The sequence below is a fragment of the Roseburia sp. 1XD42-34 genome, assembly GCF_009917385.1.
Lineage (GTDB): Bacteria > Bacillota > Bacilli > Bacillales > Amphibacillaceae > Virgibacillus.
This window is the reverse complement of the sequence record NZ_QWLJ01000040.1, coordinates 1-45,969: the sequence shown is the minus strand read 5'-3', so window position 1 is coordinate 45,969 and position 45,969 is coordinate 1. Positions and strand designations below refer to the sequence as shown.

Here is a 45,969-nt window from a genome sequence, read left to right as displayed (position 1 = left end):
TAACAGATATGTTTAACAAGTAACAAGAACTACGAGAAAAGGTATTCGGTTATTTACACAAAATTATTGACAGTCCCGCATGTTTTATAATGGTTTCTTTTGAATTCATATAGACTCCTCCTAAAAAGTAACTTTACTATGGTATAGTACTTCGACATAATTTGTAATAAAAACTTTAATACGCCTATTTCCGTAACATTGACACTTTACTTAGTTTAAGATAATTGATTACAAACTACAATCTCCTCAGACATCTCACCACATTCAGTAACAATAAGTATATTCTTCTCCCTAATCTCAGTCATTCCTTCATCAGTAAAACCATCGTCGTAGTATTGCTCCAATCTTTCCATATCTTTAACAGATCCAAAGCCAACCAAATGTCCAGATATTTTTCTTTCCACAACAACGCCATCTCTCATAACATTTTCTGTGTTTTGAAGGTGTTTTTGTTAATTTGTCGAATACTGTATATAGACTAAGAAAAATGGAGGGTACGCTCATTGCCTAGAGTTGCATTAGATTCTGAAACTGGTCAGAAAGTACTTATTAGAGATTGGGTAATGCATTATATGGAAAAGACGCCACTGTGTTTAGTTTGTAATGAAGAAATGTATACGCGAGGAAATTCATCTCCAGGTGTAACGACTCATTTTTCACATTATACAGGAACAAAATGCCCTATTGTTGGGGGAAGGCGAAAATTATATGACAATCTACAACCAATAGAAAAAGATATGGAAAACGCAAAAAAAATACAAAGTTTTCTATTAAGCAATTTATGGCCATTATACAAAAAATGCAAAGATATGTTTGAAGATTTAACAACAAAAGACTATAAGGAGATGATAGAAAAGGCATCAAAAAGGAATATTTGGTTTTATAAAGGAATGGAAGAAAAATATTTACCATATGTCTTATTAGTTAATTATGGTATCTTCGAAAAGAATAAATTTCACAAAGAAAAAACTTATTTTGTTTTTGACTCTAAACTCTCAAATTATGACGACTTATGGATAAGAAATGGAAAAGTAAAGCAAAAAATCTGGAAGGTGACTCCTAATTTACATAACTTAGAAGAAATCGAAATTGACTTCGATAATTCAGAATACGCTCCATACTACTTTTTGCCTTGGGTGACGGGGTTAAAAGATTTACCTGATTTATGTAAGTGGTGAAAATTTAATGCCCTTTCTTTGAAAAAATAGTTCCTTTTGACTGATGACAAATGTGTGGATAAAATAAACGAGCACATCTCTTGCGTTTTCTTATTAACTTTACCACCTCTTGTAACCCTAATCGAAACGAGTTACGGGGATGTAGTAATTTTATTTACTCCACATCCGGCGGCACAAAATTAACATAAGTCGCTCTCTTTTGCTCCAAGCCCACAGCCCTTATATAAATACATGGTACACACTTTAGTAATTATTTCTCCCAGTTGATCTGGCGTATATTTCTACACGCCAGCTTTATTTTTATGCTGCCGCTTATACGTAGTTTTGCCCATCCGTTTAATATCTAAATGGTATTGGCTATACAGTTGTTTCTTAGTGGCAGCTAAGTCTTTATTTATTAATCTAATGATTTATTGGTAAAGTCTAAATAGAAATCAGGATCATGAAAATCATCAAAATATTGCTGGTCGTGTTTAAATACAGCTATTGCAAGAGGCATGGCTATAAAGTTTACAGCGAGTTGTTTGAGTTCTTTATTCATGGTACCACATTTAAGAACGTTCGTTCTTATTGTAACTCTCAGCATCGCATATAACAACAGTCACTTTTTGCCAAAGAAAAAAGCTCTCTATGTTCAAAGAGAGCTAAGTCAGTGTTCCTTTGTTATCTATTAAAAACTTAATGGCAATTCAATTTTATCGCCTAATGTTTCTAGGTTTTCATCAGACGCACCGTTTATAATTAATTTGATGTCCTTTATTTCTTCAGCAGGAGTATCTAATTTGAAGATAATCTTTCCTTCTTTTTTAGTAGGGCCAAAGAAATCTCCGCCAACGTCATCTGACATTAACATATCTGCTTCCACTTGATCCCCTGCATTAGTAGTTAAAGTTGCCTGATCTGGATAGAATGAAATCGTATCTTCGGACGTGTTTTCTACTTTCATGCCAACTGTAATTACTGTTAGTTTATCTTTGTTGTCAAACATTTGCTTGTACTCTTCTCCAGGCTCTAATGTTGCGTTTTGTATGCCTGTTATTGTTAACTTCATTGGACCACTTTCGACTAATTCATCCATATCTTTCTTTTTGTTTAGAATAGTGGTTTTACCCATTTCGTTTTCTATAACATCACCTTCAGAAACAGACTTTTCCCCATCTTTTTCTGTATCTTCCTTTTCTTCTTTTTCTTCTGTGGAATTGGCTTCATCAGCCTTTGCTTCTTTGTCGTTATCCTTTGACTCTTCTCCTCCACAAGCTACCAATGCAAAGGATAACAAAATTAGCATCAAAAACATAAATAATTTCTTCATTTCCTAATATCCCCTTTATGTATTATTTACTCAGTTACATAGTATCAGTTTATGGTTGATATTTCCATACAAGAAAATACTTTTCCATAACAATTCAATAAATTTAGCACTTTTAGTATAATGCGACTAACTTGTGGCTGGTATTGAGAATAAGGCTATTAGAAACGCAATAGGGTTAGAGACAGTCCTTGGCGAAGCAGGTAAGCTTCTACTCTCTAGCTATAATCGATTTGCAGCTATTCCGCTTCAGTATTCAGAAACACTTTGGATTGAAAATCATGGATTACAGCTACCGGGCTATGCACGCAGCTACAGCAGCATCAGGCGACTATTTAACTACACAACAGTTCTCCACCATGAACACCAAGTAATTTCCACGGTAGAGGTATCGAACTATAAAAAGGTACGTCAGGGAACTTATTATACCTTAACGGATGGCAGGAACGTAAGGAAATATCAAACCGAATCTGGAAGTGTAGAATATGAATTAGTGGATACGATTCCTGCCGATCGAGACAAGCCAAAGGAATCGGAAAAGAGCTGGGTGGAAAGCTACTGATGGGATCGTCAAGGCAGGTTTACATGTAGGATTAGCAGGATATAAGATCGGAAAAGATGGCTTAAAACTTTCCAAAAAGGCTTTAGATTGCGTTGTGTTGGATGATGTGAATACGGTTCTTGATTCAGAAGCCTCTGTGGGTGAAAGAATATGGGTGGGAGCTTCTATTCTTCCAGTGGGGAAACCTTTAAAACTGATTAAAGCTGGTGGGGTTATTAAATTTGCGGATAAAGGTAAGCACTATAGATCATCAACGAATTTAGAAAAGACTTTTGAAAATCCAAGGCAAAATCTAACTTCGCAAAGGAGTTTAATAGACGCAATGTTTCAATAATGCTGGAAGGAAACTCTCCCATTGCGCCTAAATTAGAACATTACGGGAAGCATAAATCATATATACTCCACCATAAACAACCTATAGACAAGGGGGCGATGTATATAATCTCGACAATTTAATGATTACTTCACCAAAAATGTATCAAAATATTTTAGATCCCGCATATCAATTCGGAAAAAAAGCGAATAAATAAGCAAGAGGAGGAAAACTATGAAAAAACTTATCTAGAGAGGAATTAGTTGAGCTAGTGAAAAAGATTTGCGACCCTAAGCTACCCGATGAAGAAGTAAGTGCATATATTGAATTACTAGAAAAAAATGTTCCTTATCCGGCTCCTAGTGATTTAGTTTTTTGGAGCGATGAGGATTTATCGCCAAAAGATATAGTGGAGATTGCTTTAACATATAAAGAGCAACAGAAAAGAGAAGGTTGTTATGCCTTCTCTTATGCTCCTTTAAAATCATAAACACCTGTCCGTACTCGCTTAAAATTCTCCCCCAATTGTTTAATTTAGAATAGGTTATTTTACAAAGCAAGATTTTTTCTAACTATTAACAAGTCTTTATGCATCAACGAGAGTAGCTATGTTGAAATGTGATTTTAGGAAGCCAAAATTTTATAGCACGAAATGCAGTATATCGTTTCTGCGCTATTGCTTACTTGTCATAAAAAAGTACCTCCTATTGTTAAAAGGGTATCTAACAATGGAGTACAGTTTATGCGTAAAAACGGCAATCATTCTTGTATATAGCGAAATGCCTCAGCTGTACTAGTTGTAGGCTGTTTACAAGCAAAGTTTTCGCAAACATAAATGGTTGTTTCTCCGTCAATCAATCGATAGTCGCTTGCAAACGGTGCGAGCTTTGCCAACGGATCATCTTCGGAAAATGACAATATCGTAATATTTGGCAAAAACATCTGCTGGAGTTGTTGTAAGAAAACTTGCTTTTTCAGATCGTTACTAGGTCCCATGACCACAACTTGTTTAGACGGAAATTCCATTCGTTGCAGGCTTAGCAGGAAAAACGGACTTCCTGACGCCTGTGTTTTGATATCGTCATGAAAGGTATAAAACATCTCTTCCACATAATCCAGATAACATGGCTCACCTGTTAAATATCCCATACGAACAAGCATTACTGCTGCGACACTATTTCCTGATGGAAGAGCGTCGTCATATACCTCCTTATCTTTTGTAATGAGTGTTTCATTATCATTTCCAGAAAAATAAAAACCACCATGGTCGTTATCCCAGAACAATTTTATCATTTGGTCAAGTAATTGCTTCGCTTTTTCCAAATAGGGTAGGTGAAAGGTGGCATCATATAATTCTATGTAGCCCCATAGTAGGAAAGCATAGTCATCTAAATAACCAACATGTTTTGACTCGCCTTTTCGGTAGCGAACCATTAAGCAACCATCTTGATATAAATGATCTTCAATAAATTGGATCGCCTTCTGGGCCATCTCTGTATAGATCCTATTTCGGAATATTTTCCCTGATTTTGCCAATGCAGCAATCATTAACCCATTCCACGCAGTTAAAATTTTATCGTCTACATGAGGATAGGTCCTTTTTTCACGAGCCTCAAGCAATTTCTCTCGAGACAATACGAGTTTTTTTGTTAAGCTTTCCAGTGAAACGCCTACTGAAGCAGCAACTTGCTTCAAATCTTGATTGATCAAATTTGGTATGTTTTTACCAGAAAAATTACCCTCTGGTGTAATTTGATAAGCAGCTTTAAAGAGTTTACCGTCTTCTTTTCCTAGTACCTGATCTATTTCATGCTCTTCCCACACATAATATTTTCCTTCAATACCCTCTGAGTCCGCATCAATAGCGGAATAAAAGCCTCCGTTTGGGTGAGTCAATTCTCTGGAAACAAAGGTAATCATTTCGTTGCAAATGTTTTTATACGTGACGTGTTTAGTTAATTGATACGCGTCCGTATAGGCGATTAATAAGAGAGCATTGTCATAGAGCATTTTTTCAAAATGTGGAACCAGCCATTTTTCATCTGTGCTGTAGCGAGAGAAACCAAAACCGATATGGTCATAAATACCACCAACTGCCATTGCATCCAAGGTATGCTCAGCCATTTTTAACGCGTCTTTATTACCGACAAAATAAGAATGATGCAACAAAAAGAGCACATTGTGAGGCATAGGAAATTTTGGAGCATGCCCAAAGCCTCCATATACTTTGTCAAATCTGTTTTCGAGCTGCGCAAATGCTTCATTTACATGTGATTGTTTAATCCGATTTGCACTTTTTTCTGTTTCGGTTAGTCGAAGGGCATCTTCGACTTTGCTTGTAACATCCGCTATATGTTCTGGGTCCTGCATGTATGTTTTATAAAGTTGTTGAAGTACATTTACAAAGCCTGGCATCCCGTATTTATGGTGTTTAGGATAATAAGTTCCTGCATAAAATGGAATTTGATCGGGCGTCATAAAAATCGATAGCGGCCACCCGCCTTGTCCTGTCATCATTTGGCAAACCTTCATATAAATCGAATCAATGTCTGGTCGTTCCTCCCGATCCACTTTGATCGAAATGAATGTTTCGTTTAGGATAGAAGCAACTTCCGTATCTTCAAACGATTCTTTTGCCATAACATGACACCAATGACAAGTGCTATAACCAATAGAAAGAAAAATGGGTTTATTTTCGCTTTTTGCCTTGGCGAAAACTTCTTCAGACCATGGGTACCAATTCACAGGGTTATATGCATGCTGAAGCAAGTATGGACTTTTTTCATGAACTAATTGATTGGGCGTTTTATCAAATGACAACGCAGCTCACCTCTTTCATTTAGTAATGTTAGTTTTGAAAATATTTATTGATGCGCTTGATTAGTTTAACCTTAACAAAGAAGTTTAGTATGAGGTCAAGTTATTGAGCTTGGCATTATGGGACAAATGGAGAGAGTTATATTACAAATAACTTGTTATTGTAAAAAATCGCTCCTGTTTGAGGAAACATATATAAATAAAAAATTATCTTCTAGAACTTTTGCATAAAATCTATTTCATCAGCTTTAGTTGTAGGTACAGTAAGCGCTTTTGAGGATAAGCTTCCTGATTTATCATAAATGTAAGATGCTTTTTCGCCCTATATTGGGAGGGGATATCTATCCCAAAAAGATTGAATCTGGAAGCCTTGATGTGTTTAAAAGCCTTTGGTTTAGTTCATCCTAGGGAGTTGAAAAAAATCCTGTTGATTGGGGCTGTATAGTTGACTAGGTTAATTAATCCAGCATCTGCAAGTTAAATTGAAACATTACTTTTTACATAGTAATGTATACAGTATAGTAGAATGGATTATAAGATTTACGATACGAACTTGATATGGGTATTGCTGAATATACCTCATACTTATTTTAATAAATATATTTTATGTAGATAAGCATAGAGAAATTTTAGTATAGGTGCTTGTGCTGTTCATTAGCTTACCATTTATTTTTTCCTGATATCTTTCTTATTGGTGGCATCAATCATAATATTATTGTTGAAGAATCGTCTGCTTAAAGCAAAAGGAAAATGGAATTTGCATAAGAATAAAGATCGTTGTATGTGGAGACACCTTGTCTCGCTCGTCTAATGTATGAGGTTATATATCAAGTAGCCCCTCTATCCATTCAGCTTCTGCTTCATATATTTTAAACATAAAATACATCAAAATAGTAAGCGCAAATAAGGGGCTATTTTCTTCAACTGTATCTTCAAATTGAAAGGTTGTCTTCAGGCTAAATGTTCCGATTTTAATCTTAGCAACTCTAAGTTTGTTTACCTTTACCTCTAAATTTCCAGACCAGTTTTCTTCAATTAAAATATCCTGACCATCCATATTCCCTACAACACAGAAATAAAGGATGTTGCTTCCTAATTTATCTTTAAAATCATATTGAATGGATTCTGTACATAGTTGATACTCTGCTAATACCAGTCGTTTCCAGCCATTTTGCTTTATCCCTAACTCAAAACGATCCTGTTCATCAGCACTTATATATGAAAACACACTATCTTTTTCAAGTGTATCTGAATTGGTTTTGCGTATATATCCAATTTCATTTATGCCCGTTGTTACGGGGATTGCTTTTTTACTTGAAAAATAGATGACATCTTTTAAATGATAGGTACGCATTTTTTCCCCCCTTGTTTCTAAATATTACGGATAAAGCTCCACAAAGTTTCACTCGCATGGTGTTACTAATTTTAGGTAAAATTTCATTTATTTTACAGCTAATTAACAGTAGCAAAATAATTATTTTGTACAATTAATAATAAGAGTGTTTGGTCAGGGGCATCATGCCATAAAGAATATTTCTGCAACGCTAACCAATTTCACCAAAAATTATACGTAATTGAAGGTACATAAAACAAGTCATTTGACCAAAATATGCTTAATGTATTGGAAAAGGCATGCTATTTTCATACAAATGAGGTGGGATAAGCTTGAACAAAGCAAAATTTATAGGACTATCTTTAAGTATTATCTATGGGATTACTATCTGCTTGTGGAGATAATAGTGATAACGCGAATGCCGAAAAAGGCGAGGGAAAATTGGAAGAGACCTATAGGTGAACATTTAAAATCAGTAATCTTATTCCAAAAATCGGAAGAGGACAACTTTCTTGAATCATTTTAAGGATAGCAATTTCCCTAAAACAACCGTATACTAAATGAAAGTGAAAAACAAGATTGAAAATTCGCTATAAGGAGTGTGCCTCAATTGAATCCCATTATCGGAATAACCCCGTCAATCCAAAATGAAACGAATATGCATTTTGTTAGCGCTGCTAATATTGCTGCAATCAAAGGGGCTGGAGGAGTTCCAATCATTTTACCTTTTGTAGTATCAGAAGATCAAATTCGACAAATTGGAAACATGATTAATGGTTTGTATTTAACTGGAGGAAATAGTATTGACCCAACCTTATTTCATGAGGAACCACATCCGAAATTAGGTGAAATAAATCCAATTCGTGATCAATATGAAGTTGCCATCATAGATGAAATGCTAACGCAACAAAAACCTATCCTAGGTGTTTGTAGAGGATGTCAAATTTTAAACGTTGCACTAGGTGGTGATATGTACCAGGATATTTATGCGCAAATAGATGGGAAATTATTACAGCATAAACAAAATGCCCCTGCTAGTCATGCTTCTCATTTTGTACATGTAAAAGAGGAGACATTACTAAGAGAGATTGTAGAAACAGAGAGAATAAAAGTAAATAGCAGACACCATCAGGCAAACCGAAAGTTGGGAAAAAATATACAAATTTGTGGGATTTCAAGTGATGGCGTTGTAGAAGCAATGGAAAGTAAACAGGCTCCATTTATATTAGGAGTGCAATGGCATCCTGAAAATTTGGCAACGGCTGGTGATACAGTTTCTAAAAGAATTTACCATGCGTTTGTCCAAGCATGTAGTGAAAACTAACACAACATAGGTTAACAAAAGAAGGTTGCTTTGTTTCCGCAAAAGGGTTACTGCAACCTCTCCTTTTCATTTCATGTGATGCTAATAATATTAGGAAAACTGCTGAGTTACCAAAGATTTTACAAAATAGCTTTTAAATAATTATATTTAACGCATGGGGAAAATTCTGAAACGTTTGGACTTGACAATGATATGATCATCGATAAGCTAAATTAAGTTCAAAGGGGCAGAAGAAATAGAAGCCACTATACCTATATTGTTAATATCCAATTAAATACAAGAAGGCATAAAACCCTTTCTTTTTAATGGTAACATTTTTAATAATAAACTAATAAAATTATAGATTTATTTATTGTTCGCTAAAACCATTGCAACACCAGTAACTTCAATGCTTTTGACTTATTTTTAAATCTAGAAGAAACATCGAGCGGAGAAGGTGGGATTTGAACCCACGCGGCGCTTGCACGCCCTAACGCATTTCGAGTGCGTCCCCTTCAACCGGACTTGGGTACTTCTCCCTATGAATAAGAACAATACATATTGTAAGAGAAATGAATTGCTATGACAAGTTTTTTGCATAAAAACTTTTAAAATAGACGAATGATTGACTGTTTGCCCAAAATAACATAAAGTATTATACAAATATAAATGATTGAGGTATCAGCAATGAATCACTACATGAAGAAAAGTATCCAACAGTACCAATCGGAAAATAAAAATAAAGCAAGACTGTTAATTAAATGTCCAGACCAGCCGGGTATTGTCGCTGCTGTCTCCAATTTTTTGTATAGGCATGATGCAAACATTATTACGTCAGATCAATACACCCTCGATCCGGATGGCGGACAGTTTTTTATGCGCATCGAATTTTATTGTCCACAATTACTGGAAAAAGCAGAAACGTTAGAGCAAGCATTTCAACCAATTGGTGAGAAATTTGCAATGGAATGGCAGTTATTATACGTTAGCCAGTTAAAGAATGTGGCAATTTTTGTTTCCAATGAGCCGCATTGTCTGATGGAATTGTTATGGGAATATCAAAGCGGGGACCTGATGGGAAATATCGCACTTGTTATAAGTAATCACGAAACGGCTCGTGAAACAGTGGAGTCGCTTGGGATACCCTTTTATTATATCCCAGCAAATAAAGATATTCGCAAGCAAGTAGAAGAAAAGCAACTCCAATTATTGAAAAAACATCAGGTGGATGTCATCGTGTTGGCACGTTATATGCAAATATTAACCAGTGATTTTGTTACGAACTACGAGAATCGAATCATTAATATTCATCATTCCTTTTTGCCAGCGTTTGTTGGGGCGAATCCTTATGAGCGGGCTTATAAACGGGGTGTGAAAATGATTGGAGCAACCTCTCACTATGTGACCGATGATCTAGACGAAGGTCCGATTATTGAACAAGATATAGGCAGAGTAGATCACAGAGATAATAGCGCTAAAATGAAAAAGATTGGGCAAGCGATTGAACGGGTCGTATTATCCAGGGCTGTCAAGTGGCATCTGGAGGATCGAATTATTGTCCATGAAAATAAAACGATCGTGTTTTGATATGTATTTATAACTATCGCCCTATGAAAATAGCCTGCTTGTAGAAAGTAGGCTATTTTGACTTCAATTTGGCATTATAGAGTTTCCAATGTAGATTTTGTTTTGCGTCACCACTTGACATAATCGTCCCTTGAATGGTTACTTTGTCGCCAGTCTTTAATGTTTTCTTTGGGGCTTTTCTTCCAAAATCAGCAAGAAACACTTGGTATGCTTCATTTTTCTTGCTCTTTTTAACCTGTGACCATTTCTGATCTTTGTATTTGTCTCCTCCCCAGACGTAGACTTTTTTTCCTTTTGCTTCCATCACATAACCTTTCCAAGTTACTTTTTTGCCTGATAAGTGTTTATCCCAAGCTTTCTTCTGGGTACTATTGTTAAGTTTTTTGTATTCTTTCGTAAAAGCTGGAAAGTTTTGTAGTGACTTGATTGTTTTTTTCTGTTGGCTAGAAAGTTTTTTTCTTTTACCATCGTCATCATCATCGTCCTCAACGTCTTCCTCATCGTTTAGTTGCTTATCCACATCATGTTGTTTTTCTGCTTTACTCTCTTCTTGATTAGCCTATTTTTCTTTTTGATAGCACCCATAATTAATAATACGATACCAACCGTGATCCCCAGTGATGCAGTGATGCAATAGTACCTAATAACGTACTAACCATCGCCATATGTATTCCTCCTTCCAGGTAATATTATCATAAAAACAGGAAATAAATGTATAATTAATGAGCCCTTATTTCACCCAAAAAGCTTTATTTTATTTGTTTTCAAACAATAGCTCATCGCATTATTCCATTGAAATACAACTCTCGTGTTCAGTGGTTTCGAGTAATTTTGAAAAAATGCTGTTAAGAAATAATATCCATATGAAGCTTGTCTTTTAAAAAACTTTCTAGAAATTTATTGAACACTAGTTATTTGGTTATAGGAAGAAGGGTCAGTACCAACATGTTCAAAAGTTGATTATACTTTTAATAGTCATAATATGGGAATGGGAAGTGAAGGAGTATGTCAAAAAAATTCTATATCGTGTTATTGTGTTGCCTTACATTACTGGGGTGTCAGAATGTCCAGAAAGAGCAACAACAAGACGAAAAAAGTAAAGATGCTGATACGCGAACAAGTAAGGATAATGAGGAAATCTACTATAGTCTTAAGGCGGAAGAAATATTAATGGAGCCCTCTGGTAAGCTATTTAAGGAATATATTCAAGAAAAAGAATTCGCTCCTAATGATGAGTATTCCAAGGCCGATGAAGAAGTAATTACTACATACGTACAAGAAATGAAAGATAAAAACACAGAGGGATGGGATGCTAAACAGTGGGCAAATTCCATTGTTTCAAGTTTGCGTACAAATGTGGGTGCTACCTTAAATCCAATACAAGACTTTGAAGTTAAGTATGAGGAATTAAAGCTTCCAGATGGCAGACTTCTTCAAGAAGTAAGTGAAGAAGAGCTCAACGAAGAAACAAAGAAAATAAATGTAGCCGTCTTAATCGATGCTAGCGGAAGTATGAAGGCAGATGTGCCAGGTGGGAATAAAATGACCCTTGCAAAATCAAGCATAGAAAAGTTTTCTGAAAGTTTACCGAATTATGTAAATATTTCTTTATCTGTTTTCGGTCATAAAGGCACTGGATCAGATCAAGATAAAAAAAGATCTTGTGAAAGTATAGAAACGGTCTACCCATTGAAGCAGTATGAACAAAATAAGTTTTCTCATGCCTTAAACAGTTTTGAAGCGAGTGGGTGGACCCCTTTAGCTTCTACTATTGAGCTGGCTGAAAAAGAGTTGAATAAAGCAAGGGATAATGATACGAAAACGTTTATTTATGTGGTTTCTGATGGTGTGGAGACTTGTGATGGAGATCCAATCCAAACTGCAAAAAATGCTAAAAAGACAATTACAGATCTTACCATCAATATTATTGGATTTGATGTAGATGATAAAGCTGATCGCCAATTAAAAGAAGTCGCTCAAGCTGGAGGCGGAGAGTATCAATCTGTCAAAAATAAACAGGAGCTAGACCAGCAAATTACTAAAAACTGGAAAGAGAGTATGGGTAAAACTACTTGGCGCTTTTGGTCGTCTGGAAATATAAATGATATTAACTGGGCGTCTGTAGAAATGTCAAATAATTTAATGTCCTTAGTAAATAAGCATAATGATTCACGGAACAGGGAAAATAATCGGATGATGGGTGCTTTAAACGAACTGGTTGATGTAAAGATAATAGACGATGACATGGCACTTGCGATTAGCGATCTATTAGATGAGCGAACAAGCGTTATTCAAGAGTTTGCAGAGAGGATCAGCACTAAAAAACAAGATGAAATCACGCAAACAGCTGATGAATTAAAAGAAAAAATAGATTATATAACCAAGGATCTTGATTTATAGCTAAATATAGGGAGAATTCACATTGTGTAACCAATCTTTTTTCTTAGTATTATGATATTTATTATCTCCTTCAAGTAACCATACGGAACTAGAACGCCTAAACCAATGTTACAAAAGGTTTAGGCGTTCATCTGTACTAATGTAGGTGAGAGGATTTAAACCTCCGCCCCCCTTCATTACGAGGGGGAATGACGTTCATTAACGCGAGGGGGAAAAGGAGAAGATTTTTCTATGAGAGAGATTAAAGTACTAAGTGTTAATGATTATTCATTTTTTCTGCTAGCTTTACTTTTGCGTTTGGTTTCTAGATCATGCATCATTTATAAACTTAGCCGATTTTTAAAGGCATCTCTATGGAAACTAGCTTACATCTGGATTCTGAAAATGGATGGGAAAGGTGCTTCTTAATAAAGAAAACGCCGCTGCTGCCCATGGTTAATTGTATAATTTTTAAAAATGGATGGAGCACCTTTAGTTGAGTATTTAGTTTTTTGTCTCTCTCTGAAAATAATTTAAACTGAAAATTACAACAATATTTATGTAACGCTAGTGTGATTTTTTATGTGTTTTCTATTTATGTTAAGACTGAGGCAATAAGTGTCTGTCCGCTATTTTACTTTTTAGGTAGAAAGGTCTTTAAAGGGATAATTTCTACAGGAACTAAAGAACAGGTCAGTAGGGGGCTGGATCAAACATTGGAAATGGACTTCGTTATAGAAGCCGTCCAATCTGCACTTTCTCAAGGGAACCCAATCATTTTAAATAGGGATCATGCAGTCATTTTACTAGCCCTCAATATATTAATCTATAAAAACAGAATCAAGTCAATAATGTAACCGATGCCATCGTTAAAGATGGTGCAAAATTTATTCCTAATAAGCTACAAAAGAAGTTATATTTTACATACATAGAGCTTGATGAGCTAGAACTTATCACAGAGAAAATTACTGCTAACGCTAAAAAAGTCAGTCCAGATGTCAAATTTGGACTGACTTTTTTAGAAGGTAAGAAAGTATAAAATTTGTTACTTTAGGATACCGATATAACCCAATAGCTACGTCGGGCTTAAGCGCCCAGCAACTAGGCGACTTCACGAATCGCCCTATGATAAGTCACCATTGGTTCGTATCCTTACCATGATTCCTAAAACTTTAGTTGCTTCGTTCCACTCGCTACGTTGCTAAACGGACGCTCAGCGCTTTTGTTCGGGACGAGAGAACCGTCCCCGCATCCCGCAGTTATTGCTGAAAAAGCTTCTCAGCGTCAACTGAAAAATCAGGAAGCACTGTTGATGTCACGATACCTTTTTCCCTGACAATGTCTTTCAGTTCGTATTTAGCTTTTTCATTCAAGGCATATATCATGATTGTGTTCAGCAGGGGGTTCACAATCCAATACTCTTTGACCCCATACTGCATATATAAATTCAATTTGGTAATGAGGTCATGCGCTTGATTGGATGGGCTAATAATTTCAATAATCAAGGTAGGAGCACCTGTGTATTGTTGATCATCCAGATCACTTTTGTCACAGATGACAGACAAATCAGGGATAACCACTTTATCTCCAGGAATATTTTTATTACTCAGTTTCACATCGAACGGTGCCGGGAAAACCTCACAATCATCGCTTTCTAAAAGGTTGTATAATTGCGCGGCTAATCGCATAGATAGCCGCTGATGAACGGTGGAGGGTGGGGGGTGACATGTAAACGACGCCATCAATATATTCAAGGAGCTGATCAGTTTGCTCCCGCATTTGGTAAAACTTTTTTAAGGAGACAAGTTCTTCGTTTGGTAAGCTCATTTTACTCACACCCCTTTTTAAAATTGTATAGTATTATCTGTCATTTGAAAAGTTACACTAACCTTTTGGGTGGGCGGGTGGGGGCAATGTACCATATCAGTTTTTTTTATGACAACGTAATCCGATTGATCTTGAAACGAAGAAACTAAATATGGACAGTCCAGCAAGCACAAAGCCAATAAATAAACTGGCAAGCCAGCATTAATGAAGCTAATTTTTTAACACAATAATTTGCAAGGATTTCCAATCTTATTTTTGAAATAAAGCAATATTTAAATTATTTTAATATGGAAAGTTTACATTGACTAATATTGGAAAGTTAATTAACATATATGTGAAATATTTCACATATATGGAGGGAATTATCTCATGAAAACTAATCAAACCACCATTCCTCAACCGAAGTTCAAAACGTACACATTACTGATTCAATCCATTGTCGGTTTAATAGTAATTGCTCTTGTTGGATATTTCGGGTCATTTCTTGCTCATTCAAGTCAAAAATTAACGTTGTATTTATTAACTGGAGTGGCATTGGGCTATATTTTGACACGATCTACTTTCGGCTTTGCTGGTGGAGTAAAAAAAATTTATGTAACTGGGTTTGGAGGTTTATCCAAAGCACTAATAATTATGTTTGCGATTACAATGATTGGTATGATAGGAATACACTGGTATGCTGCAGCAAATGGTGCCGTACCAGCATTTATGGCTGAAGCTGGAGATGCAATTATACCTGGTTCTAAATCGGTTAATACACTTAGTATCGCAACGATTGTTGGAGGTTTTATCTTTGGTATTGGGATGATAATGGCAGGCGCTTGTGCTTCTGGAACATTGACAGATATTGGCGAAGGCGCTACCCGTGCTATGATTGTATTACCGTTTTTTGTACTCGGGACAGCTCCTGGAGAATTGGTAAGATATAAAATACATGATTCTGCTTTAGGGGAATTCAGTACAACGATGTATTTACCTCATACTTTTGGTTTTATAGGTGCTTTACTCGTATCACTTTTCGCACTTCTTTTACTTTATATATTAGTGAACAAATATGAAGCTTTTAGAAAAAAAGAGGGTTTTTATGAGGAAGAATTGTTGGCATATGACGAAAAAGCGATAGAGGCAAAAAAAGATTATAAATTTTTTAGTTATGAAACTTATCATAAATTTTTCATTGAACGTTGGAGCTTTTTAACGGGCGCTATTTTATTAGCAGTAATGTTCATTTTTATTGTTAATACGACAGGTTCAAGCTGGGGTGTTACATCTGCTTTTTCTAGATGGGATGTCGCATTCTTGCAAAACTTTGGTTTTGAGTTTAATTCGCCAGCATTCACAAGCATTCTAGAGGATGTAAATAATGGTTTGTTGAACCACAATGGGACAGTAAGGAACATTGGTATTATATTTGGCTCTTTGATTGCTTTGCTTTTAGCTGGTAAGTTCAAATTTAACTTTAATTATTCCATGAAGGATGCCTTCATCTATGCTGGCGGTGGATTGATTATGGGATTTGGAGCAAGATGCGCTGGTGGTTGTAATATCGGTGCTTTATTTTCAGCCATATGTAATTTTTCATTAGCAGGCTGGGGATTTACCGTTGCCCTTATCCTTGGTGGTATAGTTGGGTTGAAACTATTTGAAGGAAGGCTTAATATTATTCCTCCAAATAGACATAGAAGATAAAATTTTAACAAACTACTTAGGAGAAATTTAGCTTGCCAAAGTCATAGTAGTTATTAAGGTATCGAATATGCGTGGCATCTAAATAAGCTAGGAGAGACTATCCCATCACAATTTAAAGGCAAGGGTTATACAGTGCGTCAAAAGTGACCGCGTATTGTTAAAAGATAGATGGCGAATCCTTTCACTTACTAGGAACGTTTTAAATTTATCAATTAAAGCTGACAGCAAGGTATTAAAGCTCGTCAAAAAATATGCAACCGAGGAAAATATCTCCTCAAGCCATAAGGTATATACAAACCTAACGTAGGATAAGTCTTTAGACCTCCTAATAGTTCAGCTGTTTCCACCGTTGAGAGTAAATTTTCATTTAAGAAACTAAGAAGATCTGCATCTATTCAGACTGATACTTCCTATTCTTATCACCCCTTTCTACGGGAATGATTAAGCAAGATAACCATAAATATATGGATTAAGATTAGTAAAGCAAATAGTACAATTATATAATATCAACTTAGGTGGAAGCCCGAAATCAACCTAAATCTACTGAATAGTCACGTACATTAACAACAACTAAAATTAGTATAGCCACATTTTTATTTGTGAGGTAGGGGATTAATTAAACGTATGCTTTGGTCGGTAAATTGGTCATCGAAACAACGATTTAAAATAAAAATGCTGCTCTTGAGTTTATCAAGAACAGCATTATATCAATATTTCCATTGATGCTGGTGAGAGGATTCGAACCTCCGACCCCTTCATTACGAGTGAAGTGCACTACCAGCTGTGCTACACCAGCAAAAATACTACATGAAATATAATACTCCTATTGAATACTTTCATCAACCCTTTTTCTCATAGAAATAATAATCTCAAAAAAAGAACTTTTTCGTTAATTCATATCTAATGACTTGCTAGCCTGATTACTTTAGCAGGTTATATTATAAAATGAAAAGTATAGAATTAGATCTGAGAAGCATTTAAAAAGAAATATAGAGAACGAATTTATTCAACTGTCATGAAAAATGTTTAATTATAAGACTTTTGGGGATAAGTAAATTCTTGAAGAGATGCATCTAAACATGAAGCAAGATGCTGCTATTGCGAGGTGGACTTTGAAACAATCACCCCTCCGTCCTCTGCTTATGTACCGAGTGACGTATATCCGTGATTTAATTGAGTGAGTAAAACTAATCACATGCGAAAAATTAGTTTCAGCTGAACAACAGAAAACAAAAGTTGAATTCTTTGTAAATTTTACATTAAATGCGGAAGAAATAGATAAATATCGGGACTATTCTCAGTCATTATTTAATTATATTGCTACATTTGCTTGCCATGTTAATCACCACAAGCAACAAATTCATTCATTTCTGTTGCTAGAAGTGGTAGGTAAATGGAATTAACTTAAGATACTGTTATGACCAGTATGACCCCAGTACTATTAACCTAAGCTTTTTATAGTACTAAAAAGCCTTTTGAGAATAAGTCATTTCATCTCAAAAGGCCTTGGATATTATTTCGTAGATTCAAATATACGGTAGGAAAGAGCAGGTACCGTTAGCGGTCCTGATATATTTATACATTCTTTACTTGCATCATTCTTAAAGTGAGAAACGCTGCATTCATTTACTTGCTCGCTCGTTTCAAAAATGCAAGCACTTGCTACATTAGCTTCATTTTCTCCAGCATTTAAAAGGAAGATAAGACGTTTTTGTTTATCATATTTTTCATAGGCAATCGTATTTGTCTTATCATTTGCATATAAAAAACGAAAAGCAGCATTATTTCCGAATAAAGGCTCCGTTTTACGTAAATGAATTAGTCTCTGTACATAAGTAAACAGCTCGCGGTTTTGCTTTTCTTCGTCCCATTCCATACAAGCGCGACAATCTGGGTCATGTCCTCCGCGCATGCCAATTTCATCTCCGTAATAAATACAAGGAGTTCCAGAGAAGGAAAATTGGAAAAGATAAAGCAATTTAACTCGTTCGATATTTCCGTTAGCTAAGGTTAAAATTCTTGGTGTATCATGACTATCTAATAAATTAAACGCAACTTCACTGACGTTTTTAGGATACATATGCATTACTTTTGTAATCACATTTTTAAATGTAGTGGCGCTGATTGTATTTTTAGCAAGATAGTCAATGGCGCTATTTGTAAATGGATAATTCATGACTGCATCAAACTGGTCGCCTTGTAACCATGGCATGGAATCATGCCAAATCTCACCTAATATATAAGCATCTGGCTTTACTTCTTTGACAGTACGACGGAAATCACGCCAAAATGTGTGATCAACTTCATTGGCTACATCCAAACGCCAGCCGTCAATATTAAATTCTTCTATCCAGTAACGGGCAACTTTTAATAGATAGTCTTTTACTTCTTGATTTTCTGAGTTTAACTTTGGCATGGAAGATACAAATCCAAATGTATCATAGTTTGGTTTTGGCTCTGTAACGACGGGAAAATTCCAAATATGAAACCAGTTTTTGTACTTCGAGTTTTCTTGGTTTTTCAATACATCCTGAAATGGTGGGAAATAGTAGCCGCTATGATTAAAGACCGCATCAAGCATTACTTTAATTCCTCGCTCATGACAAGCTTCAACTAGCTTTTTAAACGTTTGCTTGTCTCCGAACTGCGGGTCAATCTCCATATAATCAATAGTGTCGTATTTATGATTAGAATACGCTTTAAATATTGGTGTGAAATAAATGCCTGTTATTCCTAATTCCTCTAAATAATCTAAGTGATCTAATATTCCTTGGAAATCACCGCCAAAGAAGTTAGACGGGGCTGGGGCAGCTGATCCCCATGCTAAAGTTCCTTGGGGATTTAGATTTTCGTCTCCATTTGCAAATCGCTCAGGGAAAATTTGATACCAAATGGTGTTTTTAACCCATTCTGGCGCTTGAAATACATCAACTGAATTTAAAAACGGAAAACAAAAATAGTTTACGATATCTTTAGGTAAAGTATTAAATATTCCCCCTTCACTATAAACACAGGATTCAGATTCATCCTTGCATATAAATGCATAACGTAGCCGTTTGTACTTAGGCTTGATTGCAATAAACCAGTAATCGTGATAAACGGTTGATCCTGTTTTTGTCATTGATTTGGTCTCTGTCTGCCACTCATCATTTTTCCAATCATATGGATCGCCAAAAACTAATTCAACTCTTTGCATATCATCTTTTTTCGTTTGTAAAACAATGTGTAATGTTTCTTTGTCATATGTGTAAGCAAAGTTATTTTTTGGTCTGTGATAAATCGCTTCTCTAATCAATTTGAATGCCTCCTTTAGTTAAAACGTTTGCGCTCATAACGCCTATTTGCTAGACGATTAAGATAGAAAATAATTGTTGTTATAAATAATCTTAGCATAAGATTATTTATAATGAAACCGTTATCTGCCACTTAATTAAAGGTGTCTAACCTAAAAAGATGTAGTTGCAATTCATGTGAGATGATGTATAATGAAAATACAATGTTAGTGCAAACGATTTCACTAAATTGCGCAGCATTGCTAAATAAATTCCATCATTTAGGAGGGTCTAATGTGAAAAAAGGTTTATTTTACTTATTTGCAATGATTTTATTTGTTAGCGTTTTAGTAGCTTGTGGACCAGATGACGCTAAAGAATCAAAAGGAGAAAAAGAAACTGCTGAATCAAGTGAAATGCCAGAAAAACCTGAAAAATTAAAGCTATGGGTAAATGCAGAAGAAAAACAGGAAGAAGCCTTGAAAGAAATGACGGCTAGTTACACAGAAGAAACTGGAATTGAAATAGAAATGGTGCCTGTAGACATGCTTGAACAAGTTGAAAAATTAGATGTTGAAGGACCAGCAGGAAATGGACCAGACGTTATTTTCCAGCCACATGATAGAATTGGTGACTTAGTACTTAGAGGATTAGTAGAGCCGGTAGATTTGGGAGATGCAGAAAAAGAATATACAGATACAGCTTTGCAAGCTGTGCAATACGATGGTGACTATTGGGGTTATCCTGCTGTAGCTGAGACGTACGCTATGTACTACAATAAAGCACGTGTAGAAGAAAAACCTGAAACCATGGAACAAATTATGAACATTGCTGAAAAAGATACGGACCCTAGTAAAGATGAATTTGGCTTTCTGATGGAAGCAGCTAATTTATACTTTGTATACCCTTTCTTTTCAGGGAACGGTGCTTATGTATTCGCAAATGAAGACGGTAAATATGATATAACGGATATTGGATTAAATAATGAAGGCGCTGTAAAAGGTGGGAAATTAGTTTCGGAGTGGTTTGATAAAGACTATATTCCTCAAGACTTAACTCCTGATATTATGAATGGATTGTTCCAGGAAGGAAAAGTTTCTACCATTGTTAATGGTCCTTGGATGGTACGCGACTATTCGGAAGCTTTGGGAGATGACTTAGGTACTGCACCATTACCTGCTTTAGAAAATGGGGAAATTCCTAAATCATTTGTAGGCGTTAAATCATATATGCTTTCTTACTACTCAGAGAATAAGGAATGGGCACAAGATTTAATGGCGTATTTAACGAACTTTGACAGTTCAATGAAATATTACGATATTGCTGGAGAGCTACCTGCTCGTAAAGACGCTATGGAAGATCCAATCATTGCCGATGATCCGATTTACTCTGCATTTGCAGAACAAACACAATATGGAGAGCCAATGCCAAGTGTTCCTGCTATGCAGCAAGTATGGGAACCATTTAACGATGGTCTCAACTTTATTTCCAAAGGGGAGCCTGTAAAGGAAGTATTGGATGAAGCAGTAAAAACGATTCAAGAAAAAATAGACGCTTCGGGCGCAAAATAAAGCAAGGGATGGTATAGGGATGAAACGATCCCTATACCATATCTTAAAATAAAAAAAAGCAATAATTAGGAAATAACCAGTGCTAATTTTTGGCAATTGGTAATAGGAGGAGAAGCGGGATGGCTACCGAACAAAATGACACCAAAGCCCGAAAAATACAACCTCGTACGTTAGCAATGATTTTATCTATTATTATTCCTGGTTTGGGACAAATCTATAATAGACGGTTTTTAAAAGGATGTATCTTTTTAATAGTAACGATTTCTTTTCTAGTCACTACTTGGAATTTTATTGATATTGGAATTTGGGGTCTGTTCACTCTTGGAACGATCCCACGTGAACATCATTCCATTCAATTGCTCATACAAGGTTTAATTTCATTGATTGTCCTTGGATTTGGAATTGCAATCTATATTTACAACATCAAAGACGCTCGATCTGATGCGATCGCTAGAGAGCTAAAGCGTCCTAATCCGACATTGTTTCAGGGTATGAGAAATTTTTATGATAATGGTTTTCCATATTTTATGATTTTACCTGGTTTATTAATGTTATTATTTATCGTTGTTGTGCCATTATTATTCATGTTGGCGTTAGCTTTTACTGACTATAACCAGTATAATGCACCACCTCGTAATCTATTAAGTTGGGTAGGATTTCAAAACTTTGTTGACTTAACTAAAATAGACATTTGGAAGAACACATTTTTAAGTGTATTTTCATGGACAATAGTGTGGACAGTTGTAGCTACAACTTTGCAAATTGTACTAGGATTGTTTTTAGCGTTATTAGTCAATGATCCAAGAATTAAATTTAAACGTACGATACGAACATTTTTAATTTTACCTTGGGCAGTTCCAGCATTTGTCTCGATTTTAATATTTTCTGCACTGTTTAACCCTACATTTGGAGCGATTAACCGGGATATTTTAAGTCAATTTAATGTAATGATTCCTTGGTTGTCAGATCCATTCTGGGCGAAAGTAGCATTAATTATGATCCAAACATGGTTAGGTTTTCCGTTTGTGTTTGCTTTATTTACAGGGGTATTGCAAAGCGTTCCTCGAGATATGTACGAGGCTGCGGATGTGGATGGAGGTACGCGTTGGCAAAAATTACGCCACATTACATTGCCGCATTTACTATTTGCAACTGCACCTTTATTGATTATGCAATATGCAGGAAACTTTAATAACTTTAATATTATTTACTTATTTAATGAAGGTAACCCAGCTGTTCGCGGTCAAAATGCTGGCGGAACAGATATTTTAATATCTTGGGTATATAAATTAACCTTTGAATCTAATAACTATAATATGGCTGCAGCAATCACGATTATTATGGGATTAATCATCTCTGTATTCGCTTTTTTCCAATTTAGGAAGACAGCTTCATTTAAAGAGGAGGGACGTTACTAATGGCTATGTCACGTAAGAAAAAATCGAGAATTGAAGTAACGTTTATCTATATCTTTTTCCTAGTTATGTTTATTATTATTGGTTACCCATTGTTCTGGGCATTAATGATGAGTTTGAATGAGGGTTCCAATATGCTGGTAACGGATTTGCTCCCCAAAAATCCGACTTTAGAACATTATAAATGGTTGTTTACTAGCCCAAATAGTGATTATATCATCTGGTATAAAAACAGCCTTTATGTTGCCGTTGTCAATTCTGTAGGGTCCGTTATTATTACATCATTAATTGCATACGCGTTTTCACGCTACAAATTTGTTGGTAGAAAATATGGATTGTACATGTTTTTATTATTACAAATGTTCCCAGCTCTAATGGGAATGGTTGCTTTGTACATTTTATTAAACACGATTGGTTTAACCGATTCTCTTTACGGATTAATGTTAATTTACCTTGGTGGCCAAATTCCTTTCAACGCATGGTTGGTAAAGGGATACTTTGATACGATACCGAAAGAACTAGATGAAGCTGCGAAAATAGATGGGGCAGGTCATTTGAAAATATTTTGGACGATTATGTTACCATTAGCCAAGCCGATATTAGCAGTTGTAGCGTTATTTAATTTTATGGCGCCGTTTATGGATTTCTTGTTACCGCGAATAGTTTTAACAAGTCCAGAAAAATATACTTTAGCACTTGGTTTATACAATTTTATCAACGACCAATTCTCAACGAATTTCACTAGATTTGCGGCAGGATCTATCCTTATTGCTGTACCAATTGCGCTCGTGTTCTTGTTACTGCAACGTTACTTAATTTCAGGTTTAACTTCGGGGGCTACAAAAGGGTAGGCTGTCTATCTTCGTTATTACTATGAGACAACAGGAGGTATTACCATGCTTGAAGATACGAGCTTTGCGATTCATCCAGGCAATAATATAGAAACGGAAGCAATTCGTTTTATTGACATCGGAAATTTGCTAGATTATCGAAAAAGTTCCCACGGTTATTGGTTTGCTTGTGATCATGGATATGTCGGCGTTCGTTTTTATCATCCTTCCATCGTTCGGATTGTGATGAATCCTACAAGTGATCCAGATTTAAACCAATCTCAAACGGTGATTGCTAAGCCGGAAAGCCTGAAAATTACTGAACAAGAATCCTCTGAATGTATAACGTTACAAACAGACCAGCTGGAGGTTACTATCAGCAAACAACCATTTCGGATTGCTGTTAAGGATTTAGAAGGACGTGTTCTCGTTCAGGAGAAAGAACGCGGAATGGCCTTCAAGGAAAATGGTGAAGTGATGGTTTGTAAAGAGAAAACAAGTGAAGATCATTTCTATGGATTTGGAGAAAAAAGCGGCTTTTTGGATAAAAGCGGTGAAAAATACGAGATGTGGAATAGTGATGTTTATGCGCCACATAACCCAGAAACAGACCCTTTATATCAATCGCTTCCCTTCTTTATGACATTGCGTCGTGGAAAAGCACATGGTATTTTCTTTGATAATACATTCCGAACGACCTTCGATATGAAGCGTTATGAACATATGTATACATTCAGCGCAGCTGGGGGCCAAGTTGATTATTATGTGATGGCTGGACCAGAACCGAAAGCGGTCCTTGAACAATATACCTTGCTTACAGGAAGGATGCCTATGCCGGCAAAGTGGGCATTAGGCTATCATCAATCTCGTTATAGCTACGAATCAGAAGAAGAGGTACGTGCCTTAGCGCAAAAATTTATCGAACGTGATATTCCAGTGGATGTGATCCATTTAGATATCCACTATATGAACGGTTATCGTGTGTTTACCTTTGATAAAGATCAATTCCCTGATCCAGAGAAATTAATAGCTGACCTAGGAGATATGGGTATTCGCGTTGTTCCGATTGTTGATCCTGGTGTAAAAAAAGACCCTGAGTACACCATTTATCAAGAAGGTGTGAGAGAAGATAATTTCTGTAAATATCTTGAAGGTGACATCTACATTGGTGACGTTTGGCCTGGAGAAAGTGCATTTCCTGACTTTACCGAAGAACGTGTGCGCAAATGGTGGGGCGACAAGCATGTTTTTTACACCGATATGGGTGTAGAAGGTATATGGAATGATATGAATGAACCAGCAGTATTTAATGAAACTAAAACAATGGATACAACAGTTATGCATCGAAATGATGGCAAGCCAACAACCCATCGCGAGTTACATAATGTCTACGGGTTATTAATGGGTAAAGCAACGTACGAAGGGCTTAGAAACCAATTAAATGACAAGCGTCCATTTTTACTTACTCGTGCTGGTTATGCCGGGGTACAACGGTATGCAACCTTGTGGACAGGAGATAACCGTAGTTTTTGGGAACATTTGCAAATGAGCTTACCAATGGTCATGAACTTAGGGTTATCTGGTATCGCTTTTGCTGGTCCTGATGTGGGAGGATTTGCCCACGATACGAATCCAGAGCTTTTGGTACGCTGGACACAAGTTGGAGCCTTTACGCCATACTTCCGTAATCATTCAGCCATCGGAACTTTATATCAAGAACCGTGGCAGTTCGGAGAGAACCATGAAGCTATCATAAGAAAATATATTAAAATGCGATACGAATGGATGCCGCAATTATATACGTTATTTTATCAGGCGAGCAAACTGGGTCTTCCGGTTATGCGTCCGTTACTGATGGAGTATCCAGCTGATGAGAAGACATATAATCTAAATGACCAATTTATGCTTGGGGATAATGTCATGGTAGCACCGATCTTAGCGCCAGCAGTGACCGATCGTGCCGTTTACTTCCCAGAAGGAGATTGGGTTGATTTCTTTACCGAAGAAGAATATCATGGGGGAACGGTTCATCTCGTTCACGCTGAACTAGATCAATTGCCAGTCTTTATTAAAAAAGGTACCGCAGTTGTACAAGGTACTTTTGTTTCAAATAAGGAAAAGCAAGGCAAAGATATAAAAATGTCCGTCTATGCAACCCAGTCAGATGCAAAATATACATGTTTATATTATGATGATGATGGAGAAACGTTCGCATATGAAAATGGAGAATATCTTAAACTAGAAATGGAGATTACTTCCACATCTGATCAAGTAGTCATTGATGTTACATGTAAAGAAGGTTCGTATCAACCGGATTATCAAGATATAAAGATTAATGTGGTTGGTCTTGGAGAAGGGCAGCGTGTTATAATAAACGGAGCGGAAAGCTCGAAACAATCGCGTATACGTTTTAATCAAGCAATGTGAACAAACAAAAATAATGAAAATGAAAAAGTAGAGGGTGAGATATGGCAATGGTGACAATTAAAGACGTAGCAAAGGCGACAGGTGTTTCACCTTCTACTGTTTCCAGAGTAATCGCAGACAACCCGCGAATTAGTCTTGACACCAAAAAGAAGGTTAGAAAAGCAATGAAGGAATTAGGATACCATCCTAATGTGAATGCAAGAAACTTAGTAGCTAAATCGACAAAAACAATTGGCGTTGTAATGCCTTCATCTGCAGACAAATCCTTACAGAACCCATTTTTCCCTGAAGTACTGCGTGGGATTGGTACGATCACCCATGATATGCAATATTCGATGATGCTATCGAGCGGGGGAACAGAAGAAGAAATGTTTGCTGAAGTGGAGCGAATGGTCTATGGCAGTTATGTGGATGGAGTCATATTACTTTATTCACGAATGAATGATCGAATAACGGATTTTCTGCGGACAAAAGGTTTTCCATTTGTTATGGTGGGAAAACCATATGATCATGTAAATGAAATCACCCATGTGGATAATGATAACTTTAAAGCTGGGAAAGAAATAACGAATTATTTAATCGAACAAGGTCATGAGCGCATTGCTTTTATCGGTGGGTCAAGAGATCTCATCGTCACCATGGACCGTGAAAACGGTTATGAAGCAGCTTTAAAAGAAGCAGACCTTCCAGTGAGTGATGCTTATAGTATCCATAGTGAATTCCTTAAATCTGGTGGAAGAGAAGCGGTAGAGCAATTACTGCAACTAGAACATCCTCCAACAGGGATTGTGGTGAGTGACGATTTAATGAGCTTAGGTGTATTAAGTACTTTGGAAGAGTTAGGCTATGATGTTCCAAATGATATTTCATTAGTAAGCTTTAACAATGTATATTTATCCGAGCTAACAAGTCCCGCGTTAACAACAGTTGATATTCAAATTTACCAGCTTGGTGCACAATCAGCGAAAGCATTGATTGAAAAAGCGCAATCTGATTTTGCACCTGAAAAACGGATTATTATTCCTCATCAAATTGTTTATAGAGATTCTGTAGCTTCAAAATAACAAAAAACATACTAAGATTAGGAAGACTGGAACATAAGCAAAGAGAAAATAGAAAGAAAGCCAAACAATGAATTTATAATTGTTTGGCTTTCTTTCTATTTTAAAAAGTGGAAGAATAGCAATCTACCTCTATTCTTCCACTTCCATAGGTTTTTTTTATAAGATAAGAAAGTAGAAAATTTGTTATTTTTGGATACCAATAAAACAGAATAGCCACGTCCGGCGCATGAGCCCAGCAACTAGGCGACTTCACAAATCGCCCTACGATAAGTCATCATCGGTTCGTGCCTCACCACATGATTCCTAAAACTCCAGTTGCTTCGCTCCAGTTGCTACGTTGCTAAACGGGCGCTCTGCGCCTTTGTTCATTACCCACCCCGACATTTGACTTAGCGCCCTTTTTTAAAATTCAAGAACTAAAATTAAATTGCGGCAAATAGGCTTTATGCGCTTCAAGTAATTCGTCAAGAATTACTTTTGCTTTTTCATCATCTGTTATTAAAGGATTAATGCATAAAGCTAACAATGCTTTATCATAAGATCCTGTTATAGCTGCTTCAATGGCGGTAAGCTCAAAGGACTTAATTTGCTGGATAAGTCCATTAATAGAGAATGGTAGACTCCCGATAGCTAAGGGGATTGGCCCGTTATTTGTTACTGTACAGTTAACTTCAACTACTGTATCGTTAGGAAGACTGGAGATTGCTCCATTATTCACAACGTTGAGAGTCTGAATATCTCCTTTATTATTATAAATCGAGGATATAAGGTCACATGCTACATTACTATAGTATGCCCCACCTCTTTCCGCAAGCTGAGGTGGTTTGATATTTAGATTTGGATCCTCGTACAGTTCAAATAATTTATTTTCCAGCTCTTTAACTACTTCTGCCCTTGTTTTTCCTTGTTCAAATTCTTTTTGTTCCTTAGTTAATATTTCGCCAGTTTTATAATAATAACGGTGATAAGGAGATGGAATCATGTGTAGTGCTTTAATAAATTCGCTCTCCCAAGGGATAGGCGCTATATTGTTCATAGACAGTTGATTTTCTGGATTTGCCAATAATTCAATGACTCTTGCTAATTTTGATTTACCATCTACGAATACATCGATCCCATAAGACATATGGTTTAATCCTGCAAATTTAATTTGAACTTTTTCTACAGGCACATTTAAAAGGTTGGCAATGGTTATTTTCATATTAATGGGCACATTACAAACACCAACTACCTTTTTATGGTTACTATGCTTGATTACTGCTTCAGTAACCATGCCTGCTGGATTTGTGAAATTAATTAGCCAAGCGTTAGGACAAAGTCTTTGCATGTCTTCAGCAATGTCCATTAGTACAGGTATCGTTCGAAGTGCTTTAAATAATCCGCCGGCTCCATTTGTTTCTTGGCCGATCATTCCGTGTTTAATCGGTATTCTTTCATCTTTAATTCTTGATTCTAAAAGTCCGACTCGAATCTGTGTAGTGACAAAATCGGCATTTTGTAAAGCAGCTTCTCTATCTAAAGTTAAGTGCACATCCATAGGTAAATTTGCTTTTTTAACCATTCTCCTTGCTAAGTTCCCTACAATGTCAAGCTTTTCCTTGCCAGCTTCAATATCGACAAGCCATAGTTCACTTACTGGCAATTCATCATATCGTTTGATGATCCCTTCTACAAATTCCGGTGTATAACTGGAACCTCCACCAATGGTGACAAGTTTAATCCCTCTAGTATCCAAAAATATCTCCTCCAAAAACAAAGATGATTAATGCACTTGATAACAGCCCTATACTAATCGATAGTACAATTCTTTTGTTGAAATATGTTTTTTCAGCAGGCTTACCGTCTACTTTGGTCAAAACGAGTATACTACCAATAGATGAAGAAATTGTACAAGCGATAAAGAAACTAGCCGTTTTAGTAATACCGATTTCCATGAACAGGGCAGGAAGTATCAATAATCCTATAATGGTTATAGACATAAATACAAATACCCCTTTAAAACTAATTCTAGGAATAATTCCTTTGGATCGAATCATATTTTCACCTCATCTAGATTTAAAAAGAAAAGAGAACTTTGCTATTCTCTTTTCTTTTTATAGCTGTAAAGGAACTATAAAAATATACGCTGTAATAAATTTTAATAAGATACAGCTGTAGTTAGCTTCGAATCAAAGCTTTCTTTATAGAATGCTTTTCCTGAAATAACCAAACTACTCCAAAGCTTGGGAGGCTTGTCCACGTTCGTTACATTTTTGTTCCTATTCTTCGCCTTGTTCCATAGCTATCATTTTCTTATCGTACAGTTTTAAGAAAGGCATGTAGATGATTACAGAAATGGTTATATTTATTAGCACTAAAACAACAGCTCGCCAATCACCACCTGTAGATAAGTATGCACCAATCGGAGCTGGCAATGTCCAAGGTGGCATAATATACGTAGGGGTTACTAACCCAACGGATGTTGCAAAATAAGCAAGGGTCGCTGTAACAATTGGCGTTATTATAAACGGAATGATTAACAACGGGTTAAGAACAATTGGTGCCCCGAAAATGACCGGCTCGTTTATATTAAATAAGCTAGGAACAATCGTTGCTCTACCCAAGTTTTTCATGTATTTAGATCTTGCGAAAAGTAACATAGCAATCACTAAACCTAAGGTAGCTCCTGAACCTCCAATCCAAATAAACCATTGAAAAAAAGTTTCAGGAGCAATATGTGGAATGGTAGAAGCTCCATCAGCAACTGCTTCTGAATTGTTCACAAGGTAAACTTCCCAAAGCGGCCTTGCAATGGAGCCTACGACAGAAACTCCATGTATACCAAATGACCAAAAGAAAGTAATGAGAAATACAGGTACTAGTACACCGACTAAGCTATCACCTGCGGTAACTAGTGGTGCAACTAATTTATCAACCAAATGATGTAAGTTTACGCCCATCAAAACAGTAATGGTTGACATTAAGATGATAACGATCGCAACTGGTATAAGTGCTTCAAATGAACGTGAGACCGAAGAAGGTACTGATTCAGGCAATTTAATCGTTATCTTTTTTTGCTTACAAACTCTAAATATTTCTACAGCTAGTATGGAGACGATAATCGTTACAAATAGTCCGTGTCCACCAAGGTACTGCATTGGCAGAACAAAACCTAGTTCATCGAGAGCAGTAGGGGTAAGGGTTAATAGTAGTGCCGCAACGGCTATTTGTGCTCCTGATAATGGATCGACTTTATAAGATTTAGCAAGATTGTATCCAATACCAAATGCTATGTATAATGACATAATGAACATTGTCATTCGATATGGAATTAAAATTTCAGCAGCGTGCTCGGTTGCCCATTGTGTAATTGCCCAATCCTGTGGTAATGGTGGGAAAGCAAAAATTAAAAAGAATGATCCAACAATAATAAAAGGTAGTGCAGAGATAACGCCATCTCTAATGGCTAGTAAATGACGCTGTTCGGACAAACGTGCCATAGGAGCGGAGAGTTTATTCTCCATAAAGTCTACAAATTTACTCAAAACAATCGCTTCCCTTCCCTTTATTTGATGAGTTCATTTAAAGTTTTGAATAGTAAGGGACCACCTAAAGGCGTGTAAGCTTGGGGTGGAATAGCGCCACACGGAATCCCTGCTTCGTCAGCGTGTACTTTGACTTGGTCAAAGCGATGTTTAATTTGTGGAGCAACCATACATACATCCCAATCTTTTTCCATTTCCTGTTCAACTTCACTTGTTCCAATCGCATGAACTTCCATTTCTTGCCCATGCTTTTTCGCTTCCGCTTTTAGCGCTTTAACGACAATTGCACTAGACATACCACCAGAACATACAAATAATACTTTCATTTTTTAGCCTCCTCAATAATAAGTGAATAAAATGTAGAATGTGAAAAGGGTTTCACTAGTTTTGATTATATAGCATCTGAAAAATAAATTCAACATAAAAATAAAAACTTAAAATTTTATTTCAAGTATGGTATGATAAAGTCAAACAGCCTAGGAGGTCAACCAAATGAATTTAGAAATGGAAATTTTTTCTATCATTTCTCATGGCGGGGATGCGAAGGCAACCGCCTATAAAGCTTTAGAGTTAGCTTATGATGGTGCATTTAATGATGCTGAACAAACATTAAAGGAATCACAGGAGCAATTAACGAAAGCGCATAATACGCAAACAAAATTAATCCAAGCAGAAATAAATGACGAACCTGTGAATATATCATTGTTAATGGTTCATGCTCAGGATCATTTAATGACATCGATTAGTGAAATATCTTTAATAGAGCAGATGATAAAAATGTTACAGCGGATTCAGCGATTAGAAGCAAAAATAAATAATTGAGGTGATTAGATGAGGAATTTGGGGATTTCTATATACCCGAACCATTCTAAAATGGAAGAGGATCTAGCGTATATTCAATTAGCACATAAATATGGGTTTACTCGTATTTTTACATGTCTTTTATCAATGGAAGGCGATTTCGAAAAAATTATGGACCATTTTAAACAAACCATTCGTTTCTCTAAGGGATTAGGTATGGAAGTAATTTGTGATATTAATCCACGAGTTTTTTCCGAATTGAATATATCTTATAACGATTTATCATTTTTTAATGAATTAGGTGTCGATGGGATTCGCCTGGATCTCGGTTTTACGGGAAATGAAGAAGCTCAAATGACTTTTAATCCATATGATTTAAATATTGAAATTAACATGAGTAATGCAACAAATTATTTAGACAATATTATGAGTTATCGTCCTAATAAGGAAAAGTTAATTGGCTGCCATAATTTTTATCCACATAGGTATTCAGGTCTTGCATACGATTTTTTCATGCAGTGCAGTAAAAAGTTTAAACACTACGGTTTAAGAACAGCAGCGTTTGTTTCTTCTTCCGAGGCAACCTTTGGTCCTTGGCCTATTATGGAGGGTCTTCCTACTTTGGAAATGCATCGTACATTACCTATCCAAGTACAAGCGAAACATTTATGGGCGACGAATTTAATTGATGATGTAATCATTGGAAATGCCTATGCTTCAGAACAGGAGTTAAAGAAATTAAGTAATCTTCATAAAGAAAAAATGATATTATCAATCAAAGTGGAGGAAGGTATTTCTGATCTCGAAAAAAAGATCATTTTTGAAGAACCGCATTTCTACCGTGGTGATGTATCCGATTATTTAATCCGTTCAACTCAAAGCAGGGTGAAATATCGAGGACATCCATTCCCTGTACATCATACACCAAATATAAAGCGAGGAGATATTATTATTGAAAGTGACTTATATAAGCAATATGCTGGGGAGTTGCAAATCGCATTAAAGGATATGGAGAATTCCGGTAAATCTAATGTGGTTGGTCGAATACTAGAAGAAGAAATAATACTTCTTGATCATTTGCAGCCGTGGGATAAATTTGGTTTTGAAGAAAAATGAACTAATACAGAGCATTATATACGCATAAAATCCATTAAGCATGGATGAAGATTTTGATTAAGGTTTAGCTTCTGGTGTGTATTCTTAGAAATTGCGTCTTTAAGCGTTTTATTAAAAAGTAATCATGTAGTTTAATGTCGAAGAGAGGATCTTTCATATGAATTTAGATCAAATGTCTGTTAAAGAAATTATGGTTCGCATGAATAATGAAGATAAGTCGGTTCCAGTAACTGTAGAAAAAGCTTTTCATCAAATTGAGCCAGTTATTCAAAAGGTAACTGACACAATTAAGAATGGTGGCAAGATTATTTATATGGGGGCGGGAACAAGCGGGAGGTTAGGTGTGTTAGATGCTTCAGAGTGCCCACCGACTTTTGGAGTTAGTCCGGATTTATTTACAGCTTTAATTGCTGGCGGTGAAAATGCAATTAGACAAGCAATAGAAAATGCGGAGGATAGTGTAGAAGCAGGAGGAAAGGATGCTAAGCAGCATTTATCAGATAAGGATTTTTTAATTGCTATTGCTGCCAGTGGGCAGACACCTTATGTTATTGGAGGAATTAATCAAGCAAAAAAGCAGAATATCCCTACTGCTTGTATTGTGTGTAAAGAAAACACGAAGATCAGCCAATTAGTTGATTATCCGATTGAACTAATTGTAGGAGAGGAAATTATTCAAGGCTCTACTCGTTTAAAGGCAGGAACAGCTCAGAAATTAGTGTTAAATATGATATCCACTATTTCCATGATTAAAAACGGGAAAGTGCATGACAATTATATGGTTGACGTTCAAGCAACAAATCAAAAATTAAGAAATAGAGCTATTTCTATCTTGCAAGAAATTGCGGACGTTGGAGAGGAGGAGGCAAGAAGGGCTTTACAAAATTGCGATTTTAACTTAAAGGCAGCTATTCTTACTAGTATGTTTCAAATGAAGTCGGACGATGCTTGTTATATATTAGAGAATAATAACAACTATTTACGCCAAGCGATAGATACTATAAAAAAGGAAAGGAAATAAGGGGGAAAATGGAATATATAATTGGTATTGATGGTGGGGGAACAAAAACGCATGTAGTAATGGTTGACATGGAAGGAAATACAGTGGTTAATTTTGTTACAGGTCCTTCCAATGCAAATGTAGTTTCTAAAAGGGAATTGCAACAAACGTTTACTCTATTATTCCATCATATAAAGGACAAGGTGCCTGCTGCATTTGTTAATGTGGTATGTGTTTATGCAGGAGTTGCTGGATCAGGTAGTAAGAAGACGAAACAGCAGTTAGTAAATACATTGTCGCCATTAGTTCCTGCGAATAGTAAATTGTATTTGGAAATTGATGCGTTGAACGCGTTATATTCAGGTACCTTTGGTGATCCGGGTGTCGTTCATATATCAGGGACCGGTTCTGTAGCTTATGGAGTAAATAAAGATCAGCAAAAAGACCGAGTGGGGGGGTGGGGGCACTTGCTTGGAGATGAGGGGAGTGGATATAGTATAGGGAGACAAGGTATTTCTGCTGCTTTGAAATTTCAAGACGGCAGAGGCAAAAAAACAATGCTATTGGACATGCTTTATGAACATTTTCAAGTTACTAGCGCCCGTTCTTTGATTGACAATATCTATTTTGCAAATGATGTAAAGAAAACGATTGCAAGTGTAGCGGAAATCGTCTTTAGAGCTTATAAACTTAATGATCGTATTGCCAGTCAAGTAATTGATAATACAACGAATGATATAGTAGATCACATAGTAACACTTTATCAGAAATTGTTTACCGAAAAAGAAGAAGTCAAAGTAGTTCTATGTGGTGGAATTTTCAAGAATGAAGATGCAGTTTTACCAATGGTAAAACGAAAATTGGAAAAGTATAAACATTTTCAAATTCTATTACCTTCACTGCCACCAGTTTACGGTTCCGTAATTGGGGGGATGAAACAACTTGGTGTACCGATTACTTCTGATATGATAAAAAGAATGAAGGAAGCAAATAATTAACAATAAAGTGATAGGAGGGGATTTCGTTAAATGAAGGGTGGATTAGTTATTTTAAATGATATGGTGAACAATTTGCCGCCATCAGAGCAAAAAATAGCTAAATATATTTTAGCAAATCCTGAAGAAGCGATTCTTTCTACTGCTGTTATGCTCGGAGAAAAAAGTGAAACAAGTAGTGCTGCCGTCATACGTCTTTGCAAGTCTTTAGGTTTTAGCGGATTTCAAGAATTAAAACTTCGGGTTGCTGGCGATATTAGGTCTGATGGATCAGAAGGATATCGTGATATTCAACCAGATGAAGACTATAAGGCAATCATTGAGAAAGTAAATGCTAACACCATACAAACGCTTAAAGATACTGTAAATATAGTTGATATTCACCAAATTAAGCGAGCTGTAGAAATATTAAGCCGTGCTAAATCAATCATTATTGTTGGTTTTGGAGCATCGTACATAGCTGCTAAAGACGCTGAACAAAAGTTTTTAAGAATTGGGCAACAGGTTAGAGCCTTTTCCGATCTTCATATGGCTGCAACGGTTATTGCAAATAAAGGCCCTGAAGATGTCATTATCGGTATATCTTTTTCGGGAGAGACTTTTGAAGTATACAAGCTTTTGCAAATGGCGGTTGAAAATGATTGTAAGACAATAAGTATTACGAAATACGGAAACTCCTCCGTCGCAGACTCAGCAGATATAAATTTATATTTATCCTCTGCAAAAGAAGCTGCTTTTAGAAGCGGTGCTACTGCATCACGGATTGCTCAACTACACCTAATTGATATTTTATTTATGTGCTATATTTCTGAGTCCTATGATCGAAGTATAGAAAGGTTAGACACTACTAGGCAAGCAATAAGTACAATGAAAGAACAATTTAATAAAAAGAGAAAAAACGAATAGCAAAGTAGCCATAGACCTCCTTTATAATCTGTTTATAGAAGTTCTATGGCTTTATTTTCCTGAAATGAAACTGATAGTGATTAACTCTCAAGCCTGGTTATAAAAATTCAAATTAGGTTAAGTGGAATGAATATTTCATGGTAAGTCAACGTCTAGTTCTTTCTTTTGTAGTACTAATAATTAGAAGGACGAAGAAAGTTTGGATATAAATGAAACAGGGGTTAGTACTGTTAATCCTTCCACGTTCTCCCCAACACACGCACCCAATTTTCGTAGGCTATTTTTCTTGTTTCTTTTTCTGTAAAACCGGCAACCTTTAAGCGATCTATCAATCGTGGTAAGCCTGTAACATCTTTCAAGCTATCGGGTACTCTTGTACCGTCAAAATCGGATCCTAGTGCGACGTGGTCAACTCCGTAATTTTCGGCTATATAAGAAATATGTTCTACGATGGTATCAAGTGGGATGTTCGTATCAAACTGTCCATCTGCTCGTAGCATATTGATGGCATAATTAATGCCCACTACCCCATCACTGTCTTTAATCGCTTGAAGTTGTTCATCCGTTAGGTTACGTGAAATGGGGCAGATAGCGTGAACGTTTGAATGTGTGGCAACAATTGGAGCGTTACTTAAGTAAACAACATCCCAAAATCCTTTTTCATTTAAGTGTGTTGTATCAATCATAATTCCCAGCTGATTACATTCTTTAACTAAACGCTTCCCGGCATCGGTTAAACCGCCACCAATATCCGGAGTGGAAGGGTAGCGGAAAGGAACACCTTCTCCGTATTGGTTTGGCCTGCTCCATACGATACCTAAGGAACGTAAACCAGCCTGATAAAACACATGAAGCGCATGGAAATCGGTGTCGATTGCTTCAGCACCTTCGATATGGAAAATGGCAGCCAAAATTTGTTGGTTTAAACAGTCAGTCAATTCAGCTTTGCTTTTCACTACTTTTAACGCTCCCTTAGAAGCTATTTCAAGCTTGAATAGGATGGCGGCAAGAGCATTGGTATAATTTAATGCATACTGCTGATCAATTGGAGGCGGTAGCGGCATATCATACCCTGTTTTCGTCAAATGTTTTTCGGGTTCAACGTGATAGTTTTCATTTGGTGTAAAAGCAGCAAAAAAACCTCCACCCAGCTTGCCTTTTTTTGCACGTGGCAAATCGATATGTCCAAAGGCGTTTTCATTAAAAAATACCATGTCACTGTCTTGTGATTGATGTAATTTTAATATCGTATCATTATGTCCATCAAATATAGGAATGTTTGTCATGACGTAAACTCCTTTCCGTTGCAAAGTATTTGTATCTTATTCTATCACTTTTTAAAATAGAAAGGACAGTTCCACATCCATAGGTGTGGACTATTACGTTTCGAAGATGTAAGAAAACGCCCAGTTTAATGAAATAGGAATTAAAAAACTTAGGTCGTTGGTTATCGTTCTTTATAAAAATGGAGCTTGGGGATGTTTTTAGCAATAGATAAACGAACCTGAGCATTGGTTATCAAATCTAAAGATATTACTGATCTGTTGTGAAAAAAGCACGCCCAATAACCTGATTTCCACTTGTTATACTAAATGAATTGGTTAAAGTTCGTTTTCACCTATCAAACAAGGAAAATCGCCAAGGGGTGTGACTAATTTAAATTGTTCTGCTAGGGATTGTAAGCCTTGTTCTAATTCATGAATATCCTCTTTCATATTACTTGTTTGAATCTCCAAATTTTTACACTGATGATCTACTTGTCTGCTTTTTTCTCGGATTTCATCTAATTCTTTCAACAAATCATCCATTGTGTTTAATAAATCATTCATCTGCTTTTGATTCAAGACCCTTCCCCCTTTAGCAATAAGATAACCATATAATGCGTATTCAAAAAAGAGATCACAAACTGTTCAAATTCTAAGCGGTGAAGTACGAAGTAGGTGCAGTATAGATACGTTAGTAATGTTAAATTCAATGGATAATTTTAAAAGCACTTATTGAACAACTTCTGTTTGAATGATGTATCATACTATAAACTTGATGGTAATCAGAATACCAAGCCAACTTAGGATGAACAAGTGCATTTGGAAGGATTTATTAAAAAAATATAGGCATAAATGCGCATGTAGTGTTTTATTATAGAGAAAAGAAATTACATGGTTGGCATAGAGTGCGAGCCACCTTCTATCATTAAAACTTTTGCTTTATAATGTTTAGATTCGTAAAATACTGTCTAACATAAATAAATTAGGTAACTGCAAATGTAGTTTTTTCTACAAAAGTATAAAAATTAGGTGCTATAGGATAAACAAATAACGGAATCGCTACGTCCAGTACAAGCACCTAGCAATAGGAAACTACACTCCATTGTCCTGAGATAATAAGTCATCATTGGTTCGTGGTTAGCCTGCTAAAAACGGACTTGCCGCCCGATGTCGTCATACTCCTGTTTTAGTGGCATGATTCTATTCTAGTTGAATTCGCTCCAGTTGCTACGTTGCTAAACGAGGGCTTGCACCTTTATTCCTAATGGATACCTACTGTAGTTTAATCGATAAAATCCAAGCTGAACCCAATACATCAAATAGGTAGGGTTCAGCTTGGGTTTTATTGCAATATAGGAAAACGTAGAATTATTTGTGTCGTATAAGTTAAGCGATTGCGTTATCTTGCTAGCAAAGACTAGGTGATAAGTTCCGTACTTCTAGCACACTATTTTTCGAATTCATGGGTATTTAATTTTAGTATATAAATTGCATAAGGGTGGTTTTAACTGTATGGATAGTTCCTAGCTTTATGTTGAATGCTAATCCATTTAAAGGTAGTAAAGGCATCTAAGCTCCAATCTCCATTTAAACGACCTAAACCAGAATGTTTCACACCACCAAACGCTACATGAGGTTCATCGTTGATTGTACCGTCATTAATATGAACCATTCCGGTATCCATTTGCTTTGCAAGCTCTGCCCCACGTTCAATGTCACTTGTATGAATGGCACCACTTAATCCATATAATGTATCATTTGCATATGCAATAATCTCTTGTTCATTGGCCGCTTTCAAAATAGAGACAACAGGTGCAAACAGCTCCTCTTGCGCAATGGACATATCGGGAGTTACATCCGTGAAAACAACTGGCTCCACTACATTTCCTTCTATTTTACCTTGGAGAATCGGTTTAGCTCCTTCTTGAATGCCTTTAGCGATTAAAGCTTTTGTTGTTTCTACTTGCTGCTCATTAATAAGCGGTCCTATAATGGTGTTGGGGTTTTTTGGATTACCACAAGTTAATGTAGCTACTTTAGCCACATATTTATCAACAAATGCTTCATAGATTTTTTCATGGATAATCAGTCTGTTAGCCGACATACAAATTTGACCTTGATGTGTAAAACGACTAAAGACCGCAGCACTCACGGCCAAATCAAGGTCTGCATCCTCTAAAACGATCAGAGCACTATTTCCTCCTAATTCAAGGTGAGCTTCCTTTAAATGTTTGCCAGCAACTGCACCAATATGCTTACCTACCTTAGTGGATCCGGTAAAGGAAATAGCCCGTGGAACAGGATGTGCAACAAAGTGATCGCCAATTTCCGAAATCTCCGTTGTAATTACGTTAAGTAGCCCCTTTGGCAATCCAGCATTCTCAAAAATAGATGCGATCATAGTTCCACCTGTAATCGGTGTATGCTCATGCGGTTTTAAAACGACTCCATTTCCTGCTGCTAACGCAGTTGCTACAGATTTCATGGATAGGAAGAATGGAAAATTAAACGGACTAATTACCCCTACCACGCCAACAGGAATTCGATAAACTCGATTTTCTTTATCATCAATAGGAGAAGTTAAAATCTTTCCATCCATGCGAAATGGAAATGTTGAAGCTTCTTTTATAATATTTGTGACCAGTCCAATTTCAAACTCTGCTTTTAGCCTTGTACCCCCGATTTCGTCGATAATGATATTAACGATGGACTCATGATTGTCTTTAATAAATTGAACTGCGTTTTCAAAAACTTCCCGTTTTAAAACAGGATTGGTTTTTGCCCAGCTTTTCTGTACAGTAGCTGCAGCTTGATAAGCGTTGTCTACATCGCTTTTACTTGCTGCTTGGTATGTAGCAATAAGCTCCCCATCGTAGGGATTTTTGTTCTCCATAACACGAGAAGACGCCCCCTCCTTCCAAATTCCATTAATATATTGACTTGGTAAATTCTTAAACGACATACATAACCCTCCTAAATAAGTTAATTTTTCAGTTGAATATTTTCTTTGGCAAGCTGAGCTAAAATTTGAATGTTACCATTCACTTCTTGAATCGTTGCTGATAACTCCTCAATAGCTGCTGATTGGCTATCTGATTTACCATTCGCTTCTTGAATGTATTTATCTAAATTAGAAATCACTTCTTTAACGTTATTTGTGATGGTTTGAATTTCAATAACCTGATCTTTAGAATTTGTCGCCATCTTTCTAATTTCATCCGCGACTACAGAAAAACCTCTGCCATGCTCTCCAGCTCTAGCTGATTCAATCGCTGCATTCAGCCCTAACAAATTACTTTGATCCGCAATTCCTTTCACTACATTGGAAACCTCTTCAATCGTATCTACGCGATTCGTAACCTCGGTTGCTTTTTCAGATATAAATGACATATTGTTTGCTAAACCTGTAATGGATTCAGCCATATCCTGTATCGTATTGGTTACCTCCTCAAATACAGTCGATAAATTAGCGGAAATCTCAGAAAGCTGATTTGCTCTTTCCACGCTAAGTCCTACTCCAACACCACCAACAACGTTGCCAATTTCATCGTGAAGAGGTATGGCTCTAGCAATTAAGTTTACACCGAACAACTTGGCTGGAACTATAGCTGCTTGATTTTTGTTTTGACGAATTGCATTGGTAACAATGTCCCCTTCTACTAATGGATCCCCTGGTTTTACATTTAAAGAGAAGGTTGTTGCTGGAAAATTAATGATGAGCTTTTCGGTATCATAAATTCCAATTGTAACATCATCATTTATTAAGTCTTGTAAAAAAGGGGCAACTGTAACAAAAGATTGCAGCATTGGGTGTATATTTACTTGACTATCTGTTGATTCATTCATTTTATCCACACTCCTAGTCATGTTGTAAAGCTATGGTCACTCAAGTTATTCGGAAAGAATCATTGGATAACTATCATGAGGATATCTTTACTAATATCGGTAAGCAGTCAACATTTATTAATTACAAAAACAGATGCTTGTATGAAATTCAATGAAAGATTTTTCTGGAGTATACTTCGGGGAACTATAAATAGATTGTTTCATTCGAAAATAAAAAAACAATACCCTCACTCGCATAAACACTTTATGTTTTACTTGTAAGTACCGATAAAAGATAAGTAGGTTATATCGAGGATAAAACTTACACTTCTAAGGAATATAAGATGCCATAAATCTTCCAATTCAAGCGTGGAAGAGGTTACTAAAAAAGTCTAATGGGGGGATAAAGGCATCTCTAAGTACCCGAGTTGACTAATGGTTTTAGGTCTTATTATTACGGCACTAACATTTATAGGAGATGGAGGAAAATTTCTACTGAATTAAAGTTTCATTGTATTGGATGATTGTGAGTGTTTACGTTTATGCTGTTGGGAGGAATTAGTACAATATCTGAAATTAGATGAGAGGTCTCTTCAAATTAGATAATTGGCGGCTTTACGTAGGCGTCGATAGAATAGGTTAAATAAACTTTGCATTGTAGCGGCCAGCTTACTACAAGTAGGGTTTGAAAAGATAAATAGGTTAACAACATCAAAGGCTATATAACATATAAGGAGGCAGGAACATGCGCAAACTTTTTACATTTAAAAGTATTCGAATGAAGCTTATTTTTGCTTTTTCTATTGTCATTTTATTAGTAATATTATTAGGCATTGTAAATATAGGCAGTATTAATAAAAGCAATCAAGATACAGAAGAAATCATAAGCAAAGATATGCAGGTCTTAGTCGCTCAGGAACAGCTGGCAATTAATATGGCTGAACGAACAAGCTATTTGAGAGGGTATTTATTATATAACGATGAAAGATATAAACAAAATTTTAAAAGTACTATTGAAAAGTCCATCGAATTGGAGGAATTTGTTCTAGCTCACGATAACTCGAAAAAGGTTCAGTTTTTAATGGGGAAGAAAAAAGAGTGGGGAGAGCTTACAGATAAGTTTTTTCATGAAATGGAAAACGGGAATAGTGATAAAGCAAAAGTGATCATGAAAAATGAAATCCAGCCAATTGGAAATCAGTTGATTGAGGGGTTTAAGGATCTCGCCCAGACCAGTGAAAATAATATTACAGAAAAAGGCGAAAATGTCATTCAAATTGGAGAATTTATTTTATGGATGGGTTTAATCGTTACGGTAGTTGTAGTCGTATTAGGAATGGTTACTGCTTACATAACCGCTAATACAATCGCAAAACCACTGCAACGTTTGAAAGATCGAATGAAAAAGATCGCTGACGGGGAACTAAATAGTGAATCGCTTCAAGCCAAAGGGAAAGATGAAGTTGCTGAGTTGATGATGGCGACTAATGAAATGAATGACCAATTGAGGGAATTGTTAATGTCAATAAAAAGTGTGGCTAGTGTGGTTGATGATAAATCACAAGGTTTAAATCAAGCAGCAAATGAGGTGCAACAAGGTACAGAGCAAGTAGCTGCGACCATGGAAGAGCTTGCGTCTGGCGCAGAAAACCAAGCAAATCATGCAGCGAATTTAGCAAGCATGATGAATGACTTAAACAGTACGATTCAAGAAGTGACTCAGAGTAGTGATAATATAGAGGAATCTTCTAAGGGTGTATTAGCTAAAACAAAATCCGGGCATGAAATTATGGGAACAACCAATGATCAAATGATGAAGATAGATCAAATCGTAAAAAATGCAGTTGACCGTGTCCGTGGGCTAGATATGAAGACACAGGAGATATCGAAATTAGTAACCGTAATCGGCGAAGTGGCGGAGCAAACTAATTTACTTGCGTTAAATGCTGCTATTGAAGCTGCAAGAGCGGGAGAGCATGGTAAGGGATTTGCAGTCGTTGCCGACGAGGTAAGAAAGTTGGCAGAGCAAGTCTCTGTCTCATTAAACGATATTAAAAGCGTAGTAAATGAGATTCAAACGGAGTCTGACCAAGTAACTACTTCACTTCAAGATGGTTATAAAGAAGTAGAAAATGGTTCCGCGCAAATGACAAAAACAAAAGACACGTTTGAAGCAATTTACCAATCTGTTACGGAGATGACTGATTCTATCTCGCTAGTTAAAACACATTTTGAGCGTGTTTTTGATAACAGTAAAGAAATGAACGCCTCAGTAGGAGAAATTGCAGCAATTTCAGAAGAATCAGCAGCTGGTATTGAGCAAACCTCTGCTTCAACGCAGCAAGCGAGTAGTTCTATGCAAGAAGTAACGTCAAATGCAGAACGACTTGCTCATTTGGCAGATAATTTAAAGACATTAATGCAGCGATTTACTATATAGACACTTGCCTTATAGTGCTTGATCAAAAAGAAGGTAAAAAGGAGCGAGGTCGGCTATGATCTCAGGCGTCCTAAAAAAAGAAGCATATTTTTTCTAGGAAGATAAGAAAGAAAGTATAAAATGAGGTGCTTGGGGATAATAAATAACCGAATAGCCACGTACGGCTTCATCGTCCAGCAACGATGCGACTTCACGAATCGCCCTCTGATAAGTCATCATTGGTTCGTGGTTAAGAGGAAGGCCGACTAAAAACGGGCTTGCCGCCCGACGTCGGCATACTCCTGTTGCAGGAGCATGATTCCTAAAACTTTAGTGATTCGTTCCAGTCGCTACGTTGCTAAACGGGCGTCCTGCGCATTTGTTCCAAGATAGGAAAGTGAAAGTACAAGATTGGCTCTACCACAGTGATTACAACTGTGGTTTTTTAGTTGGCAAAAATGGGACTAATTGATTAACCATGTTATGAAATTTCTATTGAAGCAATAATAATATAGGGAGATTCGACAAAACATGATAAAACTAGTCAACTATCACTCTTATAAAATAATTGACCCGCAGCGTATAATGCGCTATAATTAACAATCGTATTAAGAAAAATTAATATTTAATTTAAATGAAATTAAAAAAAGCAAAATTTAGATTTTAAACAATTTGAGGTGAAAAAAGTGAAGAAATTAATATCCAGTAAATTAGGATTCTTCGCGGTAGCACTGGTACTTTTTTGGGTGAAAACGTATTTAATATATAAATATGAATTTAGCTTGGGTGTAAGTGGAGCGATGCAAGAATTTCTATTATTCTTTAATCCGCTAAGCTCTGGGTTGATTTTTCTAGGACTAGCGTTGTTTGCGAAAGGAAGAAAAGCGGGAATTTGGATAATCATTATTGATGCGATTCTTTCGTTTATTTTATATGCTAACGTTGTTTTTTATCGTTTTAATAGTGATTTTATTACCATTCCAACTATGCTTCAAACAGATAATTTCGGAAGTATTGGTGGAAGTATCGCAGATTTAGCAAAATGGAGCGACTTACTTTATGCGATCGATATCATTTTCCTGATTGGTTTATTTGTTTTTATTCGGAAAAACTGGTCAGTACAACGAATGCAACTTCGTAAACCTTTTTTAGTTATTGCTGCCGGTGTGTTAGCATTTACTATTAATCTTGGTTTAGCAGAGGCTGATCGTCCACAATTATTAGAGCGGACATTTGATAGAAACTACCTAGTAAAATATTTAGGCGCATTTAATTTTACAGTTTATGACGCCGTTCAAAGTGCAAAAACATCAACGAGACGTGTTTTAGCTGATAGTAACGACATTACAAAAGTTGAGAATTATACAAAGTCCAAATATGCAAAACCAAATGAGAAGTATTTCGGTAAAGGAAAAGAAAAAAATATTATTAAAATTCATTTAGAGTCGTTTCAATCTTTCTTGATCGATTACAAGCTCCACGGGGAAGAAGTAACGCCGTTTCTTAATTCTCTAGTGAATGATCAAGAAAAAGGCTTCACTTATTTTAATAACTTTTTCCAACAAACAGAGCAAGGAAAAACGGCAGATGCAGAATTAATGCTTGACACATCTTTGTACGGCCTTCCACAAGGATCGGCTTTTGTAACGAAAGGTAATAATACGTATCAAGCGTTGCCAGCTATCCTTGATCAAGAACAGAACTATACGAGCTCTGTATTCCATGGTGATGGAAAGTCGTTTTGGAATCGTGATGAAGTGTATAAGCATCTAGGTATTAACGAATTCTATCATGAAGATTTCTATGATATGAGCGAAGAAAATGTTATTAATTATGGGTTAAAGGATAAACCTTTCTTTGAACAATCCATGCCTTATTTAGAAGATATGGAACAACCATTCTATGCGCATATGATGACTTTAACTCATCATCATCCATATTTGATTGATGAGGAAGATGCGACAATTGACCCTGCTGAAACTGGAGACGGCTCTGTAGACCGATATTTCCAAACAGCACGTTATTTGGATGAATCACTAGAACAGTTCTTCGAAGATCTGAAAGAAAAAGGACTTTATGAAGACTCGATTATTATGATTTATGGTGATCACTATGGTATTTCAGACAATCATAACCGTGCAATGGAAGAAATCACTGGTGAAGAAATTACTCCAATGAAAAACGCAGATTTACAGCGTGTTCCATTTATGATTCGTATTCCAGGTGTTGAGAGTGAAGGAACCAAAGAAACGTATGCTGGTCAAATCGATGTAATGCCGACATTGCTTCACATTTTGGGTATTGATGCGAAGGATTATATTCAGTTTGGTACAGATATGTTTTCAGAAGAGCATAAAGAGTATGTTCCATTCCGTAATGGGAATTTCATGGCACCAGAATTTAGTTATGTAGACGGTAAATACTACGATAGTGAAACAAAAGAAGTCATTGAAGAGCCTACGGATGAGATGAAGGAAATGCATGATACAGTTATGAAAGAATTAGAACTCTCGGATGAAGTGCTATACGGCGATCTACTTCGTTTTTACACACCAAACGAAGATTGGAAGCCGGTTGATGAGGATGAATACTTCTATGGTAGTCCTGAAAATGGCCCTAAAACGGATACCAAATCTGAAGAAGAATAATAATGAAAAAGAGATCGGTTGTCAGCCCAATGCTGTCAACCGATTTTTTAAAAGATAAGAAAGCATAAAATGAGGTGCTTGGAGATAAAGAAATAACCGAATAGCCACGTACGGCTTAAGAGCCCAGCAACTAGGCGACTTCACAAATCGCCCTACGATAAGTCGTCATCGGTTCGTGGTTAAGAGGAATGCCGACTAAAAACGGGCTTGCCGCTCAGGCGTCGGCATGCTCCTGTTGCAGGAGCATGGTTCCTAAACCTTAGTTGGGAGTATAAACTATTTTGTGTAAATGGGAATTGCACACAATAAAATATACAGGCTTTACGTGGAGAAGCGGGCGTGATATGCTCGCTTTTTCGTTGGCGATAGCTTTGTCTTTAAAGGTATCTCCATCGCCAATTCATCACGCCCGCAGAGGCTCCATGTCAATCCGGAACCAAACTACAGTTATAATGCAAGTTCGGTTTCTAGACGTTCTCTAAAATGAATGGCTAGCTGTGATATACATTCTTTCCAGCCTTGTACTGGCATAGTCCATTTTTTAGTAATATCCATGGTTGCCAAATATATCATTTTTCTTAATGCATCATCAGA

36 protein-coding genes, 2 tRNA genes and 1 pseudogene are annotated in these 45,969 nt (G+C 36.3%); 21 read left to right on the top strand and 18 right to left on the bottom strand.

The features are described from left to right. Nucleotides 1-215 precede the first annotated feature (215 nt). A complete protein-coding gene (locus tag D1839_RS16705; RefSeq protein WP_120380975.1) occupies nt 216-404 on the bottom strand; it encodes a hypothetical protein in 189 nt (62 codons plus the stop codon). Between the two features lie 99 nt (nt 405-503). Between D1839_RS16705 and D1839_RS16700 the strand changes: the two genes are divergently transcribed. After that, a complete protein-coding gene (locus tag D1839_RS16700) occupies nt 504-1,178 on the top strand; it encodes a hypothetical protein (RefSeq protein ID WP_120380974.1) in 675 nt (224 codons plus the stop codon). Nucleotides 1,179-1,848: 670 nt separating this feature from the next. Here D1839_RS16700 and D1839_RS16695 read toward each other — a convergent pair. Next, the gene (locus D1839_RS16695; RefSeq protein ID WP_120380973.1) at nt 1,849-2,490 is read right to left on the bottom strand and encodes a DUF4352 domain-containing protein; all 642 of its coding nucleotides are present in this window, start codon (nt 2,488-2,490) and stop codon (nt 1,849-1,851) included. A gap of 133 nt (nt 2,491-2,623) precedes the next feature. Here D1839_RS16695 and D1839_RS16690 point away from each other — a divergent pair, with 133 nt between their 5' ends. The 4 genes from D1839_RS16690 to D1839_RS16680 all read left to right on the top strand — a co-directional run bounded on the left by D1839_RS16690 (nt 2,624) and on the right by D1839_RS16680 (nt 3,852). Continuing rightward, nucleotides 2,624-3,049 (top strand): hypothetical protein, encoded by a 426-nt coding sequence (locus tag D1839_RS16690; RefSeq protein ID WP_120380972.1) that lies wholly within the window; start codon nt 2,624-2,626, stop codon nt 3,047-3,049. A 97-nt stretch (nt 3,050-3,146) separates the two neighbouring features. Continuing rightward, nucleotides 3,147-3,383: a hypothetical protein gene (locus D1839_RS20485; RefSeq protein WP_199690321.1), complete on the top strand. Its 237-nt coding sequence runs from the start codon at nt 3,147-3,149 to the stop codon at nt 3,381-3,383. Continuing rightward, nucleotides 3,383-3,505: a hypothetical protein gene (locus D1839_RS21420; RefSeq protein ID WP_353616262.1), complete on the top strand. Its 123-nt coding sequence runs from the start codon at nt 3,383-3,385 to the stop codon at nt 3,503-3,505. The genes D1839_RS20485 and D1839_RS21420 overlap by 1 nt, the downstream gene beginning before the upstream one ends. Nucleotides 3,506-3,633: 128 nt before the next feature. Next, complete coding sequence (locus D1839_RS16680) at nt 3,634-3,852, top strand: hypothetical protein (RefSeq protein ID WP_120380971.1); 219 nt, start codon at nt 3,634-3,636, stop codon at nt 3,850-3,852. A gap of 269 nt (nt 3,853-4,121) precedes the next feature. Here D1839_RS16680 and D1839_RS16675 read toward each other — a convergent pair whose 3' ends face one another. Together D1839_RS16675 and D1839_RS16670 are read right to left on the bottom strand one after the other, a co-directional pair. Next, nucleotides 4,122-6,182: a thioredoxin domain-containing protein gene (locus D1839_RS16675; protein ID WP_120380970.1), complete on the bottom strand. Its 2,061-nt coding sequence runs from the start codon at nt 6,180-6,182 to the stop codon at nt 4,122-4,124. An 817-nt stretch (nt 6,183-6,999) separates the two neighbouring features. Beyond that, on the bottom strand, nt 7,000-7,533 hold the full coding sequence (locus D1839_RS16670; RefSeq protein ID WP_120380969.1) for a hypothetical protein: 534 nt from the start codon (nt 7,531-7,533) through the stop codon (nt 7,000-7,002). Between the two features lie 589 nt (nt 7,534-8,122). Between D1839_RS16670 and D1839_RS16665 the strand changes: the two genes are divergently transcribed. Continuing rightward, nucleotides 8,123-8,836 (top strand): gamma-glutamyl-gamma-aminobutyrate hydrolase family protein, encoded by a 714-nt coding sequence (locus D1839_RS16665; protein WP_120380967.1) that lies wholly within the window; start codon nt 8,123-8,125, stop codon nt 8,834-8,836. A gap of 428 nt (nt 8,837-9,264) precedes the next feature. Here D1839_RS16665 and D1839_RS16660 read toward each other — a convergent pair. After that, a tRNA-Ser gene (locus tag D1839_RS16660) sits at nt 9,265-9,354 on the bottom strand. Between the two features lie 148 nt (nt 9,355-9,502). Between D1839_RS16660 and purU the strand changes: the two genes are divergently transcribed. Further along, on the top strand, nt 9,503-10,402 hold the full coding sequence (purU, locus tag D1839_RS16655) for a formyltetrahydrofolate deformylase (protein WP_120380966.1): 900 nt from the start codon (nt 9,503-9,505) through the stop codon (nt 10,400-10,402). Between the two features lie 52 nt (nt 10,403-10,454). Here purU and D1839_RS16650 read toward each other — a convergent pair whose 3' ends face one another. Next, nucleotides 10,455-10,922 (bottom strand): hypothetical protein, encoded by a 468-nt coding sequence (locus D1839_RS16650; RefSeq protein ID WP_120380965.1) that lies wholly within the window; start codon nt 10,920-10,922, stop codon nt 10,455-10,457. Nucleotides 10,923-11,407: 485 nt separating this feature from the next. On the opposite strand from D1839_RS16650, the gene D1839_RS16645 reads away from it, so the two are divergent. Beyond that, on the top strand, nt 11,408-12,802 hold the full coding sequence (locus tag D1839_RS16645; protein WP_120380964.1) for a VWA domain-containing protein: 1,395 nt from the start codon (nt 11,408-11,410) through the stop codon (nt 12,800-12,802). 1,238 nt (nt 12,803-14,040) lie between these two features. On the opposite strand, the gene D1839_RS16640 is transcribed toward D1839_RS16645, so the two are convergent. Next, entirely contained in the window at nt 14,041-14,523 is a 483-nt protein-coding gene (locus D1839_RS16640) for a Uma2 family endonuclease (RefSeq protein ID WP_330585569.1), read from the bottom strand. A gap of 454 nt (nt 14,524-14,977) precedes the next feature. On the opposite strand from D1839_RS16640, the gene D1839_RS16635 reads away from it, so the two are divergent. Continuing rightward, the gene (locus D1839_RS16635; protein ID WP_120380959.1) at nt 14,978-16,297 is read left to right on the top strand and encodes a YeeE/YedE family protein; all 1,320 of its coding nucleotides are present in this window, start codon (nt 14,978-14,980) and stop codon (nt 16,295-16,297) included. A gap of 723 nt (nt 16,298-17,020) precedes the next feature. On the opposite strand, the gene D1839_RS16630 is transcribed toward D1839_RS16635, so the two are convergent. Together D1839_RS16630 and D1839_RS16625 are read right to left on the bottom strand one after the other, a co-directional pair. Next, nucleotides 17,021-17,093: transfer RNA gene (locus D1839_RS16630), tRNA-Thr, on the bottom strand. A gap of 717 nt (nt 17,094-17,810) precedes the next feature. Further along, nucleotides 17,811-19,592: a glycoside hydrolase family 13 protein gene (locus D1839_RS16625; RefSeq protein WP_120380958.1), complete on the bottom strand. Its 1,782-nt coding sequence runs from the start codon at nt 19,590-19,592 to the stop codon at nt 17,811-17,813. A 273-nt stretch (nt 19,593-19,865) separates the two neighbouring features. Between D1839_RS16625 and D1839_RS16620 the strand changes: the two genes are divergently transcribed. From D1839_RS16620 to D1839_RS16600, 5 genes are all read left to right on the top strand, one after another. Further along, nucleotides 19,866-21,140 (top strand): sugar ABC transporter substrate-binding protein, encoded by a 1,275-nt coding sequence (locus D1839_RS16620; protein ID WP_199690320.1) that lies wholly within the window; start codon nt 19,866-19,868, stop codon nt 21,138-21,140. A 119-nt stretch (nt 21,141-21,259) separates the two neighbouring features. Continuing rightward, on the top strand, nt 21,260-22,558 hold the full coding sequence (locus D1839_RS16615; RefSeq protein WP_120380957.1) for a carbohydrate ABC transporter permease: 1,299 nt from the start codon (nt 21,260-21,262) through the stop codon (nt 22,556-22,558). Next, nucleotides 22,558-23,406, top strand: coding sequence for a sugar ABC transporter permease (locus D1839_RS16610; RefSeq protein ID WP_183030262.1), 849 nt, complete (start codon nt 22,558-22,560; stop codon nt 23,404-23,406). Before D1839_RS16615 ends, D1839_RS16610 begins: the two co-directional genes overlap by 1 nt. A gap of 45 nt (nt 23,407-23,451) precedes the next feature. Further along, a complete protein-coding gene (locus D1839_RS16605) occupies nt 23,452-25,812 on the top strand; it encodes a glycoside hydrolase family 31 protein (protein WP_120380956.1) in 2,361 nt (786 codons plus the stop codon). A gap of 41 nt (nt 25,813-25,853) precedes the next feature. Next, on the top strand, nt 25,854-26,876 hold the full coding sequence (locus D1839_RS16600) for a LacI family DNA-binding transcriptional regulator (RefSeq protein WP_286164841.1): 1,023 nt from the start codon (nt 25,854-25,856) through the stop codon (nt 26,874-26,876). Nucleotides 26,877-27,285: 409 nt separating this feature from the next. Here the strand turns inward: D1839_RS16600 and D1839_RS16595 are convergent, their stop codons facing one another. The 4 genes from D1839_RS16595 to D1839_RS16580 form a co-directional block, all read right to left on the bottom strand. Then, the gene (locus tag D1839_RS16595) at nt 27,286-28,611 is read right to left on the bottom strand and encodes a 6-phospho-beta-glucosidase (RefSeq protein WP_120380955.1); all 1,326 of its coding nucleotides are present in this window, start codon (nt 28,609-28,611) and stop codon (nt 27,286-27,288) included. Next, nucleotides 28,601-28,912, bottom strand: coding sequence for a hypothetical protein (locus D1839_RS16590; protein WP_120380954.1), 312 nt, complete (start codon nt 28,910-28,912; stop codon nt 28,601-28,603). Before D1839_RS16590 ends, D1839_RS16595 begins: the two co-directional genes overlap by 11 nt. Before the next feature lie 222 nt (nt 28,913-29,134). Further along, a complete protein-coding gene (locus D1839_RS16585; RefSeq protein WP_120380953.1) occupies nt 29,135-30,400 on the bottom strand; it encodes a PTS sugar transporter subunit IIC in 1,266 nt (421 codons plus the stop codon). Nucleotides 30,401-30,420: 20 nt separating this feature from the next. Continuing rightward, nucleotides 30,421-30,726: a PTS sugar transporter subunit IIB gene (locus tag D1839_RS16580; protein WP_120380952.1), complete on the bottom strand. Its 306-nt coding sequence runs from the start codon at nt 30,724-30,726 to the stop codon at nt 30,421-30,423. A 166-nt stretch (nt 30,727-30,892) separates the two neighbouring features. Between D1839_RS16580 and D1839_RS16575 the strand changes: the two genes are divergently transcribed. The 5 genes from D1839_RS16575 (at nt 30,893) to D1839_RS16555 (ending at nt 35,218) form a co-directional block, all read left to right on the top strand. Beyond that, nucleotides 30,893-31,222 (top strand): PTS lactose/cellobiose transporter subunit IIA, encoded by a 330-nt coding sequence (locus D1839_RS16575; protein ID WP_120380951.1) that lies wholly within the window; start codon nt 30,893-30,895, stop codon nt 31,220-31,222. 9 nt (nt 31,223-31,231) lie between these two features. After that, nucleotides 31,232-32,317: a DUF871 domain-containing protein gene (locus D1839_RS16570; protein ID WP_120380950.1), complete on the top strand. Its 1,086-nt coding sequence runs from the start codon at nt 31,232-31,234 to the stop codon at nt 32,315-32,317. A gap of 157 nt (nt 32,318-32,474) precedes the next feature. Continuing rightward, nucleotides 32,475-33,338: an N-acetylmuramic acid 6-phosphate etherase gene (gene murQ / locus D1839_RS16565; RefSeq protein ID WP_120380949.1), complete on the top strand. Its 864-nt coding sequence runs from the start codon at nt 32,475-32,477 to the stop codon at nt 33,336-33,338. A gap of 8 nt (nt 33,339-33,346) precedes the next feature. After that, complete coding sequence (locus tag D1839_RS16560) at nt 33,347-34,315, top strand: N-acetylglucosamine kinase (RefSeq protein ID WP_120380948.1); 969 nt, start codon at nt 33,347-33,349, stop codon at nt 34,313-34,315. A gap of 30 nt (nt 34,316-34,345) precedes the next feature. Continuing rightward, complete coding sequence (locus tag D1839_RS16555) at nt 34,346-35,218, top strand: MurR/RpiR family transcriptional regulator (RefSeq protein WP_120380947.1); 873 nt, start codon at nt 34,346-34,348, stop codon at nt 35,216-35,218. Nucleotides 35,219-35,448: 230 nt separating this feature from the next. Here the strand turns inward: D1839_RS16555 and D1839_RS16550 are convergent, their stop codons facing one another. From D1839_RS16550 to D1839_RS16535, 4 genes are all read right to left on the bottom strand, one after another. After that, complete coding sequence (locus D1839_RS16550; protein WP_120380946.1) at nt 35,449-36,504, bottom strand: dipeptidase; 1,056 nt, start codon at nt 36,502-36,504, stop codon at nt 35,449-35,451. Nucleotides 36,505-36,819: 315 nt separating this feature from the next. Further along, nucleotides 36,820-37,062 carry a hypothetical protein gene (locus D1839_RS16545; RefSeq protein ID WP_120380945.1) on the bottom strand — a complete coding sequence of 81 codons (243 nt, stop codon included), beginning with the start codon at nt 37,060-37,062 and terminating at the stop codon, nt 36,820-36,822. Between the two features lie 925 nt (nt 37,063-37,987). Continuing rightward, nucleotides 37,988-39,445 (bottom strand): aldehyde dehydrogenase family protein, encoded by a 1,458-nt coding sequence (locus tag D1839_RS16540; protein ID WP_120380944.1) that lies wholly within the window; start codon nt 39,443-39,445, stop codon nt 37,988-37,990. A gap of 20 nt (nt 39,446-39,465) precedes the next feature. Further along, complete coding sequence (locus D1839_RS16535) at nt 39,466-40,329, bottom strand: methyl-accepting chemotaxis protein (RefSeq protein WP_120380943.1); 864 nt, start codon at nt 40,327-40,329, stop codon at nt 39,466-39,468. Between the two features lie 724 nt (nt 40,330-41,053). On the opposite strand from D1839_RS16535, the gene D1839_RS16530 reads away from it, so the two are divergent. Further along, nucleotides 41,054-42,748, top strand: coding sequence for a methyl-accepting chemotaxis protein (locus D1839_RS16530; RefSeq protein ID WP_120380942.1), 1,695 nt, complete (start codon nt 41,054-41,056; stop codon nt 42,746-42,748). A gap of 665 nt (nt 42,749-43,413) precedes the next feature. Beyond that, nucleotides 43,414-45,375 carry an LTA synthase family protein gene (locus tag D1839_RS16525; RefSeq protein WP_120380941.1) on the top strand — a complete coding sequence of 654 codons (1,962 nt, stop codon included), beginning with the start codon at nt 43,414-43,416 and terminating at the stop codon, nt 45,373-45,375. 447 nt (nt 45,376-45,822) lie between these two features. On the opposite strand, the pseudogene D1839_RS20915 reads toward D1839_RS16525, so the two are convergent. Further along, a pseudogene (locus D1839_RS20915) lies at nt 45,823-45,969 on the bottom strand (IS256 family transposase); the annotation flags it as partial.

Coding starts and splice junctions, on each gene's coding strand:
- D1839_RS16530 (WP_120380942.1), top strand. CDS start 41,054: ATGCGCAAACTTTTTACATTTAAAAGTATTCGAATGAAGCTTATTTTT.
- purU (WP_120380966.1), top strand. CDS start 9,503: ATGAATCACTACATGAAGAAAAGTATCCAACAGTACCAATCGGAAAAT.
- D1839_RS16575 (WP_120380951.1), top strand. CDS start 30,893: ATGAATTTAGAAATGGAAATTTTTTCTATCATTTCTCATGGCGGGGAT.
- D1839_RS16605 (WP_120380956.1), top strand. CDS start 23,452: ATGCTTGAAGATACGAGCTTTGCGATTCATCCAGGCAATAATATAGAA.
- D1839_RS16555 (WP_120380947.1), top strand. CDS start 34,346: ATGAAGGGTGGATTAGTTATTTTAAATGATATGGTGAACAATTTGCCG.
- D1839_RS16645 (WP_120380964.1), top strand. CDS start 11,408: ATGTCAAAAAAATTCTATATCGTGTTATTGTGTTGCCTTACATTACTG.
- D1839_RS16540 (WP_120380944.1), bottom strand. CDS start 39,445: ATGTCGTTTAAGAATTTACCAAGTCAATATATTAATGGAATTTGGAAG.
- D1839_RS16670 (WP_120380969.1), bottom strand. CDS start 7,533: ATGCGTACCTATCATTTAAAAGATGTCATCTATTTTTCAAGTAAAAAA.
- D1839_RS16610 (WP_183030262.1), top strand. CDS start 22,558: ATGGCTATGTCACGTAAGAAAAAATCGAGAATTGAAGTAACGTTTATC.
- D1839_RS16695 (WP_120380973.1), bottom strand. CDS start 2,490: ATGAAGAAATTATTTATGTTTTTGATGCTAATTTTGTTATCCTTTGCA.
- D1839_RS16615 (WP_120380957.1), top strand. CDS start 21,260: ATGGCTACCGAACAAAATGACACCAAAGCCCGAAAAATACAACCTCGT.
- D1839_RS16600 (WP_286164841.1), top strand. CDS start 25,854: ATGGCAATGGTGACAATTAAAGACGTAGCAAAGGCGACAGGTGTTTCA.
- D1839_RS16590 (WP_120380954.1), bottom strand. CDS start 28,912: ATGATTCGATCCAAAGGAATTATTCCTAGAATTAGTTTTAAAGGGGTA.
- murQ (WP_120380949.1), top strand. CDS start 32,475: ATGAATTTAGATCAAATGTCTGTTAAAGAAATTATGGTTCGCATGAAT.
- D1839_RS16560 (WP_120380948.1), top strand. CDS start 33,347: ATGGAATATATAATTGGTATTGATGGTGGGGGAACAAAAACGCATGTA.
- D1839_RS16640 (WP_330585569.1), bottom strand. CDS start 14,523: ATGGCGTCGTTTACATGTCACCCCCCACCCTCCACCGTTCATCAGCGG.
- D1839_RS16535 (WP_120380943.1), bottom strand. CDS start 40,329: ATGAATGAATCAACAGATAGTCAAGTAAATATACACCCAATGCTGCAA.
- D1839_RS16580 (WP_120380952.1), bottom strand. CDS start 30,726: ATGAAAGTATTATTTGTATGTTCTGGTGGTATGTCTAGTGCAATTGTC.
- D1839_RS21420 (WP_353616262.1), top strand. CDS start 3,383: ATGCTGGAAGGAAACTCTCCCATTGCGCCTAAATTAGAACATTACGGG.
- D1839_RS16570 (WP_120380950.1), top strand. CDS start 31,232: ATGAGGAATTTGGGGATTTCTATATACCCGAACCATTCTAAAATGGAA.
- D1839_RS16635 (WP_120380959.1), top strand. CDS start 14,978: ATGAAAACTAATCAAACCACCATTCCTCAACCGAAGTTCAAAACGTAC.
- D1839_RS16550 (WP_120380946.1), bottom strand. CDS start 36,504: ATGACAAACATTCCTATATTTGATGGACATAATGATACGATATTAAAA.